This window comes from Streptomyces sp. NPDC127106 (genome assembly GCF_042677605.1).
Lineage (GTDB): Bacteria > Actinomycetota > Actinomycetes > Streptomycetales > Streptomycetaceae > Streptomyces.
The window spans coordinates 194,137-238,687 of the sequence record NZ_JBHXTC010000005.1 but is presented as its reverse complement, the minus strand read 5'-3'; the positions used below and the strand labels follow the sequence as shown (position 1 = coordinate 238,687).

Below are 44,551 nucleotides of genomic sequence, written 5' to 3'. Positions count from 1 at the left end.
TCTTGCGTGGGTTGTGGTGGGTGTTTTTTGTCTATACACACCCCCCCGGCCCCGCCGCGGGCGCGGCCGGCCCCGCGGCGCGGGGGCCCCGGGGGGGCGGCACCGGCAGGTTCGACGGGGAAGAGCGCTGACCTGCGGTCCGCCTAACATGGGCGGGGCATGAGGGGCTGTCAGGGGGATACGTGGACATCGGTGCGGTGGTCATCGCGGTGGCGGGCATGGCGGGCACGCTGGGGGGAGCCTTCGTCACCCAGCGCGCCGCCGAACGGGGGAAGCGCCGGGAGCTGGACCTGGTCCGCGACCAGGAGCGGACCCGCGACGACCTGCTCCTGCGGCGCACCTGTTACGTGGAGCTCAACCGGGACGCACGCCAGTTCACCACGGCGCTCAACCACCACCTCCACCTCATCCGCGATGGTGCCGTCGAGGACGCCGACCGGCAGGCGCTCGACGAGGCGAAGCGGGCCCACCGCGACCGGTACTCCGAGGCGCAGATGACCGCCCCCGACGAGGTGCTCGCTCGGGCGGGTGCGGTCAACCAGGCGCTGACTGCGGTCTACGGCCGGGTCAAGCGGCTCGAACGCAGCCAGGCGGCCGGGGACGCGGCCGGGGACGCGGCCGACGCCGTCGCCGCGGCCCAGGCGCAGACATGGGACCTGCTCCGGGACATGCGGGCCGCGATGCGCCGCGACCTCGGGGTGTCCCCCGACGGGTGACACAGCGCCGGCCCGTGGTCCCGCCCGCGTCGTCCGGGCCCCGCTTGACCCTCCCCTTACGTCAGGCCGCAGGCTCGGTCCGACGGAACGGAAAGGTCGTTTCATGAGTTATTCAGTCGGACAGGTGTCCGGATTCGCCGGGGTCACCGTGCGCACCCTGCATCACTACGACAAGGCACGGCTGCTGTCGCCCAGCGAGCGCAGCCCGGCCGGCTACCGGCTCTACAGCGACGCGGACCTGGCGCGGCTCCAGCAGATCCTCTTCTACCGCGAACTCGGCTTCTCCCTCGACGAGATCCGCACGATCATGGCCGATCCCGACGCGGACGCCCTCGGCCACCTGCGGGAGCGCCACCGGTCGCTGAAGGAGCAGATCACCCGCCTGCAGTGCCTGGTGGAGGTCGCCGAGCGGGCCATCGAGGTCCAGCAGACCGGCGTACGGCTCACCCCGCAGGAGCGGTTCGAGGTGTTCGGGGACGTCGCGTTCGACCTGAGCTACGCGACCGACGCGCACCTGAAGTGGGGCGAGAGCGAAGGCCACCAGCGGTCCATGGCCCGGGCCGCCGCCCACACCAAGGAGGACTGGCGCGCCATCATGGCCGAGGCCGCGGGCTGGCGGCGGTCGCTCGTCGCGGCCTTCGAGGAGGGGGCGGCCTGCGACGGCCTCCGGGCCATGGACCTCGCCGAGGAGCACCGCGGGCACATCGGCCGCTGGTTCACGCCGTGCCCGCCGGAGATGCACTGCCGGATCGCGGACGAGTACGTCGAGGACGCGCGCGCGTTCGCCCTCGTCGTGCCCGCCCCCGAGCAGCGTCCGGGGCTCGACCGCTACCTGCGGGACGCCGTGCACGCCAACGCGGGGCGGGTGCGGTCGCGATGAGGGTACTGATCACGGCGGCGGGATCGTACGGCGACGTCGCCCCCTACACCGGTCTGGGGCGCCGGCTGCGGGAAGCCGGGTTCCATGTCGCGCTGGCGGCTCCCGAGCAGTTCGCGGACCTCGTGCAGGGGGCCGGGCTGGAGTTCCGGGGGATCGCGGCCGATCCGGGCGGAGGGCACGCCGGCAGCGGGGGGATGATGCGCCGGGCCGCCGCCTTCGTGCGGGAGCTCGGGCACGGCATGGCGGGCCTCGCCGCATCCGGCGGGGCGGACGTCCTGCTGCTGTCGACCACGACGGCACCGCTGGGCTGGCACCTGGCCGAGGCCCTGGGGGTACCAGCGCTGGGCGTGTACCTGCAGCCGGTGGCGCCCACGGCCGGCTTCCCTCCGGTGGTGGCCGCCGGCCGCTCCCTCGGCCCGTGGGGGAACCGGGCCGCGGGGAGCCTCGCGCTGCGCGTGGTCGACCGGATGCACGCCGAGGCCGCGCGGGAGCTGCGCGGCACCCTCGGCCTCCCGCCGGTCGCCCAGCGGGCGGTACGCAAGCGGGTGGACCGGGCCGGCTGGACGGTGCTGCACGGCTTCGGCTCCGCCCTGCTCCCCCGCCCCGACGACTGGCGGGCGGGCCTGGAGGTCGTCGGCAACTGGTGGCCGCACTGCCCGGAGGACGCCCGGCTCCCCGCGGAGCTGGCCGACTTCCTGGACGCCGGGCCGCCTCCGGTCTTCATCGGCTTCGGCAGCATGGCGGCCGGCGAGGGCGAACGGCTCGGCGACATCGCGGTACGGGCCCTGCGGGAGGCCGGACTCCGGGGCGTCCTCCAGGCCGGGGCGGCAGGCCTGCACGCCACCGGTGACGACGTCCTGGCCGTCGGCGAGGTGCCGCACCAACTGCTCTTTGCGCGTACGGCGGCCGTGGTGCACCACGGGGGCGCCGGTACGACGGCCGCCGCGCTGCGGGCGGGTGTGCCCGCCGTACCCGTGCCGGTCACGGCCGACCAGCCGTTCTGGGCCGGCCGGGTCGCGGCCCTGGGCGCCGCCACCGGGCCGCTGCCCTTCAAGGAGCTCTCCGCGCCCGCCCTGGCCCGGGCCCTGCGCGAGGCGGTGGAGGAACCGCAGCACCGCGCGCGGGCCGCAGCCGTCGCCCGGCGGATGGCTGCCGAGGACGGGTCGGGGCACGTCGTCCGCGAGGTGGAGCGCCTGCTGTCCCGTTGATCGCGGGCGCCGGTGGGCGCTTCCCCCTGCGGGCCGGGCGTCGCTCCGGGCCGGGGGCGGCGCCTCCGGAGCGGTGGGCCCGCGCGTTCGACAGCCGGCCGCGCAGGCGGCGGTCGCCTGCACGTGCCGCACCGGCCCGGTGGGGCGGCGAGGCGGTCTTCCGGGCGGGCCCGGCGTCGGGCAGGATGCCGACGCACCGGAACCCCGTCCGGGCCGCCGGGCGCGGCGGCCGGACCGACCGACCCCCGGAGGCCGCGTGGCACCGCAGGACGAGGCGAGGCGGGACGAGTTCTACCGCGACCCGTATCCCCGCTACACCCGGGCCCGCCGGGCCGAGGGTCTGCTGTACGTACCGGAGGCCGACGCCTGGCTGGTGGCACGCGACCGGGACGTGCGGGAAGTGCTCCGCCGTGCGGAGGACTTCTCCTCGGCGCACGCCCTGCTGCCGGACGTACCGCCGTCGCAGGAGGCCTTGGGCGTGCTCGCGCGCGGTTTCGCGCCGCGGCCCACCGTCGTCTCCTCGGACGGAGCCGCCCACCGCCGGCTCCGCGCCCCGCTGAGCCGGGGGCTGTCCGCCGCCCGGGTCGCGGCGGTGGTCCCGTACGCCCGGACCTGTGCGGACGCGCTGGTGGACGCATTCGCCACCGACGGGTCCGCGGAACTGGTGCAGGCGTACGCCCGGCGGCTGCCCGGACAGGTGATCGGGCGGCTGATCGGGCTGGACCCGGTGGACGTTCCCGCGGCCGTGCAGGGCGGATACCGGGCCGAGGAGATGGCCTTCCGTCCGCTGTCGCCGCAGGCGCAGGCGGCCGCCGCCGAGGACGTGGTCGCCCTCCAACACCTGCTGGACCGCCTCGCCCGCGACCGGCGCGCCCGCCCCCGCGACGACCTGTGCTCGGAACTGGTGGCCGCGCTGGCCCCCGGGGACGCGGAGCTGACCCTGGAGCAGCGCCACGAGCTGGTGGCCGCCCTGCAGAACCTGCTGATCGCCGGCTTCCTCACGACGAGCGCGCTCATCGCGACCACCCTGCTGCACCTCCTGGCCGACCGGGAGCAGTGGCGGATGCTGTGCGCCGACCCGGGTCTGGCCCCGGCCGCGGTGGAGGAGGGCGCGCGCTTCGACGCGGCCGTGCAGGCCTTCCGCCGGACCACCACCCGGCCGGTGACCCTGGCCGGGACCGAGCTGCCCGCCGGCGCGGTCCTGCTCGTGGCGTACGGCTCCGCCAACCGCGACGGCCAACGGTACGAGCGGCCCGGGGAGTTCGACATCCGGCGCCGCGCGGACCGGAGCCACCTCGCGTTCGGGCACGGCCCCCACGGCTGCCCGGGATCCCGGCTGGCCCGGGAACAACTGCGCCTGACGCTGGAGCTGTTGACCCGCAGGCTGCCGGATCTGCGGCTGGCCGGGGACCGTCCGCGACCGCGGATGCACCCGACGCTGATCCACCGCTCGCCGGAGGCGCTGCACGTGACCTGGTAGGCGCCCGGGCGGCTCCGGTCAGCGGCCCCGCGGGTCAGGCCTCGAAGCGCCAGTGCTGCCAGGCGTACGGGCCGCAGTTGCGGAGGTTGACGCCCGCGTGCTCGTTCGGGTCGCCGCTGTTCTGGATGCTCAGGCACTGGTTGTTGACCTGCGTGCGCAGCCAGGCGCCGTCGGTCCGCCACTGCTGGTTGGGCAGTCCGTGGCAGTCGCCGACCGCCTGGGCCGCGGCGTCGACCTCGCCGTTGCGGACGTCGAGGCAGTGCAGCTCGGCCAGGTTGCGCAGCTTGCCGGCGTCCCAGTACCAGAGCTGGTTTCCGGTGCCGCGACAGGTCTGCACCTCGACGTTGTCGCCGTTGGAGGCGAGGCACTTGGCGTTGAGGGCCGTGACGATCCGGAAGGTGCTCGCAGCGTGGGCGGGCGGCGCGGTCACGAGGAGGGGCAGAGCGGCGAGGGCGAGCGCAGGAAGGCCGCGCAGCAGTTTCTTGATCACGGTCTGGGTGTACCGGCCGCGTCCGAGGGGCGACAGGGCAGCGGGAGGCGACTCACCCGTACGGTGGAGCGGTTTCACCGCAGAAACGATCACGTGCCCACAGCCCCGCACCGGCAGGTGGGCCCGCCCGGAACCCGTACCGTTGCCTCCCGCACCTCTTGATCGTTCAGCGGCTGACGGGCGGTCATCAGCGGAGCAGGGCGAGAGGTTGTGGTGCGGGTGCGGCGCAGGGCTGTTCTGAAGGCGGTCTCCGGTGGCGTGCTGACGGTCCTGCCGGCCGCAGCCCCGGCAGGGGCTGCGGAGGCTGCCGGGGCCGCGGCCGACGGGGCCCCGGGGGCGCCGGCCGCCACGGCAGCCGCGGCCGGTCGGGCGGTCGGACTCCGGTTCACGGCCGCGACCAACGGCGCGGCGACCGCCACCGCCTCCGGCGACCGCGTCATCGCCGAGGTGCAGAACGTCCTCTGGTCGGTGCCCCCGGACGGCGGTCCCGCGACCCCCCTCACCCCGCCGGATCTGGAGCCGTGCCGCCCGGTGTTCTCCCCGGACGGCCGCAGCGTCGCGATGAGCGCCTACCGGGGCGGCGCCTTCCACATCTGGGTCATGCGGTCCGACGGGTCGGGGCTGCGGCAGTTGACCAACGGCATGTTCGACCACCGCGCTCCCGCCTGGTCCCCCGACGGGCAGACCCTCGCCTTCTGCTCCGAGCGCGGCGGCGATCCGGTGGCGGGCAGCCCGTACCGGATCTGGACGGTCGGCGTCCGGGACGGGCGGCTGCGCCGGCTGACCGGACTGCCCGGCCAGGACGGCCAGGACGGCCAGGACGCCCCGAGCCGGAGCGTCCCCGCCCAGCCGGCCGAGTGGGAGGACTACGACCCCGCCTGGTCCGCAGACGGTACCCGGGTGCTCTTCGTGCGGGGCACCGTCGAAGGGGACGTCCTCACCGCGCGGACCCTCGCCTCCGTCGCGGCCGGCGGCGAGGGTCCCGTACGCGTCGAGCACACCGCCGCCGAGGGGAAGCTGCTCGCCCCGTCGGTGTCCCCGGCCGGGCGGACCGCGTGGCTGTGTGCGCTGCCCGGACCGCGCCGGGCGGAGACGATGACCCTGTTCGTGGACGGCCGGCCCGTCCCCCTCGACGGCGATCTCGCCCCCGCTCCCCCGCGCTGGATCGGCGCCGACGACCTGCTCGTCACGCTCGACGGCCGGTTCCGGGTGATCCGCCCCCACCAGGACCGCACCGGCCGCGAGATCCCCCTCGACGCCGTGCTGGAGGTCCACCGGCCCCGGCCGCGGCTGAAGGAGTACGTCCTGGAGGCCGAGCGGAAGATGCCGGTCCGCGGGGTCCACCTGCCCTGCCTGTCACCCGACGGCCGCACCGTGGCCTTCGCCGCCCTCAACTCCCTGTGGACCGTGCCCGTCGACGGCGGAACGCCCCGCCGCATCCTCCGGTCCCCCGCCACCGCGTACGTGCAGGGGCCCGTGTGGACGGCGGACGGCACGGCCCTGGTCTACACCGACGACCGCTCCGGCCTGAACGCGGTGCGCCGCCTGGACCCGGCGACCGGCCGGGACACGGTGCTCGCCGCCGGCGGCCGGGTCTACGGGGTCCCCTCCCCGGACGGCACCCGGCTGGCGGCGCTGGACCTCGCCGGCCGGCTCCTCGTCCGTGACCTCGCCACCGGCAACGACACCCCGCTCGTCGCGGCGCTCGGCGGGGGCGGCCTGCCCGGCCGGCCCAGCTGGTCGCCCGACGGCCGGTACCTCGCGCTGTGCGACCGCAATCGGCTGAGCCGGCGCTTCCGCGAGGGGTACAACGTCATCCGGGTCGTCGACGCGCAGACCGGGCAGGACCGGCTGTACGCGCTCGCCCCGCACGCCTCGCTCTCCGACCGGTACGCCAGCGGGCCCGTCTGGTCGCCCGACGGCCGCCACCTGGCCTGCGTCAGCGAATCGGCCCTGTGGTTGCTGCCGGTGCACCCGGACGGTGCTCCCTCCGGCCCGGCCCGCAGGCTGACCGACGAACCCGCGGACCATCCGTCGTGGTCGGCGGATTCCCGCACGCTGCTGTACCAGTCGGGGGCCCGGCTGCGGCTGCTCGCGCTGGACGCGGACGGCCGGGCCGCCGGCGCGCCGCGCACCGTGCCGGTCGTGCTGTCGTACCGGCGGCCCGCGCCCGTCGACACGGTCGTGCACGCAGGGCTGCTGTGGGACGGCACCGGGTCGGCGCCCCGCGCCAACGCCGACGTCCTCGTGAGCGGCGGGCGGATCACCGGCGTCGAACCGCACCGGCCGGCGCGCACCCGGCGGGCCGGGCGGTTCGTCGACGCGTCCGCCGCGACGGTACTGCCCGGCCTGTGGGACGCACACGTGCACTCGTACCCGTACATGTACGGGGCCCGCCAGGGCCTGCTACAGCTCGCGTACGGCGTCACCACCACGGTCTCGCTCGGCGGCTCCGCCCACGAACAGGCCCGGCTGCGCGAGGACATCCGGGCCGGGCTGCTCACGGCTCCCCGCCTGCTGGCCGGCGGGGAGCTGCTCGACGGGCCGCGCGTGGCCTACAGCATGGGCCGCGCCCACCGCACCCGCGAGGGCTTCGCCCGGACCCTCCGGCGCGCCGCGGAGCTGGACTGGGACCTCGTCAAGACGTACGTGCGCGCCCCCTACCGGCAGATGGAGGAGGCGGCGGCCTTCGCCCACGAGCAGCTGGGGGTCCTGGCCGGATCGCACCTGTGCGCGGCCGGGATCCAGTCCGGGCAGGACCTGACCACGCATCTGGTGGCCACCGAGCGCGCCGAGTACGGGCACGGCGCCACCCCGGGCGGACGCACCCACCAGGACACGGTGGCGGTGTACGCGCAGGGCGGCTTCGACCTGATCGCCACGCCGTTCACCGCGCTCCCGCTGCTCGGCGCCGACCCGGCGGCGGCGGCAGACCCACGGGTGACGGCGCTGATGCCGCCCTGGGACGTCGAGGAGGTGCGGGCGGCCGCGGCGCAGCCGCCGACCGCCGAGCAGCTCACGGTCCTGGAGCGGGAGGTCGACACCTACCGTCAGGTCCTGCGGGACGGCGGCCGGGTGGCGCTGGGCACGGACGCCCCACTGGTGCCGGTCGGCCTCCACCTGCACCTGGGCCTGCGGGCGCTGGTCCGCTACGGGCTGACCCCGGCGGAGGCGCTGACGACCGCGACGCGCACCCCGGCCCGCGTCTTCGGGGTGGCGGACCACCTCGGCACGGTGGAGCCCGGCAGGCTGGCCGACCTGACCCTCGTGGACGGCGACCCGTTCACCGACTTCGCCGACCTGATCCGCGTCCGAGCGGCACTGCGGGGCGGGACGGTGTTCGAACGCCGGGCCCTGGAGACCACGTTCACGGGTTCCACCGCCCCGGCGACACGCGGTGCCGGGGCCGCGGAGCCGGGCTCGGAGTCGGAGTCGGAGTCGGAGGAGTGGCTCGCGGTGATCCGCCAGATGCTGCGGGACGGCTGCTGCCACACGTGACGGGCCGGAGCTCAGCTCGCTACGGGCGTCCGGTGGCGAGCTGCTCGCCGAGCGTGCTGCGCCGGTACAGGACCTGCCGGCCGTGGCGGGCCCGGGTGACCAGCCCGGCCCCGTACAGCACGCGCAGGTGCTGGGAGACCGCGCTCGGCGTGACCCGCAGGCGGCGGGCCAGTTCGACCGTGGCCAGTGGCTCCGCGAGCAGTCCGAGCAGCCGGGCCCTGGGCGCGCCGAGGAGCGGTACGAGTGCCGGCGCGGCCCCCGGCCCGGCAGGACCGCCGGGACCGCCGGGACGGCCGGGACCGCCGGGCCCGGCGGCCGGTACGGGCCCGGTCGCGCGCGCGGTCGCAGGCCCGGGGTCGGGTGCCCAGAGGGTCGCCACCCCGCGGCTCGGATAGAGCAGCCAGGGCGGTTCCTCCCGGCTGACGGGCGGCGCCGGCTTGTGCGCGAACACGCAGGGCACCAGCAGCAGGCCCCGGCCGGACGCGCGCGCCTCGTACCCGCCGATCGTCCGGTGGATCCGCAGGACGCCCCGCGATCCGCCGTCCTCCCAGCGCAGTTGGGGGTGCATGTCGGCGAAGAGCAGCCGGGCCCCGCCCCGGGCCAGCTGCCGCGCCCGGTGGGTCATGTCGGCCTCGGCCACCAGCCGGATCTGCGGCCACACCGGCCGGACGGCGATCTCCCAGTACCGGTGCAGGAGTTCGCAGATGCTGTCGCGGAGCGCGACGGCGGACGCGTCCGTGCGGGCGGGCGGCGCCTCCACGGCCGCCCGCAGCACCTCGGGGAGCGGGTCCGGCGCGTGTGCGGCCAGCAGGTCGCGGCGCACCAGCTCCGGCGGGGTCCGACGGACGGCGGCCAGCTCCTCCTCGAACGAGGGCTCGAAGGCCGCGGGTCGCGGGGTCAGGAAGTCGGGGAGGGTGAGGCGGTCCGCGACCAGGGACATCAGCAGGCCGGTGTCCAGGGCCCCGAGCTGGCCGAGGACGGTCCTGCGCCACGGCAGGTGCAGCGCGGACACGCCCGGATCACGCAGGATGCGCAGGCTCAGGACGGTCTCGCTCAGGGGCGAGACGGCGAACCGCGTGTCCGCGAGGTCCTCGACACCGAGCTCGAAGCTGATCATTAAGCCGTACGCTACATGAGTTGGCAGCGCGCGCCCGGTGCCGTGGACTTCCCTCCATGACCTCCCCTGTCCCGAACCCCCTGCCGGGCTCGGCCCCCGGGGCGGCGCAATGAGCCGCCGCCTGGTGCTGATCCTGGCCGTGACCTGCGCCGTGGCCGTCGGCAACCTGTACTTCCCGCAGGCCGTCAGCCCGCTGATCGCCGACGGCCTCGACGTCCCTCCCGGCGCGGCCACGCTGGTGGTCACCGCCACCCAGATCGGCTACACCGCCGGGATGGTCCTGCTGGTACCGCTCGGGGACCGGATCCGGCACCGCTCGCTCCTCGTCGTCCTCCTCTCCCTGACCGGTCTGGCCCTGCTGGGCGCGGGCTGTGCCCCCGCCCTGCCCCCGCTGGTCGCCGCGAGCGCCCTGGTGGGGCTGACGACGGTGGCCGCGCAGGTCATCGGCCCGCTGGCGGCGGGCCTGGTGGCTCCCGACCGGCGGGGTGCCGTGCTCGGCACGCTGCTGAGCGGGTCGACCGGGGGCATGCTGCTGGCCCGTACGTTCGGCGGGGTCCTGGGCGAGTGGCTGGGCTGGCGGGCCCCGTACCTGGTGGCCGCGGTCGTCACCCTGGTGCTCGCGGCCGTCATGCGGTACGCGGTGCCGGACACGACCCCGGCCGCCTCCGCCACCGACCGCCCGTACGGCGCCTTCCTGGCGGAGCCGCTGCGGCTGCTGCGCGCCGAGCCGGAGCTGCGCCGCTCCTGCTTCTACCAGGCCGCCGTCTTCGGCGGGTTCTCGGCCGTCTGGACGAGCCTGGCCCTGCTGCTGACCGGGCCCGCGTACGGGCTGGGAGCGCAGGCCGTCGGCCTGCTGGCCCTGGTCGGCGGGGTCACCATGCTGTGCACCCCGGTCGCCGGGCGGCTCGTGGACCGGCACGGCCCGGACCGGGTGAACCTGGTCTCCCTGAGCGGGGTCCTCCTGTCGGCCGCCGTCCTCGCGGGCGGCGCGCTCGGCGGCCCGGCGGGCCTGGCCGCGCTGATCGCGGGCACCCTGCTGCTGGACACGGCGATGCAGTCCGGCATGGTCGCCAACCAGTCGCGGGTGTACGCGCTGCGTCCGGACGCCCGCAGCCGGCTCAACACCGCGTACATGACCTGCGCCTACTCGGGCGGCACCGCGGGATCCTGGCTCGGCGTCCGCGCCCACGCGTGGTACGGCTGGCCCGCGGTCTGCGCGCTGCTCGCCCTGCTCGCCGGCGCCGCACTGGTCCGCCACCTGTGCGCGCACCGCGGCCGGCCCGGCCCGCCGGTCACCGCGTACGCGCAGGCCGACGGAGCACGCGGCCGGTGAGGCGGTCGCCCGTACCGGACGGGCCCGCGCCGAGGGCCGTCGTCGCATCCGACGGCGGGCCCGGCCGGCCGCCCCGCGGAACTCCCCCGCACCGGCCTCTTGTTATCCTCGCGCGCCGCCCGGGTCGGGCGGACGGGGCGGAAGCGGGTGGGGTGGATGATCGGGGACGGCGTGCCCGCCGGGCTCGCGGCGGTGGCGTGCTCGGCCGACGGGCTGATCCGCGGCGACGGCGGCAGCGTGTCGGAGTACGAGGAGCTGCTCGACGCGGTGGTCCGCTGGGCCGGACGGGACCGGGCCGGGCTCGCCGGGGCGCTGCGGCCGGTCGCGGACCGTTGGAGCGGGGTGCACCGGCCCCGCGCGCCCGCGGCGCGGCGGCTGCTGGCCGTCGTCCGCGCTGCCGTGCGGCCCGTCGACCCGGAGTTCCGGGCCGGGGAGGCCGGTGGGCGCGGCTGGCTGGAGACCTGCCAGCACGAAGCCGTCCGCCTGGTGATCGACGAGCGCGTCGCGGAGGTCTGCGGGTGGCTGCGGGGCGGCGTGGCCGCGCCCATGCTGCTGGCCACGCCCAGCCGGGCCGGCGGCGCCGTGGACCCGCGCGACCTGGTCATGCGGCTCACCGAGTACGAGCAGGCGGGTGCCCGGCCCGGGCCCGCGGACCTCGGGCAGGCGCTGCTGCGCTGCGGCGGCGGCCCCGCCGAAGCGGACGTGCTGCGGGCGGCGGCCGAGTTGGCGCTGCCCGAGGGGCCGCGGGTCACCGCGTGGCTGCGGCAGGGCGGTCTGCCCCGGCCGGAGTGGACGGTGGAACAGGAGCCGGGACCGCCGCAGCCGCCGAGCCGGCGACGGGGCGCCAGGGTGGGACGCCGGATCCTGGTCGGCACCGGGGCCCTGCCCGGGCGGGGTGACTTCCCCAGGACGTTCTGGCCGCTCTTCCGCCCGTTCGAGCCGCTGATCGGCTGCCGGCACCTGCTGCTCGGCCACCGGGAGCGGCATGCCGCGGCCGCCCTGCCCTGGCACCCGGAGGTCGTCGCGGCGCGGGTGCTGGCGGAGGTCGCGGCGACGGCCGACCAGGACGGCGAAGGCGGCGCGGAGTTCCTGCCCGCGCTGGCGGCGGGCGACGGGCCGCCGGGACCGGCGGTGCACCTGGCCCTGGCGTACGGGCTCGGCGCCCGCCCCGACGCCGACCGGGAGGCCGCCGTGGCGGCGCTGGCCGCCCTGGCCGCGCGGGGCCGCCTCGACGGCGCTCTGCTGGGCGGGGCGCTGGCCCGGCTGGTGCTGCTCGGCACCCTCAGGCTGCCGACCGTGGTGGAGTCCCTCCGGGCGGCCGCCGGTGCGGCGGGCGGCGCCGACGCGGTGTGGCCGGTGCTGGCCGCGGCGCTGCCCGGGCTGCTGGGGGCGGCTCGGGCGGGCACCCCGCCCCGGCCGCACCCGCCGCTGCTGGCCCTGGCTGCGGACTGCGCCCGCGCCTGCGGGGCGCGCGGAGCGGTGGCCGGGGTGGCGGAGCTCGCGGGGCGGCCCGGCTCGTCGCAGACCGTTCGGGAGGCCCGCCGGCTGCGGGACGTGCTGGCGGGCGGGTGACTCCCGTCGGGTCGGGCGAAAACCGCTGTCCGGACCACCGACGGCCGCCCTACCCTCGCCCCGTGATCAATTGGCCTGCCATCGAAGAAGCCGACTACGCCGTACCGGACGGCCACGACCTGGAAGCGGTCGTGCGTGCGCTGTCCCGCGCCCTCGCGGACCCCGATCCCGAGGTCCGGGACGGCGCCCCCTACGGCGTACTGAGCACGTGGATCGAGCGCGGGGTGATAGCCGCGCCACGTCGGCACGCCCTCGGCGACGAGATGGCCGCCCGCTTCGGCGACCCGGAGATCCAGGCCCGCACCTTCGCCCCGCTGGTGCTGGACATGCTCGTCACGAAGGGCGACTTCGACCCGGCGTGGGTGGACGCCTTCGCGAGCTGGTACCCGGCCGAGACCGATCTGCGCGGGTACGACGAGGAGCTGGGCTGGCTGCACGCCGTGGCCCACGGTGCGGACCTGCTCGGCACGTTCGGGCTGCGCCCCGAGGTGGCGCCGGCCCGGATGCTCGCCGTGGCCGCGGAGCGTCTGCTGGCACCGACGCCGTGCGTGTGGGAGCAGTTGGAGGACGACCGGCTGGCGACGGCGATCGCGCGCACCCTGACGCGCCAGGACCTGACGGAGGAGCAGGCCACAAGCTGGCTGGAGCCGATCGCGGCCGAGCTGAGGACCCGGGGCCGCGGGCCGACGCCGGCCCGGGTCTCCAACTGCCTGCGCACGCTGCGGATGCTGTACGTGCTGACCGAGCGCGGGCTGCGCCCCGCACGGGGGGCGGCGCCGGTCCCCCTCGCGCACCGTGCGGTGTTCAAGGAGCGGCTCGGCTCGGTCCTGGACCTGATGTACGCACGCTGACGCCGACACCGCCTCCCGGCACCCGTTCGCCCGGCCCGTTCGCCCGGCCGGTCCGTGCGCGCCCCGCGCCGCACGCACCGGGCCGCCGCGTTCACCGCAGGGACGTCATCCCGCCGTGCCCGGGGTCCCGGGGGTGCGGAGGAAGGCGCCGGCGCGGGCGGCCGCGGCGGCTGCCCGTGCCGCCCGGCCGGGCAGCGCGGGGTCGGGCGCGGTGCGCAGCAGGAGGAGTTCGTGGTAGAGGGGGGCGGTCGAGGCCACGAGGAGGGCGCGGGCCGCGGTCCCGTCGGGGACGTCGCCGCGGGCGGCCGCGCGGGTCACGACCACCGCGCAGCGTTCGTAGCGGTCCTCCCAGAAGCGGCTCAGCGCGCCGGCGGCCTCCGCCGAGCGGAAGGACACGGCGATCAGGGCCGCGGTCAGGGTCGGGCCGGAGGCGAGCGCGTCGTACACCTCCTGGTTCAGGGCGGTGAGGTCGCCCTCCAGCGTGCCGGTGTCCGGCGGCTGCCAGGGGTCGTCGGCCACCGCATCGAGGACGTCGGCCAGCAGGCCTCCCACGTCGCGCCAGCGCCGGTAGACCGTCGTGCGGTGGACGCCGGCCCGTTCGGCGACGGCGTCCACGGTCAGGCCGTCGTACCCGGCTTCGAGGAGGAGCGCGCCGACGGCCTCGACGACCTGGGCGCGGACGCGGGCGCTGCGACCGCCGGTGCGGCGGCGGGGGGCCGGCGCGGAACCGCCGCTTGCGGGGGTGCTGGATTCCATGGCACCATGCTAACGCAACATTCGTCGCCTTAAGGAGCTTCCGGTGCTCATCTTCCGCAGCCCGCGCCGCACTTCCCCGCACCCGCCCGCGCCCGAGCCCCTGGAGCCGCCCCGTGACCGCACAGCTCACCGCCCTTGACGTCAGCAAGTCCTACGACGGCCGCCCCGTCCTCGACGCCGTCTCCTGCTCCGTCCCCTCCGGCGCCCGCCTGGGCATCGTCGGCGAGAACGGATCCGGGAAGTCCACACTGCTCCGCCTCCTCGCCGGCGCGGAACGCCCCGACCGGGGCGAGGTCATCGCCCGGGCCGACGGCGGCATCGGCTACCTGGCCCAGGAGGAACACCTCCCGCCCCACCTCACCGTCCAGCAGGTGATCGACCGGTCGCTGGGCGAACTGCGCGCCATGGAGCAGGACATGCGCCGCCTGGAGGCGCGGATGGCCGACGCCGGCGACGACCCCGCCGTGCTCACCGCGTACGCCGACCTCCTGACCGCCTTCGAACTCCGCGGGGGCTACGAGGCCGACGCCCGCCTCGAACGCGCCCTGCACGGCCTCGGCCTGGTCGGTCTGGAACGCGACCGCACCGTCGGCGGACTCTCCGGCGGCGAGCAGGTCCGCCTGCGCCTCGCCTCCCTGCTGGCCGCCGCCCCCGAGGTGCTGCTGCTCGACGAACCGACGAACCACCTCGACGGCTCCGCCCTGGTCTGGCTGGAGGACCATCTGCGCGGCCGGCGCGGCACCACCGTCGCCGTCTCCCACGACCGCGTCTTCCTCGAACGGGTCACCACCTCGCTGCTGGAGGTCGACGGCGACCTGCACACCACCTCCCGGTACGGCACCGGCTATGCCGGCTACCTCACCGAGCGGGCCGCCGAGCGGCAGCGCCGGGTGCAGGCCCACCGCGACTGGCAGGCAGAAGTGGCACGGCTGCGCGACACGGCCGCCACCACCGCCCGCCGCGTCGCACCGGGCCGGGCCATGAAGGACGGCAACAAGATGGCCTACGACCGGGCCGCCGGCCGGGTGCAGCAGTCCCTGGCGAGCCGGGTCCGCAACGCCGAGGAGCGGCTGGCGCGTTTGCTCGCGCGGCCCGTGCCCGCCCCGCCCGAACCGCTGCGCTTCACACCCTCGCTGACCGCCGCCGCCCGGGCGGGCGTCCTGCTGCGGGCCGACGGCGTGCAGGTCGACGGTCGGCTCCGGCCGGTGGACGTGACCCTCTCGGCAGGCGACCGACTTCTGGTCACGGGCCCGAACGGCGCCGGCAAGAGCACCCTGCTCGGGATCCTCGCCGGCGCCGCGGCCCCCGACCGCGGGCACGTGGTCCGACGCGGGCGCGTCGGCCTGCTCACGCAGCAGCCCCCGTCCGCGCCGCCGGGGCGCACGCTGCTCGCCGCGTACGCCCAAGGGCGCGCCGGCACCGCCGAGGAGCATGCCGAACGGCTGCTGGCCCTGGGACTGTTCGGCCCCGAGCGGCTGCACGTACCGGTCGGCGCCCTGTCCGCCGGGCAGCGGCAGCGGCTGGCCCTGGCCCGGCTCGTCGCCGAACCCGCGGACGTCCTGCTCCTCGACGAGCCGTCGAACCACCTTTCCCCCGCCCTCGCGGAGGAACTGGACGCGGCGCTGGCCGGCTTCGCCGGCGCGGTGGTCGTCGTCAGCCACGACCGCCGGCTGTGCGCCTCCTGGCAGGGCACCCGCCTGGAGCTCGCGCCCGCCGCCACCACGGCCGTCGCCGCCTGACCCCGCCTGACCCCGCCTGACCGCCTGCCCCTCGCCCGGCCCCCGCCGCCGGACGGAAGGCCCGGCAGTGAGCCCCACGGCGCTGGAGCACCGGGTGATCACCCGGATCGCTCCGGCGGGGCTCGCGGCCCCCGCCTGCGCGCTCCGTCCACCCGGCCTAGGCTGATCGGGTGAGACGTTCCCCCCTCGGAGGTGAGGCGATGTCCGGGTTCCGGAGGGCGGCCGCCGTGCTGACCGCCGGGGCGGCGAGCACGCTGCTGGCGGGGTTCGCACCCCCCGCCGGCAGCGCGACGCCCGCCGGCAACGGCATCGAGGACGAGAGCGCACGGGTGATCGTCGACCGGGCACGGGCCGAACTGGCCGGCGCCCGGTCGGTGCACATGGTGGCTCAGGTCCAGGACACCACCGGGTCCACCACCCTGGACCTGCACCTCGACGTGAACGGCAACTGCGCCGGCAGCGTCGGCCTGCCCAAGGGCGGCGGCAGCGCACAGATAGTCAAACGCGGCCAGGACATCTGGGTGAAACCGAACACGGCCTTCCTGAAGTCGCAGGTCCCGGGGCCGGCCGGCGAGGACGCGGCCGCCCTGATCAACGACCGGTGGGTCCACGGCAATGCCGAGAACGCCCTGCTGCGCGGCCTCACCCAGGTGTGCGACCTGACCGACTTCCAGCGCAAGTACACCGCGGGGCCCGCCTCGGAGAACCTGACGAAGGGCGGGAGGACCACCGTCGACGGGAAGGCGGCGATCACCGTCACCGGCCGGGACGGAGCCGACACGACCACCTACTACGTCGCCACCGAGGGCGAGCCGTACCTGCTCCGGGTCACGGGTGTCGAAGACGGGCAGCGGGGCCGGGCCGACTTCTCCGACTACGACGAGCCGGTGCCGGCCAAGACCCCGCCCCCCGAGGAGTCCGTCGACCTCTCCGAACTCCGTTAGCGGCAGGACTCAGCGGTCGGTGCCCCAGTGCCAGACCAGTTCCCCGCCCTCGGGGACCGCGGCCCAGCGGGCGGCGGCCGCGTCCAGGCGGGGCCCGGAGCGGGCCAGGGCGTCCGGGCCGATGGGCGGGCGGCCGACTCCCCGGCCCTCCGTGTCCAGCCCGCGCCACACGCGGTACGCCCAGTTCACGGAGAGCTCGGCGGCCATCACCGCGTCGCCGCCCCGGCGGAGCACCTTCATGCCGGACCTGCGGTGCCGGCCCGGTTCGACCATCTCGAAGCCCTGGAACGTGGCCCCGCGGGCCATCGCCCCCCAGAAGCCGTCGTCGATGCCGAGGGCGGCCTCCACGACCGCGTGCACCAGGTCGTGCGGCATGGTGGGGCCGGTCGGCTGGGCGGGGAGCCTGACGTCCGGTCCCTTGCGGGCACGGACGAGGATCTCGTGCTGGTTGTCCGGTAGCTTCCGGAAGGACATCTCCATCGCGACGGAGGGTAGGCCCGGGGTGGCACCCCGGCAACCGGATTTCTCCCTAGGACCGGGGCGCCTGAGCGGTCCGCTGCCGGAAGGGCGCCTCGCGGGCTTCGGCCAGGGTCTCTTCGTCGATGCCCAGGGCCGGGGCGTGGTGGGCCAGTTCGGGCCTGACGAGCAGCGGCAGGGCGGCGGCCAGGGCGGCCTCGCGGACCGCCTGTGCGGCGTCGGCCAGGAAGGGGCGTATCGCCTCCAGGACGGTGGGGCCGGTGGCGAGGAGGGCGTCGAGGTCCTCCTCGTCGCCGTTCGGCGGCGTCGGCTGCCGGTTGGCCTGTTCGGCGGTGTAGCCGAGCCAGTCGAGCAGGCCCACGCGCAGCGGGAACGGCTCCTTCGGGCCGAGGTGGAACTCCTCGGCGGCGACGCGGTCGGTGACCTCGGCGAGGGTCCGGGGGTCCCCCAGGATCGCCGCGACGAACAGGGCGGCCGGGGGCGCGGCGCTGAAGACGGTGTCCAACGGGGTGAGGGCCTCGATCAGGTCCCGGAGCGCATGGCCCTGGACGACCGGGTCCTCGTCGAGCAGTTGGAGCAGGAACTCCGGTGTCAGCGGCGCCACGTCCTCGCAGCAGTGCTCCACCCGGTTCCAGTCCGTCAGCAGCAGCAGGTCATGAGGGTTGACGAAGCCACCGCCCGCCTTTTCGATCTCCATGCGGCGAGTGTGGCAGTAACCTCTGACAACGGGCCGCCACACCGGTGCGGGTACCGGTCCCGGGTGGTCAACCGCGGTGCGGGCGGACCGCGGTGACGAGGTAGTAGTCGATGACGCGGCGCTCGTACGCCCGGAAGAAGTTCCGGGGCCAGGTGCCCGGCACCCACAGCCGGGCCAGCCAGGTGTCCCAGCCCGGCCAGACACCCGGCCCGATCGAGCGGGCCCGGGCGTCCGCGAGCCCGGCGGCGCCGAACGCGGCCGTGAGCGACGCCACCGGGCGGGCGATGTCCAGGCCGGTCTCGAACGTGGGCAGCAGCCCGGCGAGTTCGGCCGGGCGGTCGGGCGCGTCGTCCACGGTGAAGAAGCTGGCGACGGCCACCCGGCCGCCCGGCCGCAGCACCCGCGCCGTCTCGGCGGCGAAGGCGGCCAGGTCCGGGAAGTGCTGCGCGGCCTCCACGCTCACGACGGAGTCGAACTCGCCGTCCCCGAAGGGCATCCGCTCGGCGGCTCCGCGGACGAACCGCAGCCGTCCCGGTTCCTCGCGCAGCAGGGCGACGTGCGTGCCGCGCGCCCGCTCCAGCTGCTGCGGGTGGATGTCCATGCCGGTGACGTCGGCGGGCCCGTACTCCTCCAGGGCGAGCGCGCAGCCCATGCCGAGCCCGCAGCCCACTTCGAGGACCCGCAGTCGCGCGAGCGGCCCGGCCGCGTCCAGGACCTGCCGGTAGAGGTCCTGCTGGCTGCGGATGCGCTCGGCCTCGCCGAGGGGGGAGCTCAGGTCGACCGCGTTCCAGTAGCCGAAGTTGATGAATCCTCCGGCGAAGACGGACTCCCGGCTCAGGTCCGCCGGGCCGTACGTCTCCTCGACCGCCGGCCGCATCGCCGGGTAGGGCTCCTGGGCACCCTGGGCCACGATGTGACACCTCCTGAAACGCACCACGCACCACGTACCAACCACGTACTACGCACCACGCGCTACCCACGCCGTCGTGCCGACACGCCAGTCCGAGCCTCCGGGTGGGCTGTCTGCGACGCCAATCAGCCACTTTATGACGGGCGTAAAATTACTTCGAGCGCATCTTGAAGGACAAAGGAAAAGTAGGATCGTCGTAACCGTGGCGCAGCAGGAGGAGGGCGATGTCGTCCGTCCGGGGTGCGCTGTGCCGGGCGTGCCCGATCAGGTTGTCGGCCACCAGGTCCAGGGAGGCGTGTCGCGGGGTGCGGGTGAGGCGGGCCGCCGTCTCGCCGATGGCGTCCCCGATGTCCCTGCCCGGGGTTTCGACCAGGCCGTCGGTGTACAGGGCGAGGAGGGCGCCGGGGGTGAAGGGGATCTCGGTCGCCGTGTACGGGGTGTCGGAGTCGATGCCGAGCAGGAGCCCGGGCGGCAGGTCCAGCACCACGGTCGAGCCGTCGGGGCGGCGCAGCAGCGGCGGCGGGTGGCCGGCGGTGGCCAGGCTGGCCCGGCGGCGGGTGAAATCGATGTGGACGTAGAGGCAGCTGGTGAACAGGCCCGGCTCGAGATCGGTCAGCAGCCTGTTGGTGCGGGCGAGGACCTCGGCCGGCGGCGCACCGGCGGTGGCGTGGACGGCGGTGCGGACCTGCCCCATGAGGGCGGCCGCGTTGACGTTGTGGCCCTGGACGTCGCCGATGGCGGCGGCGACGGTGGCCTCGTCGATGCGGATCAGGTCGTAGAAGTCGCCGCCGATGTCGAGGCCCTGCGTCGCGGGCAGGTAGCGGGCCGCCACCTCCAGCCCGGGAACCTGCGGCAGGACCCGGGGCAGGAGCGCGGTCTGCAGGCTGCGGGCCAGCTGGTGGGTGGAGTCGTACAACCGGGCCCGCTCCAGGGCCTGGGCGATGAGACCGGCGATGGCGGTCAGGATGGCGCGCTCACCGGGGGCGAACGTGCGCGGGTGGGAGTAGCCCAGGATGAGGGAGCCGACGGGACGGCTGGAGGAGATCAGGGGCAGGAACGCCCAGGCGGCCATCCCGTCGAGGACCAGGGTCGAGGGGTAGGCGGCCAACAGCTCGTCCGGGCTGCCGAAGAACAGCGGGTTACCAGTGCGCAGGACGTGTGTGCGGGCGGTGTCGGCGGAGACGGGAACGCCGTCGAAGCGGGCCATGAGCTCGGCGGTGTAGCCGCGGTAGCCGACGATGCGCAGGCGCTGCTCCTCCTCGACCAGCAGGGCCATGGCATGGGCGCCCAGGGCCGGGACGAGCTGGTCGGCGGCCTTTTCGACGACGTCCTGGGCGTGGGCGGCCTCGGTGAGGATGGCCGCCAGGTGGATCAGCTGGTAGAGGGCGTTGGCACGGCTGGGCGAGGGCTCCGCCTCGGCCGCGGGGGGCGTGGCGGCGGAGGGCGTGGGCTCGTCCGCGGTCTGGGTGATCCGGACGCTGAGCCCGCTGGCGTCCGGGTAGAGGTCGAAGCGGAGGCGGCGGCCGTCCGGGTGGTCGACGAGGAAGCTGCGGGGCATCCGGCTGATCATGGCCGCCCGGTAGTGGTCCTCGACGGTGGGGTTGTCCATCCAGGGCAGCGCCTCCCACGGAAGGGCACCGACCAGCCGCGAGACGGGTTCGCCCACCAGGTCCGCCGCCCGCTCGGTGATGAAGGTGATCTTCCCGTTCAGGTCCAGGGCGCAGCTGCCCCCGGGCAGGCGCCGGATGAAGGCCAGGCCCGCCGCCGCCTCCGCGGGTGCCGGCGTCGGCGGCGGGCGCGGCGCCAGGATGACCGGGTGGGCCTCCGGCTGGATGGCACGGCCCTCGTCGGCGGCCCGGCGCAGGATGCCGGCCAGCCGCTGCGCACCCGAGTCGAGTACCTGCCGCTCCCGGTCGCTGAGGCGCGGCCCGTGCGAGCCGGGCCACAGCAGCACCAGCCCGGCGCCCGTGCGCCTCCCGCCCGCCGTGTCGGAGGCGTCCAGCGGGATGGCGGCGAGCGCGAAGCGGTACGGCACGACCAGGCCGACCCGCGGGTAACGGCGGGCCGTGTCCTCCAGGCCGCCCAGCCATACGAGGCGCTGCTCGCGGACCGCGTCGGCCACCGGGACCGGGTCGTCCATCCCGACACGGGCCCAGGGGGACGCGAACTCGCGGGCCACGCCGACGGTCACCGCCAGGTGCAGCACCCGCCCGGTGGGCTCGGGCAGGTAGAACATGCCGATGGACGCACCGGCCTCGGCGCAGGTCTCGACCAGCGCCTCCTCCATCAACCGGTGACCGGCGCCCCGGTCCCGTACCGGTTTGTCTCCCACGTGACCATGGTCGCCCCGGACCCAGCCGCGCGCTCGGCCCGCCCGCCGCGTCGCCGCCGGGCGGTACCCGCCCCGCCCGGGGCCGGGCACGGCCCGTTGGCGGCCGGACACGGAGCGGAACGCGCGGGCGCGCTCGCCGGGGCTCGCGGGGCGGGACGGGAGGGGCCGGACGGGAGGTGCGACCCGCGGGAAGGAGGCCCTAGGAACGGGCGGCGAAGGCCTTCGTGAAGGCCAGCGGGGCCTGCAGGATGGACGAGCAGGTGGCGTCGGCCTGGTTCTTGGCGCCGCCGGGGCACTGCTTGTCGCGGGTCCCCGACCACATGGAGAGCCAGCCCAGGCCCTTGCTGCGGGCGAAATCGGCCAGCTGGGTGGCGTCCTCGACCGTGAATATCTCGCTGGTCACGTCGTTGACGCCGATCATCGGGGTGACGGCCACCGTCTTCCAGGCCTCGGCGTCGGAGAGCCCGAGGACGCCCTTGATCTGGGCCTGGGTCGCGGTCGCGGCCTGGATCGCGTAACCGCCCATGTCACCGCTGTACGCCGGCCCGTAGTCCATCGCCATGATGTTGACGGCGGCGATGCCCACGCCGTTGCGCTTCGCGTTGGCGAGGAGGTCCACGCCCGGCTGGGTGAGGCCCTCGGGCATCACGGGCAGGGTGAAGGAGACGTCGAGGCCGGGGTGCTTCTTCTGGAGCATGGCGATGGCCTGGGCGCGCCGGGTGTTGGCGGCGGTGTCGGGCAGGGCCGCGCCCTCGATGTCGAAGTCGGCCTTGGTCAGCCCGTACGCGTCGATGACCTTGCCGTACGCGGCCGCCAGGTCCGCGGCCGAGGAGCAGGCCAGGGCGAGTTCGGAGCCGGCTGCGCCGCCGAAGGACACCCGGACGTCGCCGCCCTTGGCGCGCAGGGCCTGGATCTGGGAGGCGACGTGGTCGGAGCCGAGGGCGGTGACGCCGCCCCACAGCGGGTTGCAGCCGCCTCCGGAGGTGACGAAGGCCAGGTTGAACTCCTTGACGCCGGTCTGCTCGGCCGTGCCGACGAGGTCGAAGGCGGGGTAGAGCGAGGTGTCCACGTACGGGGCGAACGGGGCCGTCTTCGTGGTACCGCCCGGGCGCGTCGCGGTGGCGGTGGGCTTGGGGCCGGCCGTGGCGGTCGCCGTGGCGGTGGCGGTGGGCGCTGTCGTGGGGCGGGTGGTGGCCGTGGGGCTCGGGGCGGTGGTGGGGCGGCCCGTGGGGAGGGGGGTGGGGCCGGAGCCGGCGGAGCACTTCTCCTTGTTGATGAGGCAGCCGGTGGGATTGGCCGGGGCGCCGCCCTGCGCGGCGGTGACGAAGCCGATGGTGGCGGAGGCCCCGGGGGCGAGTCCGGCGGTGTCCCAGCGCGGCGGCTTGACGGTGACGTGGCCGCCGCTGACGGTCTGTTCGCCGTTCCACAGCGAGGACAGGGTGGTCCCGGCGGGCAGGTCGAACTCCAGGGTCCAGTTCTTCAGGGGCTGGCTGCCGGTGTTGGTGATCACGTACTGGCCCGTGTAGCCGGTGTCCCAGCTGCTGGACCGGGTGAAGGCGGCGCCCACGGAGGCCGCCTGGGCGGTCCCGGTGAGGACGATCGCGGTGCCGGCGACGGCCGCCGTCAGGGCGAGCGCGCCGGCCGCCTTCGCCTTGGTGCCGGCGGTGCGGCGGTGTGCGTTCCTGGTCATGACTGCCTGCCTCATCGGTGCGGGGATGGGGGACGGGGCAGCACGCTAGCGATCCGGAATCGGACAAAACGTCAGTTCGAGCGCGGGAGCCAGGATCTTGAGGCCCCCTTAAGGAAGGGATCGGCCGGGGTTAACGAGCGCCCGCCGGACACCCCGCCGGGCCCGGCGGACCGTCAGGCCGCGGACGGGGGGCTCCCGGACCGCGGCCTGCGTGCTCGCGCCGTCGACGGTTCCCTGGTGGAGGCGGACCGGGGGCGTGCGTCCAGGCCGTCGAGAGCGCGTGCGCGTTCCGGGCGGGAAGCGTGCCGAGCCGGTAGGACAGCGGGCGTCTGCGGGAGCGGTGCGCGGGGAAGGGTGGTCCGGTCGGGCATGACGGTGCGGGAAGGGAGTGTGCGGTGCACGGAGACGAGCCGGAGCGTTCCACGCCGGGGCAGGGGCGGCCGGGGACGGTGTCCGCGGCCGAGTTGTTCGACGGCCTGGGAGTCGACTACGAGCGTGCCTTCGGGCGACTGCCGGCCCAGCTGGCGGCGGTGGACTGGCTGTCCGCGCGGCTGGACCCGGGGGCCCGCGTCCTGGACGTCGGCAGCGGGACCGGGCGGCCGGTCGCCGACCGGCTGGTCCGCGCCGGCTGTGAGGTGACGGGGATCGACGTGTCCGGGGCGATGGTCGGGCTGGCCCGGGCACAGGTCCCGGGGGCCCGGTTCGAACAGTGCGACGTGCGCGGGTTCAGCGCGCCGGACGGGAGCTTCGACGCCGTCTGCGCGTTCTTCCCGCTGCTGATGATGAGCCGGGCGGAGGCGTCCGCGGCGCTGGAGCGGATGGCCGGCTGGCTGGTGCCCGGCGGCTACCTCGTGTCGGCCACGGTGCCGGCCGATGTGGAAGGCGTCCAGATCGAGTGGATGGGGCGCCGGGTCGAGGTCTCCAGCTTCTCGGCCGAGGAGTACCTGCGCAGGCTGCGCGAGGACTGCGGGTTGGAGGTCCTCCACCATGCCGTCTCGGTCTTCGAGCCGGAGGGGGAGCTCGCGGCCCCCGAGGAGCACCTGTTCTGCTACGCCCGCCGGCCCGCCGCCCCGCGCTGAGCGGAGCGGCACGCGCACGCGACACCGCGGGGCACCCCCGCCGTGCCGCGTGCGTTCCGGCCGCCGCGGCCGGCGGGTCCCCGCGGGCCGGCACGGCGGAGCCGGCTGTCAGGTGTTCACTGGGTCAGGCTCCACCTGCCGGAGTTCGGCGAGCAGTTCGTTCCGCCCGGCCAGCATCTCGGTCAGGATGCGGCGGGCCGCCCGCAGCAGGTCGGCGACTTCCACGCCGGCCAGGGCATAGGTCACCGAGGACCCTTCGCGGGTGGACACCACGATGCCCGAGCGGCGCAGGACCGCCAGCTGCTGGGAGAGGTTCGACGGCTCGACGTCGATCTCGGCCAGCAGGCTGCGCACCGGCTTCGGACCGTCTTGCAGGAGTTCCAGCACGCGGATGCGGACCGGGTGGCCGAGCATCCGGAAGAACTCCGCCTTGGCCTGGTACAGCGGCACCTGCATTCCCACGACGCTCCTGCTGCTCCTCGGTCCCGTTGCCATGTCCCGCGCATCCCCGCCACCGGACGACCTTCGTGTCCATCGTCCCGCCCTGCCGGCCCACGCGGAACCGAAGTTGACCGTTTTCGGATGTGCCGAGTTGAAGACATTTGCAACTCATGGGCATGCGTGGACCTGGCGGGGCGCTGCGTCTAGACCTCCAGATCCGCCTCGATCCGGCGCAACTGGTGGCGGGCCATGGCCAGGTTGGAACGGCCCTTGTCCAGCACGAGGTAGAGGAACAGACCGGACCCGCTGCGGCTCCTCAGCACCCTGATCAGGTGGTACTGGCTCCCGAGCGTGATCAGCAGGTCCTCGATGTCGTCCTGCATCCCCAGCATCTCCATGGTGCGGACCTTCGCCCGGATCACGTCGGTGTTGCCGGCCGCGGCGACTGCGAGGTCCAGGTCCTTGCTGCCCCCCAGCGTGCCGAGGGCCATACCGCTGGTGTAGTCCACCAGAGCCACGCCCAGCACCCCTTCGATCGAGGTCATCGCTTCCTTCAGTGAAACTTCCACGTTGGCCATGGCCGTACCTCTCGTCCTGCGCTCTGCCGTTTCCGGCACCGGATCTTCCGTAACGGGACGCTACCGAGCGGCGGCCGCCGAACGGGCGGATCCCCGGATTCGGCGGAAAATCGCCGGCGCGCGCGGGGGTGGACGGAGCGGACCGGAAGTGGCCGCCGCGCCCGCGACCGGCACTGCAGCTCGCAATCCGGCATGACCGGCCCCACCGGAAACGCGGTCCGGGGCGGGCCAGGAGGCCCCTGCCGGAGAGGCCGTCGAACGGCGGACGATTCTTTTCGGCCCGAAGGGCGTCGGCGGCGGGAGCCGACCACCAAGCGCTACTAGGGTGCGGACATGACCTCGCAGAGCTATCTCTCCGAACTCTTCGCGCTGGACGACCGGGTCGCCGTGGTGACGGGCGGCAGTTCCGGCATCGGTCGAGCGATCACCGGGGCTCTCGCGCGAGCGGGGGCGAGTGTGGTGATCGTGGCGCGCAAGGAGGCGGAACTGGCCGCCACGGTCGACGAGCTGGCAGCGGACGGCTGCCGGGCGGCCTGGGTGAGCGCCGACCTGAGTACCCGCGACGGGGTGCGCGCCGCCGCGGAGCAGGCGGCCGAGGTGTTCGGCGAGCCCGATGTCCTCGTCAACAGCGCCGGACTCAACCTGCGGCCGCCGATGGGCGAGCTGGGCGAGGACGTGTGGGACGCCACGATGGCGGTGAACCTGGAGGCACCCTACTTGCTGGGCCGGCGGTTCGGACCCGGCATGGCCGAGCGGGGCTTCGGGCGGATCATCCACATCTCCTCCCAGCAGGCGCACCGGGCGTTCGTCCAGAGCGGCGCCTACGGGGTCTCCAAGGGGGCGCTCGAGTCGCTGGCCCGCTCTCAGGCCGAGGCGTGGTCGCCACACGGCGTCACCTGCAACACGCTGGTGCCTGGCTTCGTCATGACCCCGCTCAATGCGCGGTTGTCCTCCGACCCTGAGCAGGTGGCGGCGCTGGCCGCGCGCACGATGGTCGGTCGCAACGGTCTGGCCGAGGACTTCGCCGGAGCGGCGGTGTTCCTGGCCAGCCGTGCCTCCGGCTACGTCACCGGGCAGGCGATCTTCGTCGACGGCGGCTTGTCCGTCCACTGAGCCCCTGCCCACTCGAAACCCAGCGCGGCCAGGGACTGGACGGCACCCTTGTGACGGCGCGGTTGACGCCCCACAGCGGTCAGAGCACTAGCCGGCGAGTGCGGCGGGCTCGCCCAGGTGCCCGGCGGCCGTGCGCCAGGCGTCCGTGACCGCGCGGTGCGCCTGCCGGGTCCGGGTGGAGCCGTCCCCGCTCAGGTGGACGGGAGCGCCGACGTGGACGTGCAGGTCCGGGCGCCGCGCCGGGGCGGTGACCAGGCCCGCGATCTGCTTCGCGGCGCTCCCGGAGGTGACGCGGCGGGCTCCGGCCTGCCCGACCGGCACGACGGGGGCACCGGTGCGTTCGGCGAGCCGGGACAGCCCGCTGCGGAAGGCGGCGGGCTCGGCCTCCGCGGCGTCCCGGCGCTCCGGGATGCCCCCTTCCGCGTACAGGAGGACCAGCCGGCCCTCCCGCAGCGCGGCCTCGGCGAGGTCGAGGGCGTCCGCGGCCCGCCGGGACCGGCGGTACACGGGGATGTGGCCCTCGCGGGCGAGGGAGCGCCCGAGGAGGGGAACGCGCCAGAGCCCGGCGGCGGCCATGACGACGGGCTCCACGCCGAGCCGGCGCAGCGCGGCGAGGACGATGGCGGGGTCGGCGAGGGAGGTGTGGTTGGCGGCGAGCACACTGCCCGGTGCGAGGACGGCGTCGCGGTCCGCGGTCACGCGGAGGCGCCCGAACGCGGGCACGAAGACGTCGGCGAGGCGGCTGAGCATGTGGTTCTCCCGTTGCGAGCAGTGGTGTTCACCATCGTCGACGCCCGCCCGACGGCCGGCCTGAGCGTTCCTACTCAGGTCCGGGCGGGCACCGTACCCAGGCAACGCACCGGTGCCGTCCGCGGTCACCCTCACCCGCGGCGCGGTGTCACCCCCCGCTCTCCCCCGGAGGCCGGTCCCCGGGGATCAGATCCACGTGTGGTTCCGGTCCGTGACGGGCGGCAGCGCGGCGTCGGGGACGGCCGCGCGCGGGTCGGGGAGGGCCGCGAGGGCGGGCCCGACCGGCGGGAAGAGCGGCAGCGCGGCTGCCTCCCGGTAGTCGATCCACTCGATGACGCCGATGTCGTGGGTGCCGTCGGGGAGCTCGTCCGCCTCGTGCGCGGCGAGGCCGACCCGTACCGCCGGGGCGATGTGGATGCGGTAGAGCAGGTGGAGCTTGCGGGGCGGGGCCGTGGGCCCGGGACGGGTCACCCGCTGGTCGACGACCCACATCAGGTCGCCGCCCTCGGCCAGGCCGGCGTCGAGGCCGAGTTCCTCCGCGAGTTCCCGGTGCAGGGCCGAGGTGAGCTCCTCCCCGTCCTCCACGTTGCCGCCGGGCAGGGTGTACAGGGCGGAGGCGGGGCGGTCCCGGCGGATGAGGGCCAGCTCGTCCCCGCAGAAGACGAGGGCTCCGGTACGGACCTTGATGCGGGCGAACGGGACGGACGGCAGCCCGTCCCCGGCGGAATCCGCGTGGCTGCCGGCGGGAGCTGCGGGATGTGTCATGGCGTCAGTATCACGGGGCGTGCCCGGGCGTCGGCCGCTCGACGGGGGGCGAACCCCCTGCTCCGCCGACTGGAGCAGGAGGTTCGGACGGGATTCGCCGCTTCGGGGTCGTACGGATGCACCCGCGCGGGCCGCGCAGTGGAGACGCGTCGGGCCGCGCCGCTCAGCCGGTGTCCTCCCGGGCGAGGGCCAGCGCGAGATCCTGGAGGATCTGCTCCGTGCTCACGTCCGGGCCAGCGCTGTCGTGGGCGTCGGCGAGCGCGTCGAAGGCCAGGATGAACCCGTTCACCAGCGCGCTCAGCGGCGCCGACACCTGCTCGATCACCGCCTGGCCGACCTCCTGCGCCGTCGCGTCGGCCGGGACGGCGAACTGGGTCGGCACGACCTCCGCCAACAGGTCGGAGACGAACGCCGTGTCGGCCCCCGAACGCAGGGCGGTGAGCGCGGCGATGGCCTTCAGCTTGATCTCGTTCTCCGTCACCAGGCGAGCTTAGGCCGCGGGCGGCCGGGGGGCCGCTAACCCGAGACCTTCCACCGGGTGAGGTCGTCCGTGAACGCCGGCGGGTCGGTCCAGGTGCCGGCGCCCGGAAGGGGCAACCCGGCGCGCGGAGGCGCCGGGGCCGAGGTCTGCTGGATGCGACAGGTGTCCCGGATCATCCGAGAGGGCCGACCCGATGGCCGCACAGCCCGCAATCGTCCTGGTCCACGGCTTCTGGGGCGGTGCCGCCCACTGGGCCAAGGTCATCACCGAGCTCCACGCCCGCGGCTTCGAGTCGCTGCACGCGGTGGAGATCCCGCTGACCTCCCTCGCGGACGACGCCGAGCGCACCCGCAAGATGGTGCGACAGGTGGACGGCCCGGTGGTGCTGGTCGGCCATTCGTACGGGGGCGCGGTGATCACGGAGGCCGGTGACCTGCCGAACGTGACCGGGCTGGTCTACATCGCCGCGTTCGCCCCGGACGCGGGCGAGAGCCCGGGCGGGATCAGCGAGGAGATGCCCCCGAGCGCCTTCGGGAACATCGTCCCGGATTCCGACGGCTACCTGTGGATCGCGCAGGACGCGTTCCACGAGAGCTTCGCCCAGGACCTTCCGGCGGACGAGGCGCTGGTGATGGCAGTGACCCAGAAGGCACCGCTGGCCTCGACGTTCGGCGACGGCGTCAGCGCCCCGGCCTGGCGCGTGAAGCCGTGCTGGTACCAGGTCTCCCTGAACGACAACATGATCCACCCCGACAACCAGCGGCGCATGGCCCAGCGCATGGATCCGCGGAAGACCATCGAACTGGACGCCGGTCACGCCTCCCTGGCCTCCCAGCCGCGCGCGGTGGCCGACCTCATCGCCGACGCCGCCCACGCCGCCCACGCCGCCCACGCCGCCTGACACTCCCCTGGCGGTGCTCCGCGGAGGCACGGGCAGCTCCACCGGCCACTGACCGCCGGGGACCCGACCAGCGGGTCCCCTGGCGCGGGTGGGACCATGGGCGGGTTGTCCCCGTGTTCGTACACCGTCACACCGTCTGGAGTGGTGCCGGGATGGTTTCCGACGTGCCCGACCCGTCCGTCCTGCACCCCGTGCCCGGGCAGCCGCGCGTGGTGCTCCTGAGGCCGTTGGTGAAGTCTCCACTGATCGAGGTGGGGGCGTACTCGTACTACGACGATCCGGACGCGGCGACCGATTTCGAGAGCCGGAACGTGCTGTACCACTACGGTCCGGAGAGGCTCGTCATCGGGAGGTTCTGCGCGCTGGGCACCGGCGTGCGGTTCATCATGAACGGCGCGAACCACCGGATGGACGGCCCGTCGACCTTCCCGTTCCCGATCATGGGCGGCGCCTGGGCCGAGCACGTGGACCTGATCACCGGCCTCCCGGGCCGCGGGGACACGGTCGTCGGGCACGACGTCTGGTTCGGCCACGGGGCCACGGTCATGCCGGGGGTCCGGATCGGCCACGGCGCGATCGTCGCAGCCGGCTCCGTCGTCGTCGACGACGTCCCCGACTACGGCATCGTCGGCGGCAATCCGGCGCGGCTGATCCGCCGCCGGTACAGCGAGCCGGACATCGCCCGGCTGCTGGCCGTGGCGTGGTGGGACTGGCCCGACGACCACCTGACCCGGCACGTACGGGCCGTCATGTCCGGAAGCGTCGACGACCTGGAGGCCGCCGCCCCTGCGGCCCCGGGCGGTCGCCGGCGGACCGGGATCTGACGCCCCGTTCCCCCGTTTCCCAGGACGGGGCGTCCGTGCGCGCGCCGGCGCGCCGCGTACCGCGGTCAGGTGCTCAGCAGGCGGTTGAAGAAGGAACGGTAGCGCTGGAGGGCGAGGCGGAGGTCTTCGGTGGCGACCTCGCCGCCGCTGCTCCACTGCTGCTCCAGCTCCTCCTTGTGGGAGGCGAACGTGCCGGCCAGCTGCTGCATGACGGCCGCGACGAGGCCGTCCGCGGCACGGACGGACTCCTTGGGGTCGTCGACGAACTCCCCTTGGATCCGGCTCCACTCGTCGCGGAACTCTGCGGCCTGCGACTCCGGCATCAGGGGCGTCGCGTCCGGTTCCGCCGTTTCGGCCCCGGCCGCGTCCGCTTCCATCCGGTCCTCCCGGTCCTCCCGGTCCTCCCCGTCTTCCCGGTCCTCCCGGTCTTCCCGGTCCGTTCTCGCCGCCGCGGCCGTCAGTCCACTCGTGTCCGCCGGGTCCGGACGGTCCTTCCCCTCGCCGAGGTCCGGCGGTGCCCCGGTCGTGGTCGCGTCGTCCACGGCGACCGCATCGCCCGGGTAGGCCGGCCTCCCCTCGGTGGTCTCCGCCGTGTCGGGGTCGGCGTCCATGCGCGGGCGGGCCAGTTCTTCGGTGGTCAGTCCTTCCGTCAGTCCTTCACGGGATCCGCTGGTCTCGTCGTGCTTCATGTCTCCTCCGTCCGGCTGCCCCCGCTGCCCGCGCCCGAGGGCGCCGCCAGGAGTTCGTCGAACAGGGCGCGGTAGTGCACCATCGCCCCGCGCAGCTCCTCGGTGGTGGCGTGCCCGCCGCGGCGGGCCAGGACGTCGTGGGCGTCGCGGTAGTGCTCGAGGGTGCGGCCGTGCTCGACGGACAGGTCCTGGAGCTGCTGCTCGTAGCCCTCAGTGGGATAGCCGCGCTCCCGCATGAGGCGGCTGACCAGGGAGTCGGCCTCGGAGACCGCGCTCTCGGGCCGGTCCACGAAGCGCTCCTGTACGCGGCTCCAGTCCTCGGCGTACTGCTGCCTCAGGTCCGGCGGCAGCTCCCGTATCTGGAGGGAGTCGTGCCGCCGTTCGCGGCTGCGCAGTTCGCGGTCGGCCGGGAGCCGCCCGCCCGCTTCTTCGACGGTGCGCTCGTACTCGGGGCCGAAGCGGTGCTTGAGGTGGCGTCGCCTGGACACCGCCCACAGTCCGACACCGATCAGGAGGAGCACGATGACGCACGGGACGATGATGGCGACGAGGGTTTCTGTTGACATGTCGGCCTCCAGGGCCATCCGTTGGAGCTGGCCCGCGCCTGCCCCTGTCTCCTCCGCTCAAACGCCGCGCGGGGCGGGCCGCAGGACGGGACGCAGCGTGCGGGAGTCGGGTGTCGGGCGACGGTCACGCGGCGGGGCCCCTGGGCGTCATGGCCGTCCACTCCTCGGTCGTCGTGTCAGAGCTCCCTCAGGGCCGGAAGGAGGTCCGTCCGGGCCCAGTCGAGGAAGGACCGCTGGTGCGCGCCGCCGATCTGGACCAGGGCCACCTCGTCGAACCCGGCGTCCACGTACGCCCGGACCGCTGCGGTGAACGGCTCCACGTCCGCCCCGCACGGGATGGCCTTCGCCAGGTCCTCGGGGCGCACCACCTGTGTCGCCCGCCCGAATCCGGCGGGGCCGCGGAGTTCGGCGTTGACCGGCCATCCCGTCTGCGACCAGCGGAACTGGTCGTGGGCGCGGGCCACGGCGGCGTCGCGGTCGGCGTCGTGGCAGACGGGCACCTGGCCGACGCGCGGCTTGCCCGCGCCGCCGTGCCGGTCGAAGGCGTCCAGCAGCTCCCGCTTCGGTTCGATGGCGATGACCAGGTCCGCGAGGCGGCCGGCGACGGCGCAGGAGCGGGGGCCGGACACGGCGATCCCGATCGGCGGGGGCCGGTCGGGCAGGTCCCACAGCCGGGCGTGGTCCACGCGGAAGTGCGGGCCGTCGTGGTCGACGGTCTCGCCGGCCAGCAGCCGGCGGATGACGGACGCCGCTTCCTCCAGGCGCTCGATCCTGACCCGGGGTGCGGGCCAGCCGGCGCCGACGACGTGCTCGTTGAGGTTCTCGCCCGAGCCGAGGCCGAGGCGGAAACGCCCCTGCGACAGCAGCTGGACCGTCGCCGCCGTCTGGGCGACGACGGCCGGGTGGTAGCGGTACGTCGGGCAGGTCACGTACGTCATCAGGGGGATGCGCTCGGTGGCCTGTGCGGCGGCGCCCAGGATGCTCCAGGCGTACGGGGAATGCCCCTGCTCGTCGAGCCAGGGGAAGTAGTGGTCGGAGATGACGGAGAAGTCGAACCCGGCCTCCTCCGCACCCACCACGTGCTCGACGAGGGCGCGCGGACCGGCCTGTTCGCTCATCATCGTGTACCCGATGCGCACCATGCCCGGCGTCTCACCCCTCCGGTCGCTTCCAAACCCGATCGGGCCGCCCCGGCCGGGCCCGGCGGCCGGGACACGCCCGTGCGCCCGGGATACCGTCGAGGGATGGAAGGTGGGCAGGCCGGGGTGGACGGGGCGCTGGCGCGAGCGCTGCGCCGCAGCCATGACATCGGCCCCGGCGAGGTCGCCGCCCTGATCGTCGACACGGGCCGCGAGCTGGGTCTGTCCGGGGTCAGGATCCTGCTCGCCGACGTGCAGCAGCGCCGTCTGGTGCCGCTGACCGGCGGGGCGGCGCTGGACATCGACGGCTCCCTCGCCGGACTGGCCTATCGGACCAAGCGGGTGCAGCGGGAGTCCGGCGGCGGCCGCGGGCGTTGGATCCCCATGGTCGACGGGATCGAGCGGCTCGGCGTGCTGTACGCCGCCCCCGACGGGACCGGGGATCCGGGCGAGGCCGAGGAGCGCGCAGAGGCCCTGGCCACCCTCGGCACGCTCCTGGTGGTCTCGAAAAGCACGCACGACGACGGGCTGGTCACGGTCGTCCGCAGCCGCCCGATGAGCCACCAGGCCGAACTCGTGTGGGCCTTCCTGCCGCCACGGACCATCGGCAGCCGGCGGGTCACCTCCAGCGCGGTCCTCGAACCGGCCTACGACATCGGCGGGGACGCCTTCGACCACAGCTTCGACGGGGACGTGCTGCAACTGGCCGTCCTGGACGCGATGGGACACGACCTGGCCTCCGGCGGGGCCAGTGCCATCGCGCTGGCGGCGTGCCGGGCGGCCCGGCGCGACGACACCGGGATCTCCGGCGGCACCGAGATCTCCGGCGGCTCCGGGGTCGCCGCCCTGACCGGGGTGGCCCTGAGCATCGAGGAGGCGCTGACCCGCTGGATCCCGGACCGCCTGCTCACCGGTGTCCTGGCCCGCCTCGACACCGTGACGGGGCAGCTGGCCTGGGTGAACTGCGGGCACCCGCCGCCCCTGCTGATCCGCGACGGCCGGATCGTGCCCCACGCCCTCGAGCGCAGGGCGCAGCTCCCGCTCGGCCTGGGGGCGTACGGGAAGGGGCGCGAGCCGGCGGGGTACACGGTGCGGCTCCAGCCGGGCGACCGGGTACTCGTCCACACCGACGGGGTCACCGAGGCCCGCTCGCCCGACGGCAAGACGTTCGGCGAGCAGCGGCTGACGGACATCGTCGTACGGTCCATGGCGGCGGGCGGGGCGGCGCCCGAAGCGCTGCGGCGGCTCGTGCTGAGCCTCCTCGACCACCAGGCGCACGAGCTGCGCGACGACGCGACCATCCTGCTCACGCACTGGCACCCGCCGCACTGACCGGCCCCGCCACCGGGCCGCCGGCACCGGGCTCCGACCGTTGCGGCGCGGAGGTGGCGGTCGGTGTTTTCGCGGCCCGGGCGGGGGCAGGCGCCCGGGCGGACGGTCCGGCGGCCGCCCCTGCGGCCGCGGCGGACACCGCGCGAAGAGGAGACCCGCCATGAAGGAACGCTCCGACCTCCACGAGGGCCGGCTGCTCGCCGTCTACCTCAACGACCACCTCACCGGAGCCAACGCCGGCGTCTCGCTGATCCGGCGGATGGTCCGGCACCACCGCGGCTCGCCGATGGAACCGCAGCTGGAGCGGCTGGCCGCGCAGATCGCCGAGGACCGGGACAGCCTGCGCGAGGTCATGACGGCCCTGGACATTCCCGCGATGCACGCCCGCACCGTGCTCGGCCGGATCGGCGAGATGGCGAGCCGCCTCAAGCTCAACGGCCGCCTGGTGTCCCGTTCCCCGCTCAGCGACGTCATCGAGCTGGAGGCCATGCGGCTCGGGGTGGAGGGCAAGGCCGCCCTCTGGCGGTCCCTGCAGTCGATCGCCACCACCGACGCACGCCTCGACCGCAGCTGCATCGACCGGCTGCTGGAGCGCGCCCAGCGGCAGGCGGGCCTGCTGGAGAGCCTCCGGACGGCCGCGTCCGACCGGGTCTTCGCCCCCGCCGTACGGCGTACCCAGACCCGTGTCCTGGCGGAGTCCGCACCCGGCGGGAAGGTGGCGTGAGGGCCATGAAGGTCGTGGTGACGGGTGCCACCGGCAATGCGGGCACCAGCGTCGTACGGGCGCTGGCCGCCGAGCCCGCGGTGTCCGAGGTGATCGGCTTCGCCCGCAGGCTCCCCCGGTACGAGGTGCCCGGCGTCCGGTGGGTCGCCGGGAACGTGGATCCCGGCGGGGCCGATCTCGCCGGGCTGTTCGCACGGGACGGCGCGGACGGCGTCGCGGTCGTGCACCTGGCGTGGAAGTTCCAGCCGACGCACGACCCGCTGGAGACCTGGCGCACGAACGTACTGGGCAGCATCCGCGTCTTCGAGGAATGTGCGCGGGCCCGGGTCGACGCCCTCGTGTACGCCTCGTCCGTGGGCGCGTACTCCCCCGGTCCGGCGGACGGCAGCCGCGTCGACGAGACCTGGCCGACGCACGGCTGGCCGGGTGCCGCGTACACGCGGGAGAAGGCGTACCTGGAGCGTTGCCTCGACGGCTTCGAGGCCGCCCACCAGCACATGCGGGTGGTGCGGATACGGCCGGCGTTCCTGTTCAAGGAGGCGTCGGCGTCGGAGCAGCGGCGGATCTTCGCCGGCCCGCTGCTGCCGTGGAAGCTGATCCGGCCCGGCCTGGTGCCGGTGGTCCCGGCGGTGGGGGGCCTGCGGTTCCAGGCCCTGCACACCGACGACGCCGCCGAAGCCTACCGGGCGGCGGTGCTGCGGCCCGTGCGCGGGCCGTTCAACCTGGCGGCGGAGCCGGTGCTGGACACCGCGTCCGTGGCCCGGCTGCTGCACGCCCGGACGCTGCCGCTGCCCGCGGCCGCGGCCCGTGCCGCGTTGGCCGCGGTCTGGCGGATGCGCCTGGTGCCGGCCGCGCCGGGGCTCCTGGACGCCGTGCTGCGGCTTCCTCTGCTGTACGCGGACCGGGCGCGACAGGAGCTCGGCTGGGCGCCCACCCGAACGGCCACGGAGGCGCTGGGCGCCTTCCTCGAGGGCCTGCAGAGCGGCTCCGGCCTCGACACGCCGCCCCTGGCCGGGGCCGGCGCGCGCGCAGGCGGACTCCACCGGAGGTGAGGGCCGTGTCCACCGGAGGTGAGGGGCCGTGACCGGACGGGCCGCGCTGTTCGACGTCGATGGAACCCTCGCGGACACCAACCACCTGCACGTGACCTGCTGGTGGGAGGCGCTGCGGCAGGCGGGACACCGGGTGCCGATGCACGCCGTGCACCGGGCCGTGGGCCTGCCCGGCGAGGACCTGACGGCCCACCTGCTCGGTCCGCCCCCGGAGAGCGACGGCGCCGGCGCCGGGGAGTACGAGCGGATCGGCGCCGCACACGACGTGCTGTACGCCACCTGGTTCGACCGGCTGCCCGCCCTGGACGGCGCCGCCGGCCTGCTGCGGCGGCTCGCCGCGGACGGCTTTCGGGTCGTCCTGGTGACCTCGGCGTCCGGCGCCGAGCTGGACGCGCTGCGCCGCGCCATCGATGCTGACGACGCGATCACGGCATGCACCAGCTCGGACGACGTGGAACACGGCAAGCCCCACCCCGAGCCGGTTCGCGAGGGCCTTCGGCTGGCGGGCGCGGAGCCCGGCCGGGCCGTGTTCGTCGGGGACACCGTGTGGGACATGCGCGCCGGTACACGGGCCGGCGTGTGCTGCGTGGGCCTGCTGTGCGGGGGCATTCCCCGCGCGGACCTGCTGGAGGCGGGCGCCCGGGCCGTGTACGACGGACCCTGGGACCTCCTGGCCCGGCTCGACACCAGCCCGTTCGCCCGTATGGCCCCCGACTGAGCGCCCGTGTCGGGCGGGCTGCCGCACCGGCACGGGCGCGGTCCTGCGCCGGTGCCGGGGGGCTCGCGGGTCGCGGCCGGCCGCCGTACGCGGTGCCGCCGCGCAGGAAGGCGCGCATCATGAGCTTCATGAGAGTCCCCGTGCACGGGCGGGGTGACAGCACCCTCCCCTTGCTGCTCCACGGATACGCCTGGTTGCCCAACCGGCTCCGCGAGACGGCGGGAGCCCCGGTGCGGACCCACCTGTTGGGCCATCCGGCCATCGCCCTGCACGGCCCGCAGGCGGTGTCGTTCTTCTACGACGAGCAGAACGTGCGGCGGTCGGGGGCGGTGCCGGAGCCGGTCCTGGACACCCTGTTCGGCAGGGGCGCCGTGCACACCCTCGACGGCGCGGCGCACCGGGTCCGCAAGGCCCTGTTCCTGTCCCTGCTCAAGGACCCGGACGGGGTCGCCGCGCTCACCGGGGACGCGGTCCGGGAGTGGCGGGAGAGCGTCGCGGAGCACCGGGGCGGGGCCGTGGTGCTCTTCGACACGGCCGCCGAGGCGCTCGCGCGGGCCGTGTGCGCGTGGGTGGGGCTGGCCCCGACCCCCGACCAGGCCCGGCTCATGGCCCACGACTGCGTGGCCATGCTCGACGGGTTCGCGAGCCCCGGGCTGCGGCACCTGCGCGCCCGGCACTCCCGCAACCGCCAGGAGGCGGCCCTCGCGGCCCTGATCACGGCGGTGCGGGAGGGCCGGCAGCCCGTCCGTGACGGCTCGGCGCTCGCCGCCGTCGCCGGTCACCGCGATGTCGACGGCCTCCCGCCGGACGAGCGGACCTGCGCGGTCGAACTCCTCAACATCATCCGGCCGACCGTCGGGATCACCTGGTTCATCACGTTCGCCGCGCACGCCCTGCACCGCCACCGGGACCTCGCGGAGGAGCTCCGTACGGCGTCCGGGCGGCAGCTGCGGGACCTGAGCACGGCCTTCGCCCACGAGGTGCGCCGCTTCTATCCCTTCGTCCCGTTCGTCGGCGGGGTCGCGGCGCGGAACCTGACCTGGCAGGGCATCCGCATCCAGCAGGGCACCATGGTCCTGCTCGACGTCTACGGCCACCACCACGACCCGGCGCTGTGGGACAACCCGTACCACTTCACGCCCGCCCGCTTCACCGCCGACCCCGACGCCGTGGAACGGATCGTCGCGCAAGGCGGCGGGGACCCCGCCCTGGGACACCGCTGCCCGGGCGAGGACATCACCGTCAGCGTCCTGGCGGCGTTCACCGCCGAGCTGGCCCACCTCGACCACGAGGTCCCCGACCAGGACCTGACCATCCCGCTGTCGCGGATCCCCACCCGCCCGCACAGCGGCTTCGTCCTCCACCTCGCCCCCGCCCCGGCGGACGCCGCCGCCGGCCCTCCCTCACGGCCCGGCAGCTGAGGCCGCGGAGGGCACGCTGGGCGGCCGCCCGTGTTCGTCCACCGCGGCGCCCTCGTCCGGGACCGGGGTGGGCGGCAGGAGGAGACCGGTTGCCGCGTTGCGTGCAACAGTGGAATCGACGGCACGGCATGGGTGTGCACATGGACGAGACCGACCGGACACTCGAACAACTGCTCGCGGGGCTGACCGCCGTGCGCGACGGCAACCTCGACACGCGCCTGCCCGAGGACGTGGGCGGCCTGCCCGGCAAGATCGCGGTCGTCTACAACGGAATGGTGGCGCAGCTCTCCCTCGTGACCACCGAGGTCACCCGGGTCGCGGAGGAGGTCGGCGGCCAGGGGCTGCTCGGCGGGCAGGCCCGGGTACCGCGCGCCGGCGGTGTGTGGCGGGAGCTGACCGCCGGCGTGAACAGCATGGCCGACAACCTGACCTCGCAGGTCCGCAACATCTCCCAAGTGGCCACGGCCGTCGCCCGCGGCGACCTGACGCAGAAGATCAGGGTCGACGCCAACGGCGAGATCCTGGAGCTCAAGGAGACGATCAACACGATGGTCGAACGGCTTTCGTCGTTCGCCGAGGAGGTCACGCGGGTCGCGCGCGAGGTGGGCACCGAGGGCAAGCTGGGCGGCCAGGCCACCGTGCACGGTGTGTCGGGCACCTGGAAGGACCTCACCGACAACGTCAACTCGATGGCGGACAACCTGACCAATCAGGTCCGCAACATCGCCCAGGTCACCACGGCCGTCGCCCGCGGCGACCTCACCCGCAAGATCGACGTGGACGCCCGCGGCGAGATCCTGGCGCTGAAGACGACCATCAACACCATGGTCGACCAGCTCGGCTCGTTCGCCGCCGAAGTCACCCGCGTGGCCCGCGAGGTGGGCAGTGAGGGACGGCTCGGTGGACAGGCCGAGGTCGCGGACGTCTCCGGCACCTGGCGGCGGCTCACCGAGAACGTCAACGAGCTCGCCGGCAACCTGACCCGCCAGGTCCGCGCGATCGCCGAGGTCACCAGCGCCGTGGCCCGCGGGGACCTGACCCGGACGATCGCCGCCGACGCGCCCGGCGAGGTCGGGGAGCTGAAGGACAACATCAACGCGATGGTCGAGTCCCTGCGCGCCACGACCCGGGCCAACGAGGAGAAGGACTGGCTGAAGACCAACCTCGCCCGGGTCTCCGGCGGCATCCAGGGGCGCCGCAGCCTGCCCACCGTGGCCGAGTTGGTCATGCGCGAGGTACCGCCGCTGGTGCGCGCCCAGTACGGCTGCTTCTTCCTCGCGCAGGACGGCGCCGACGGGCCCGAGCTCGTCGCCATCGCCTCGTACGGGATGCCGGACGAGCGGGCGGACGGTGTGCGGCGGGTGCGCGTCGGCCGGTCCCTGGTGGGGCAGGCCGCCGCTGACGGCCGCACCCTCGTCGTGGAGGACCTGCCCGCCGGGTACGCGCGGGTGGCCAGCGGTACCGGGGCGGCCGACCCGTCCACGCTGATCGTGCTGCCCATCGTGGTCGAGGGGCAGGTCCTCGGCGCACTGGAGCTGGCCGCCGTCCGCCCGTTCGCACCCCTGCACCGCGACTTCCTGGAGCAGTTCACGAAGCTGCTGGGGGCCAACGTGGGTGCGCTCGTCGCCAACGCCCGCACCGACGAACTGCTGGGCCGGTCGCAGCAGCTGACCGCGGAACTCAGCGCCCGGTCCCAGGAACTGCAGGCCCGCCAACGCGAACTGCAGGACAGCAACGCGGAGCTGAAGGAGAAGGCGGCCCTGCTGGCGGACCGGAACCGGGACATCGAGCGGAAGAACCTGCAGATCGAACAGGCCCGCCAGGAACTGGAGGAACGGGCCCGGCAGCTGGCCCAGGCCTCCCTGTACAAGTCGGAGTTCCTGGCCAACATGAGCCACGAGCTGCGGACCCCGCTCAACAGCCTGCTCATCCTGGCCCAGCTGCTCGCCCAGAACGGCGAGGGCAACCTGACCGACAAGCAGGTCGACTACGCCACCGTCATCCACTCCGCCGGCTCGGACCTGCTCCAGCTCATCAATGACATCCTGGACCTGTCGAAGGTCGAGGCGGGCCGCATGGACGTGCACCGCGAGCCCGTCTCGATCCAGCGCGTCCTGGACTACGCCGACGCCACCTTCCGGCCCGTCGCGGACGAGCGGAAACTGGAGTTCACCGTCAGCGCGGCGCCCCTGGCCGGTGCCGGGCTGGTCACCGACGAGGGCCGGCTGCGGCAGGTCCTGCGCAACCTGCTGGCGAACGCCCTGAAGTTCACCGAGCGCGGCAGTGTCTCGCTGCGCGTCGAGCGCGCCGGCCGGGCGGAGACCCCCGCCGAGGTCCGGGGCGACGGGCCCGTACTGGCGTTCCGCGTCGCCGACACCGGCATCGGCATCCCCGCCGACCGTCTGGAGTCCGTGTTCGGAGCGTTCCAGCAGGGCCACAGCGGCACCGCCCGGGCGTACGGGGGCACCGGGCTCGGGCTGTCCATCAGCCGTGAGGTGGCGCGCCTCCTCGGCGGGACCATCACCGTCGAGAGCGAGGTCGGCGAGGGCAGCTGCTTCACCCTCTACCTGCCCGAACGCGCCCTCTACCTGCCCGAACGGGCCGGCCGGGCGGAGCCGCCGGGTACCGGGGCCGACCGGTCCGAAGCCGCCGGCGGAACGGCCCCGGCCGACGGCGGACCCGGCGCCAAGGAACTGCGGGACCGGACCGTCCTCGTCGTCGACGACGACACCCGCAACGTGTACGCCCTCACCGAGATCCTGAAGTCCGCGGGACTACAGGTGCTCACGGCCGACAACGGCACGGACGGCATCCGGATGCTTGCCGCAAGCCCCGAAGTGGACCTCGTGATCATGGATCTGATGATGGCCGGCCTCGACGGGTACGCGGCCACCCGCGCCATCCGCGGCATGTCCGGGCACGCGCACGTGCCCGTCGTGGTGGTGACGGCCAAGGCCATGCCCGACGACCGGTCGGAGGCCATGGCCGCCGGCGCCTCCGACTACCTGACCAAACCGGTGGACCCGGACCTGCTGCTCACCACCGTGCGCACCTGGCTGGGCTCCGCCGGATCCTGATCCTGGAGCGGGGATGGGCGTACCCGAGAGCGGACTGGCCTCGGCCGTGGCGGAACTGACGGCCGAGCTCGCAGCCCTGCGCGCGGACCGCTCGCAGCGCCGGCTCCTCGACCTGGCCTCCGGTGTGCTGGCCGCGCAGCTCGGCCTGTCCCCGGCGGAGGCGGGCGATCACCTGCTGCGCCTGGCCACGTCCTCCGGGCTGAGCGCCGTCGACCTGGCGGCGGACGTCGTCAACGCGGTCTCCGGGACGCTGCCGGCCGGCTCCGCGGTGCAGGAGGCCGCCGCGGGTGCCGCGGAGGCAGCCGTCGCCGGCGGACCCGCGGGTCCCGGCACCGTCCTTCCGACCGTGCAGGCCCGGCGGATCCGACGCGGCATAACGGCGGCGCTCACCTCCGACACGGCCTCCGAGGCCGCTGCGGGCCTGATGGAGGACGGGCTGCACCGGCTGGGCGTGGAGGCGCTCTACCTGTGGCGGCGCACCCCGACCGACTGCCTGGAGCTCGCGGGCCGGGCCGGGGCCGATCCGCAGGAGGCCTCGCACTGGCGCTGGGTACCGCCGGAGACCGCGGGCCCGCTGCACCGGGTGCTGGAGGGCGGCAGGGCCCTGTGGTTCCCCGGGGGGCCGGCGGGGGCGGAAAGGCTGCCGGGACGGCGGGCCGACGCGGCCCGGGCGGTGCTGCCGCTGGAGCGCGGGGGCCTGGTGGTGGGGCTGGCGCTGGCCGTCTGGCCGGCCCCTGCCGTCCTCGACGCGGGGGTACGGGCGTCCGTGGAGGCGCTGTGCAGCCCGGCCGGGCTCGTCCTGGACGAGGTCGACGACGGCCCGCACGTGGCGCCGCTCCTGGCGGCCGTGCTGGCACAGCTCGACCATCCCGCGATCGTGGTCCGGCTCGCCGCCGCCGACGGCCGCTCCCCGCTGGACGACACCCCCCACACCGTCGACCACCTCAACCCGGCCGCCCTGCGCGAGCGGACGCTCCCTCCCGGCGCGGCCGGGCGCCCCGTCGCCCAGTTGTATCCGGGGGTGTACGAGGAGCTGGTCGGCCTGGTCGCCCGGGCGGGCGCGTCCGGCGCCCCCCAGTACGCGGCCGCCCTGCCCACGCCCCCGGCGGGTGTCTCCGACGTGCCGGCGGCGGCCGGGCCGGCCATGGCCGAGGTCCGGGTGCTGCCGCTGGGCGGCGGGAGAGCGGTCGTGCTGTGGCGTGCGGGCGTCCGGCTCGGCCCGCCGATCGCGCGGGCGCTGGAGCGGCTGGAGCGGCTGGCGGCCTTCGAGGACGACGCCGTCGGGGGTTCCCGGTGGAGCCCGTCGGTGTACTCGATCTTCGGGATCGGTACGGACGAGCCGCCCGTACCGCTGCGGGCCCTCGGCGCCCGGCTGCACCGGGACGACACGGGGCGCCTGAACGGGCTGCTGGACTCGCTCGCCGACCGGCACACCGGCGGCCAGGCCCTGATCCGGGTGTACCGCCCGGACGGCGGCGTCCGCCACGTCCGGATCTCCGCCGAACCGGTCCTCGCGGGCTCGGCCCTGGTCGGCGTCACCGGGGTCTACCAGGACGTCTCCGCCCAGCACCACACCGAGCTCGCACTCAGCGCCACCTTCGACCGGCTCTCCGCGGCCCAGGCCGACGCCCTCGTCCGCAACCAGGTGGTGCTCCGGCTCCAGCAGACCATCGTCCCCGAGACCTCGGCCCTGCAGGCCGTGGCCGGCCTGGAGGTCGCCGCCCGCTACCGGCCCGCCGCCGCGGAGTACCGGGTCGGCGGCGACTGGTACGACGTGTTCCAGCTGCCCGGAGGGAGGGTGCTCGTCACGGTCGGGGACATCGCGGGGCACGGCATCGGCGCGGCCACCGCGATGGTCACGCTGCGCGGGGCGCTGCACGGGCTGGCGTTCACGGGCGGCTCCCCGGGGATGCTGATGGGCTGGCTCAACGAGGTCACCTCGGGTACGCCGGACCTGCCGACCGCGACCGCGGTGTGCGCCGTGTTCGACCCGTCGGACCGGTCGCTGTGCTGGGCCGGCGCCGGGCACCCGCCGCCGCTGCTGCTGCGGGGCGGACGGGCCCGCTTCCTGGAGGGTCCGACGAACGTGCTGCTGGGGGCGCTGCCGGGAGCCGCGTACGACGAGACCACCAGCGGTCTGGAGGTCGGTGACACGCTGATGCTGTACACGGACGGGCTGGTGGAGCGCCGGCACACGGGGCTGGACGAGAGCCTGGCCGCGCTGCGGGAGGCGGCGCAGCGGCTGGGCGTGGGGACCCTGGAGGAGAAGGCGGACCTGCTGCTGGCGTCGGTCAGCGGGGACACGGACGACGACACCTGCCTGGTCCTCGTGCACGTGTCGTGACCGGCCGGGCGGCCGGGCGGCCGGTCCGCGGGATCACGGTTCGGGCCGTGCGGGGTTGTCGGGGCCGCCGCCGGTTCCGTCGTCACCGGACGGCAGGGCCGCGGAGAGGTCCCGGTGGATGGCGAAGACCCCGTCCGCGCCGGTGAGGCGGAGCATCCGCGCCACCTGCCGGCCGAGCGCGGCCAGCTCGACGCTGCCTCCGGCGGCCTCGGCCGCGAGCCTGGCACGCAGCAGCATGTTCAGGCCGGTGGAGTCGCAGAAGGACAGTCCCCCGCAGTCGACGATCAGCCGTACCGGGCCGCCGGCCGTGAGTGCGGCTTCCAGGGCCGCGCGCAGCGGCTCCGCCGTGTCGTGGTCGAGCTCTCCGGACAGCAGGAGAACGACGGCGCCGTCCATCGGCCGGACCTCGACCGCGAACTGGTCGCCGGAGCCGTCGTCGTGCGCTCGCTCCTGGCTTCCGGCCGCTGTCGACGCCATGGCAAACCTCCCGCGGAATTCGGCCCCCGAAGTCCCCTTTCCATCGGCCCCTACCCGGTCCGTGCCGCCGCATGCGTCGGAATACGGCCCGTGAGCCCCTCCGGGACGGCCGGGGCGGGCACGCCGGGGTGCCCGTACGGGCGGATCCGCGCCGGTACGGGCGGCTGCGTCGTCGTCCTGGCACGCTTCGAGCGGGCCCTGCCGGACGCGGACCGGGAGCGGTCCGCGGCATCCGGGCAGGCGCGGCTGCGGGCGATCGCCGACGCGGTGCCCGGGCCAGGTGACGCTCGGCGGCGGTGACCGGTCGCGTCGCGCGCTGGCAGCCCGCACGGTGGCCGACACCCGGGAGAGCCTGCCGCAACTCCCCGCGGATCAGCAGGTAGTGGCGGTGCCGGCGGCGGTCGGAGCATGGATACTGCCGGGAGGCACGCAACCCCCACCGCACGCCTTCCCCTGAGAGGTCACGATGAGCGCAGCCGCCGCGCCCGTATCCACCCTTGACGGCTGGCGCCGGGAGCAGTTCTCCTGGCGCGGCATCACCCACGACTGCTTCGAGCGGGGCGAGGGCCCCGGCGTCGTCCTGATGCCGGAGCTGCCCGGCGTCACCCCGGAGGTGCTCGGCCTCGCGCAGCACCTGGTCGACAGCGGGTTCACGGTCGTGGTGCCGTCGCTGTTCGGCACTCCGGGCGCGCCGTCCGTGTCCGCCGGGTCGTTCGTGGCCGTCGCACGGGCCTGTGTCTCCCGGGAGTTCCTCGCCTTCGCCACCAACGCGCGCAGGCCCGTGACCGATTGGCTGCGGGCGCTGGCCCGCAGCCTCGACGCGCGGACACCGGGAACGGGTGTCGGGGTCATCGGGCTGTGCTTCACGGGCGGGTTCGCCCTGGCGGTGGCCGCGGACGAGGCGGTGCTCGCCGCCGTGATGGGCCAGCCGTCGCTGCCCCTCCCGGTGAGCTCGGCGCACCGCGCGGACCCGGGCCTGTCGGAGGAGGAGCTGGGGGACGTCACCCGGCGCATGCGGGACGACGGGCTGTGCGTCCTGGGCATGCGGTTCACCGGGGACCCGCTGGTCCCCGGGCAACGCTTCGAGACCCTGCGCCGCCGGCTCGGCGACGCCTTCGAGTACATCGAGCTCGACTCCGGGCCGGGCAACACCGGCGGCTTCGGCAAGCGCTCCCACTCGGTCACGACCCGGGAGGTCCGGGAGACCCCCGGGCATCCCGCCCTCGCCGCCCGCGAACGGACCGTGGCGTTCCTGCGGCGCCGCCTGGCTCCGGCGCCGGCGGCCGAACCGGAAGCGGTCTGAGCGGACGCCCGGGGGCCGCCCCCCCGGGCCGCAGGGGCGGGCGCGCCCGGGCCGACCGGCCGCGGCGCTGCGCGGCACCGCCGCGCG

Annotated in this window: 40 protein-coding genes; 23 read left to right on the top strand and 17 right to left on the bottom strand. The window is 75.1% G+C overall.

Features of this window, described 5'->3' with window-relative positions; all coding sequences use genetic code 11:
• Positions 1-182 precede the first annotated feature (182 nt).
• The 4 genes from ACFVGY_RS08120 to ACFVGY_RS08105 all read left to right on the top strand — a co-directional run bounded on the left by ACFVGY_RS08120 (position 183) and on the right by ACFVGY_RS08105 (position 4,284).
• Complete coding sequence (locus ACFVGY_RS08120; RefSeq protein WP_385672820.1) at positions 183-716, top strand: hypothetical protein; 534 nt, start codon at positions 183-185, stop codon at positions 714-716.
• 103 nt (positions 717-819) lie between these two features.
• The gene (locus tag ACFVGY_RS08115; RefSeq protein ID WP_385672819.1) at positions 820-1,596 is read left to right on the top strand and encodes a MerR family transcriptional regulator; all 777 of its coding nucleotides are present in this window, start codon (positions 820-822) and stop codon (positions 1,594-1,596) included.
• Complete coding sequence (locus ACFVGY_RS08110) at positions 1,593-2,804, top strand: glycosyltransferase (RefSeq protein ID WP_385672817.1); 1,212 nt, start codon at positions 1,593-1,595, stop codon at positions 2,802-2,804. Before ACFVGY_RS08115 ends, ACFVGY_RS08110 begins: the two co-directional genes overlap by 4 nt.
• Positions 2,805-3,060: 256 nt before the next feature.
• Positions 3,061-4,284, top strand: coding sequence for a cytochrome P450 (locus ACFVGY_RS08105; protein WP_385672815.1), 1,224 nt, complete (start codon positions 3,061-3,063; stop codon positions 4,282-4,284).
• Positions 4,285-4,318: 34 nt separating this feature from the next.
• Here the strand turns inward: ACFVGY_RS08105 and ACFVGY_RS08100 are convergent, their stop codons facing one another.
• Positions 4,319-4,774 carry an RICIN domain-containing protein gene (locus ACFVGY_RS08100; protein ID WP_385672812.1) on the bottom strand — a complete coding sequence of 152 codons (456 nt, stop codon included), beginning with the start codon at positions 4,772-4,774 and terminating at the stop codon, positions 4,319-4,321.
• Positions 4,775-5,032: 258 nt separating this feature from the next.
• On the opposite strand from ACFVGY_RS08100, the gene ACFVGY_RS08095 reads away from it, so the two are divergent.
• Complete coding sequence (locus ACFVGY_RS08095; RefSeq protein WP_385672876.1) at positions 5,033-8,272, top strand: amidohydrolase family protein; 3,240 nt, start codon at positions 5,033-5,035, stop codon at positions 8,270-8,272.
• Between the two features lie 19 nt (positions 8,273-8,291).
• Here the strand turns inward: ACFVGY_RS08095 and ACFVGY_RS08090 are convergent, their stop codons facing one another.
• Positions 8,292-9,389: a helix-turn-helix domain-containing protein gene (locus ACFVGY_RS08090; protein ID WP_385672809.1), complete on the bottom strand. Its 1,098-nt coding sequence runs from the start codon at positions 9,387-9,389 to the stop codon at positions 8,292-8,294.
• A gap of 109 nt (positions 9,390-9,498) precedes the next feature.
• Here ACFVGY_RS08090 and ACFVGY_RS08085 point away from each other — a divergent pair, with 109 nt between their 5' ends.
• The 3 genes from ACFVGY_RS08085 (at position 9,499) to ACFVGY_RS08075 (ending at position 13,145) form a co-directional block, all read left to right on the top strand.
• A complete protein-coding gene (locus tag ACFVGY_RS08085) occupies positions 9,499-10,722 on the top strand; it encodes an MFS transporter (protein WP_385672806.1) in 1,224 nt (407 codons plus the stop codon).
• A gap of 156 nt (positions 10,723-10,878) precedes the next feature.
• Entirely contained in the window at positions 10,879-12,294 is a 1,416-nt protein-coding gene (locus ACFVGY_RS08080) for a hypothetical protein (RefSeq protein ID WP_385672803.1), read from the top strand.
• Positions 12,295-12,356: 62 nt separating this feature from the next.
• On the top strand, positions 12,357-13,145 hold the full coding sequence (locus ACFVGY_RS08075) for a DUF2785 domain-containing protein (RefSeq protein WP_385672800.1): 789 nt from the start codon (positions 12,357-12,359) through the stop codon (positions 13,143-13,145).
• Positions 13,146-13,250: 105 nt separating this feature from the next.
• On the opposite strand, the gene ACFVGY_RS08070 is transcribed toward ACFVGY_RS08075, so the two are convergent.
• Positions 13,251-13,901: a TetR/AcrR family transcriptional regulator gene (locus ACFVGY_RS08070; RefSeq protein ID WP_385672798.1), complete on the bottom strand. Its 651-nt coding sequence runs from the start codon at positions 13,899-13,901 to the stop codon at positions 13,251-13,253.
• 113 nt (positions 13,902-14,014) lie between these two features.
• On the opposite strand from ACFVGY_RS08070, the gene ACFVGY_RS08065 reads away from it, so the two are divergent.
• Positions 14,015-15,640, top strand: coding sequence for an ABC-F family ATP-binding cassette domain-containing protein (locus ACFVGY_RS08065; protein WP_385672795.1), 1,626 nt, complete (start codon positions 14,015-14,017; stop codon positions 15,638-15,640).
• Positions 15,641-15,840: 200 nt separating this feature from the next.
• The gene (locus ACFVGY_RS08060) at positions 15,841-16,584 is read left to right on the top strand and encodes a hypothetical protein (protein WP_385672793.1); all 744 of its coding nucleotides are present in this window, start codon (positions 15,841-15,843) and stop codon (positions 16,582-16,584) included.
• 9 nt (positions 16,585-16,593) lie between these two features.
• Here ACFVGY_RS08060 and ACFVGY_RS08055 read toward each other — a convergent pair whose 3' ends face one another.
• The 5 genes from ACFVGY_RS08055 to ACFVGY_RS08035 form a co-directional block, all read right to left on the bottom strand.
• On the bottom strand, positions 16,594-17,064 hold the full coding sequence (locus ACFVGY_RS08055) for a hypothetical protein (protein WP_385672790.1): 471 nt from the start codon (positions 17,062-17,064) through the stop codon (positions 16,594-16,596).
• A gap of 49 nt (positions 17,065-17,113) precedes the next feature.
• Positions 17,114-17,758 carry a hypothetical protein gene (locus ACFVGY_RS08050; protein WP_385672787.1) on the bottom strand — a complete coding sequence of 215 codons (645 nt, stop codon included), beginning with the start codon at positions 17,756-17,758 and terminating at the stop codon, positions 17,114-17,116.
• 67 nt (positions 17,759-17,825) lie between these two features.
• A complete protein-coding gene (locus tag ACFVGY_RS08045; protein ID WP_385672784.1) occupies positions 17,826-18,668 on the bottom strand; it encodes a methyltransferase domain-containing protein in 843 nt (280 codons plus the stop codon).
• 151 nt (positions 18,669-18,819) lie between these two features.
• Positions 18,820-21,000, bottom strand: a complete 2,181-nt coding sequence (locus ACFVGY_RS08040; protein WP_385672781.1) for a SpoIIE family protein phosphatase — start codon at positions 20,998-21,000, stop codon at positions 18,820-18,822.
• Positions 21,001-21,199: 199 nt separating this feature from the next.
• Entirely contained in the window at positions 21,200-22,690 is a 1,491-nt protein-coding gene (locus tag ACFVGY_RS08035) for a cellulose binding domain-containing protein (RefSeq protein WP_385672778.1), read from the bottom strand.
• 395 nt (positions 22,691-23,085) lie between these two features.
• Between ACFVGY_RS08035 and ACFVGY_RS08030 the strand changes: the two genes are divergently transcribed.
• Positions 23,086-23,769, top strand: coding sequence for a class I SAM-dependent methyltransferase (locus tag ACFVGY_RS08030; RefSeq protein WP_385672775.1), 684 nt, complete (start codon positions 23,086-23,088; stop codon positions 23,767-23,769).
• A 108-nt stretch (positions 23,770-23,877) separates the two neighbouring features.
• Here the strand turns inward: ACFVGY_RS08030 and ACFVGY_RS08025 are convergent, their stop codons facing one another.
• Both ACFVGY_RS08025 and ACFVGY_RS08020 read right to left on the bottom strand, forming a co-directional pair.
• A complete protein-coding gene (locus tag ACFVGY_RS08025; protein WP_385672873.1) occupies positions 23,878-24,225 on the bottom strand; it encodes an ArsR/SmtB family transcription factor in 348 nt (115 codons plus the stop codon).
• 188 nt (positions 24,226-24,413) lie between these two features.
• On the bottom strand, positions 24,414-24,788 hold the full coding sequence (locus ACFVGY_RS08020) for a hypothetical protein (protein ID WP_385672771.1): 375 nt from the start codon (positions 24,786-24,788) through the stop codon (positions 24,414-24,416).
• Between the two features lie 333 nt (positions 24,789-25,121).
• Here ACFVGY_RS08020 and ACFVGY_RS08015 point away from each other — a divergent pair, with 333 nt between their 5' ends.
• Positions 25,122-25,901, top strand: coding sequence for an SDR family NAD(P)-dependent oxidoreductase (locus tag ACFVGY_RS08015; protein ID WP_385672768.1), 780 nt, complete (start codon positions 25,122-25,124; stop codon positions 25,899-25,901).
• A gap of 87 nt (positions 25,902-25,988) precedes the next feature.
• Here the strand turns inward: ACFVGY_RS08015 and ACFVGY_RS08010 are convergent, their stop codons facing one another.
• From ACFVGY_RS08010 to ACFVGY_RS08000, 3 genes are all read right to left on the bottom strand, one after another.
• Positions 25,989-26,651 carry a lysophospholipid acyltransferase family protein gene (locus ACFVGY_RS08010; RefSeq protein WP_385672765.1) on the bottom strand — a complete coding sequence of 221 codons (663 nt, stop codon included), beginning with the start codon at positions 26,649-26,651 and terminating at the stop codon, positions 25,989-25,991.
• Between the two features lie 186 nt (positions 26,652-26,837).
• Positions 26,838-27,416 (bottom strand): NUDIX domain-containing protein, encoded by a 579-nt coding sequence (locus ACFVGY_RS08005; protein ID WP_385672762.1) that lies wholly within the window; start codon positions 27,414-27,416, stop codon positions 26,838-26,840.
• Between the two features lie 163 nt (positions 27,417-27,579).
• On the bottom strand, positions 27,580-27,897 hold the full coding sequence (locus tag ACFVGY_RS08000; protein WP_179175871.1) for a hypothetical protein: 318 nt from the start codon (positions 27,895-27,897) through the stop codon (positions 27,580-27,582).
• A gap of 193 nt (positions 27,898-28,090) precedes the next feature.
• On the opposite strand from ACFVGY_RS08000, the gene ACFVGY_RS07995 reads away from it, so the two are divergent.
• Positions 28,091-28,798, top strand: coding sequence for an alpha/beta hydrolase (locus tag ACFVGY_RS07995; protein WP_385672759.1), 708 nt, complete (start codon positions 28,091-28,093; stop codon positions 28,796-28,798).
• A gap of 152 nt (positions 28,799-28,950) precedes the next feature.
• Positions 28,951-29,622 carry a CatB-related O-acetyltransferase gene (locus ACFVGY_RS07990; RefSeq protein ID WP_385672757.1) on the top strand — a complete coding sequence of 224 codons (672 nt, stop codon included), beginning with the start codon at positions 28,951-28,953 and terminating at the stop codon, positions 29,620-29,622.
• Between the two features lie 65 nt (positions 29,623-29,687).
• On the opposite strand, the gene ACFVGY_RS07985 is transcribed toward ACFVGY_RS07990, so the two are convergent.
• The 3 genes from ACFVGY_RS07985 to ACFVGY_RS07975 all read right to left on the bottom strand — a co-directional run bounded on the left by ACFVGY_RS07985 (position 29,688) and on the right by ACFVGY_RS07975 (position 32,019).
• Complete coding sequence (locus ACFVGY_RS07985) at positions 29,688-30,311, bottom strand: hypothetical protein (protein WP_385672754.1); 624 nt, start codon at positions 30,309-30,311, stop codon at positions 29,688-29,690.
• On the bottom strand, positions 30,308-30,877 hold the full coding sequence (locus tag ACFVGY_RS07980) for a hypothetical protein (protein ID WP_385672751.1): 570 nt from the start codon (positions 30,875-30,877) through the stop codon (positions 30,308-30,310). The genes ACFVGY_RS07985 and ACFVGY_RS07980 overlap by 4 nt, the downstream gene beginning before the upstream one ends.
• Positions 30,878-31,053: 176 nt before the next feature.
• Entirely contained in the window at positions 31,054-32,019 is a 966-nt protein-coding gene (locus tag ACFVGY_RS07975) for a TIGR03557 family F420-dependent LLM class oxidoreductase (protein ID WP_385672748.1), read from the bottom strand.
• A 102-nt stretch (positions 32,020-32,121) separates the two neighbouring features.
• On the opposite strand from ACFVGY_RS07975, the gene ACFVGY_RS07970 reads away from it, so the two are divergent.
• The 7 genes from ACFVGY_RS07970 to ACFVGY_RS07940 all read left to right on the top strand — a co-directional run bounded on the left by ACFVGY_RS07970 (position 32,122) and on the right by ACFVGY_RS07940 (position 42,684).
• Positions 32,122-33,348, top strand: coding sequence for a PP2C family protein-serine/threonine phosphatase (locus ACFVGY_RS07970; protein ID WP_385672745.1), 1,227 nt, complete (start codon positions 32,122-32,124; stop codon positions 33,346-33,348).
• 160 nt (positions 33,349-33,508) lie between these two features.
• On the top strand, positions 33,509-34,072 hold the full coding sequence (locus ACFVGY_RS07965) for a hypothetical protein (protein ID WP_385672742.1): 564 nt from the start codon (positions 33,509-33,511) through the stop codon (positions 34,070-34,072).
• 5 nt (positions 34,073-34,077) lie between these two features.
• A complete protein-coding gene (locus ACFVGY_RS07960; protein WP_385672870.1) occupies positions 34,078-35,124 on the top strand; it encodes an NAD-dependent epimerase/dehydratase family protein in 1,047 nt (348 codons plus the stop codon).
• A 28-nt stretch (positions 35,125-35,152) separates the two neighbouring features.
• Positions 35,153-35,842 carry an HAD family hydrolase gene (locus ACFVGY_RS07955; protein ID WP_385672739.1) on the top strand — a complete coding sequence of 230 codons (690 nt, stop codon included), beginning with the start codon at positions 35,153-35,155 and terminating at the stop codon, positions 35,840-35,842.
• A gap of 119 nt (positions 35,843-35,961) precedes the next feature.
• A complete protein-coding gene (locus tag ACFVGY_RS07950) occupies positions 35,962-37,263 on the top strand; it encodes a cytochrome P450 (RefSeq protein ID WP_385672736.1) in 1,302 nt (433 codons plus the stop codon).
• 128 nt (positions 37,264-37,391) lie between these two features.
• A complete protein-coding gene (locus tag ACFVGY_RS07945; RefSeq protein WP_385672733.1) occupies positions 37,392-40,340 on the top strand; it encodes a HAMP domain-containing protein in 2,949 nt (982 codons plus the stop codon).
• A gap of 13 nt (positions 40,341-40,353) precedes the next feature.
• The gene (locus ACFVGY_RS07940) at positions 40,354-42,684 is read left to right on the top strand and encodes a SpoIIE family protein phosphatase (protein WP_385672730.1); all 2,331 of its coding nucleotides are present in this window, start codon (positions 40,354-40,356) and stop codon (positions 42,682-42,684) included.
• Positions 42,685-42,717: 33 nt separating this feature from the next.
• Here the strand turns inward: ACFVGY_RS07940 and ACFVGY_RS07935 are convergent, their stop codons facing one another.
• On the bottom strand, positions 42,718-43,161 hold the full coding sequence (locus tag ACFVGY_RS07935; protein ID WP_385672728.1) for an STAS domain-containing protein: 444 nt from the start codon (positions 43,159-43,161) through the stop codon (positions 42,718-42,720).
• A 90-nt stretch (positions 43,162-43,251) separates the two neighbouring features.
• On the opposite strand from ACFVGY_RS07935, the gene ACFVGY_RS07930 reads away from it, so the two are divergent.
• Positions 43,252-43,461 carry a hypothetical protein gene (locus tag ACFVGY_RS07930; protein WP_385672725.1) on the top strand — a complete coding sequence of 70 codons (210 nt, stop codon included), beginning with the start codon at positions 43,252-43,254 and terminating at the stop codon, positions 43,459-43,461.
• Between the two features lie 166 nt (positions 43,462-43,627).
• Positions 43,628-44,464, top strand: coding sequence for a dienelactone hydrolase family protein (locus ACFVGY_RS07925; RefSeq protein WP_385672722.1), 837 nt, complete (start codon positions 43,628-43,630; stop codon positions 44,462-44,464).
• Positions 44,465-44,551: the final 87 nt, after the last annotated feature.

What these genes read in the sequence shown, in the direction of transcription:
- ACFVGY_RS08060 (WP_385672793.1), top strand. Translation starts at nt 15,841, where the DNA reads ATGTCCGGGTTCCGGAGGGCGGCCGCCGTGCTGACCGCCGGGGCGGCG.
- ACFVGY_RS08015 (WP_385672768.1), top strand. Translation starts at nt 25,122, where the DNA reads ATGACCTCGCAGAGCTATCTCTCCGAACTCTTCGCGCTGGACGACCGG.
- ACFVGY_RS07960 (WP_385672870.1), top strand. Translation starts at nt 34,078, where the DNA reads ATGAAGGTCGTGGTGACGGGTGCCACCGGCAATGCGGGCACCAGCGTC.
- ACFVGY_RS07980 (WP_385672751.1), bottom strand. Translation starts at nt 30,877, where the DNA reads ATGTCAACAGAAACCCTCGTCGCCATCATCGTCCCGTGCGTCATCGTG.
- ACFVGY_RS07965 (WP_385672742.1), top strand. Translation starts at nt 33,509, where the DNA reads ATGAAGGAACGCTCCGACCTCCACGAGGGCCGGCTGCTCGCCGTCTAC.
- ACFVGY_RS08115 (WP_385672819.1), top strand. Translation starts at nt 820, where the DNA reads ATGAGTTATTCAGTCGGACAGGTGTCCGGATTCGCCGGGGTCACCGTG.
- ACFVGY_RS08050 (WP_385672787.1), bottom strand. Translation starts at nt 17,758, where the DNA reads ATGGAGATCGAAAAGGCGGGCGGTGGCTTCGTCAACCCTCATGACCTG.
- ACFVGY_RS08090 (WP_385672809.1), bottom strand. Translation starts at nt 9,389, where the DNA reads ATGATCAGCTTCGAGCTCGGTGTCGAGGACCTCGCGGACACGCGGTTC.
- ACFVGY_RS08080 (WP_385672803.1), top strand. Translation starts at nt 10,879, where the DNA reads ATGATCGGGGACGGCGTGCCCGCCGGGCTCGCGGCGGTGGCGTGCTCG.
- ACFVGY_RS07935 (WP_385672728.1), bottom strand. Translation starts at nt 43,161, where the DNA reads ATGGCGTCGACAGCGGCCGGAAGCCAGGAGCGAGCGCACGACGACGGC.
- ACFVGY_RS08055 (WP_385672790.1), bottom strand. Translation starts at nt 17,064, where the DNA reads ATGGAGATGTCCTTCCGGAAGCTACCGGACAACCAGCACGAGATCCTC.
- ACFVGY_RS07925 (WP_385672722.1), top strand. Translation starts at nt 43,628, where the DNA reads ATGAGCGCAGCCGCCGCGCCCGTATCCACCCTTGACGGCTGGCGCCGG.
- ACFVGY_RS08110 (WP_385672817.1), top strand. Translation starts at nt 1,593, where the DNA reads ATGAGGGTACTGATCACGGCGGCGGGATCGTACGGCGACGTCGCCCCC.
- ACFVGY_RS08005 (WP_385672762.1), bottom strand. Translation starts at nt 27,416, where the DNA reads ATGACACATCCCGCAGCTCCCGCCGGCAGCCACGCGGATTCCGCCGGG.
- ACFVGY_RS07945 (WP_385672733.1), top strand. Translation starts at nt 37,392, where the DNA reads ATGGGTGTGCACATGGACGAGACCGACCGGACACTCGAACAACTGCTC.
- ACFVGY_RS08010 (WP_385672765.1), bottom strand. Translation starts at nt 26,651, where the DNA reads ATGCTCAGCCGCCTCGCCGACGTCTTCGTGCCCGCGTTCGGGCGCCTC.
- ACFVGY_RS07995 (WP_385672759.1), top strand. Translation starts at nt 28,091, where the DNA reads ATGGCCGCACAGCCCGCAATCGTCCTGGTCCACGGCTTCTGGGGCGGT.
- ACFVGY_RS07985 (WP_385672754.1), bottom strand. Translation starts at nt 30,311, where the DNA reads ATGAAGCACGACGAGACCAGCGGATCCCGTGAAGGACTGACGGAAGGA.
- ACFVGY_RS08070 (WP_385672798.1), bottom strand. Translation starts at nt 13,901, where the DNA reads ATGGAATCCAGCACCCCCGCAAGCGGCGGTTCCGCGCCGGCCCCCCGC.
- ACFVGY_RS08025 (WP_385672873.1), bottom strand. Translation starts at nt 24,225, where the DNA reads ATGCAGGTGCCGCTGTACCAGGCCAAGGCGGAGTTCTTCCGGATGCTC.
- ACFVGY_RS07950 (WP_385672736.1), top strand. Translation starts at nt 35,962, where the DNA reads ATGAGCTTCATGAGAGTCCCCGTGCACGGGCGGGGTGACAGCACCCTC.
- ACFVGY_RS07970 (WP_385672745.1), top strand. Translation starts at nt 32,122, where the DNA reads ATGGAAGGTGGGCAGGCCGGGGTGGACGGGGCGCTGGCGCGAGCGCTG.
- ACFVGY_RS08085 (WP_385672806.1), top strand. Translation starts at nt 9,499, where the DNA reads ATGAGCCGCCGCCTGGTGCTGATCCTGGCCGTGACCTGCGCCGTGGCC.
- ACFVGY_RS07975 (WP_385672748.1), bottom strand. Translation starts at nt 32,019, where the DNA reads ATGGTGCGCATCGGGTACACGATGATGAGCGAACAGGCCGGTCCGCGC.
- ACFVGY_RS07940 (WP_385672730.1), top strand. Translation starts at nt 40,354, where the DNA reads ATGGGCGTACCCGAGAGCGGACTGGCCTCGGCCGTGGCGGAACTGACG.
- ACFVGY_RS08020 (WP_385672771.1), bottom strand. Translation starts at nt 24,788, where the DNA reads ATGGCCAACGTGGAAGTTTCACTGAAGGAAGCGATGACCTCGATCGAA.
- ACFVGY_RS07990 (WP_385672757.1), top strand. Translation starts at nt 28,951, where the DNA reads ATGGTTTCCGACGTGCCCGACCCGTCCGTCCTGCACCCCGTGCCCGGG.
- ACFVGY_RS08035 (WP_385672778.1), bottom strand. Translation starts at nt 22,690, where the DNA reads ATGACCAGGAACGCACACCGCCGCACCGCCGGCACCAAGGCGAAGGCG.